This window comes from Haladaptatus sp. AB618 (assembly GCF_024136965.1).
Lineage (GTDB): Archaea > Halobacteriota > Halobacteria > Halobacteriales > Haladaptataceae > Haladaptatus.
Genome location: NZ_JAMYJX010000001.1, coordinates 561,458 through 615,641, shown reverse-complemented (window position 1 = coordinate 615,641; position 54,184 = coordinate 561,458). Strand labels below are relative to the sequence as shown.

Below are 54,184 nucleotides of genomic sequence, written 5' to 3'. Positions count from 1 at the left end.
CGCCGCACAGGTTCTCGGCGGCGACGAGTACCTCGAAACCGCGCGAGCGGTCGCGGATCACGCCATCGAAACGCTCCAAGCCGACGACGGTGCGTTCGTCGACGGGCCGCGCGAAGGACCGGGACTGCTCGACCGTGAACTTCGCCCCGTCGATGACAACGCCGTCTTGGCCGACGCGCTGGTCGATTTGACCGTCCTGACGGGCGATTCGTCGTACGAAGCGGCCGCGCGCGAGGCGGTCGGCGCGTTCGCGGGTGCGGCGGACCGAATCGGCGTGCAGGTCGCGGGCTACGCGACGGCCGCCTCCCGACTGTGCAGGACACCCCTCCAAGTCGTGGTCGCCGACGAACCGGGGTCGAACCTACACCGTGCCGCGCTTCGACTCGCCGACCACGAGAAAGTCGTCGTCCTCGCGCCTGACGGCGAGTACGAGCGGGGAACCGCCCGACTCGTCGACGGCGATAACGAATCCGCTCCGGCGACATCTCCGGCGGAGCTGAGTGAACTGGCATCGAGTTTCTTTTGAGCAATATTTGCGAAAAGGATACTCTGTCCAGTTGGGACACATAAAACGCACGTAGAGTTTATATACTGTCGGGCTAATGTCAACAGCTATGGCAAGTCTTCGCGATTTGGGTCTCTCCGAGTACGAAGCGCGTGCGTATCGAGCGCTCTTGAACACGGGACCGACGACGGCGAAGGACCTCTCTCGGGTGAGCGACGTTCCGATGGGGCGGATTTACGACGTTCTCAACAGCCTGGAGACGCACAACCTCGTGCGAAGTCAGAGCGCGAGTCGCCCGAAGAAGTACGTCGCCGTCGAGCCGACCACCGCGCTCGACCGACTACTGGACGACAAACTGGACGAACTGAACGCGAAGGCCGACCAGTACGAGGACATCGTGGACGATTTGAGCACCGAACTCGACGCCGTGGACCCGCCGATAGAGGAGGGCTTCTGGACGGCGGCGGTCGGTCCGGACGACTCGCTCGAACTCCTCATCGAGCGCTTGGATGCCGCGGAACGCCGCATCGTCATGGTCGCCGGTCGGGTGTCGCCGACGTTCGACATCGGCAACGTCGGGGACACCGTCGCGGAGCATCTCGAAACGGCGCTATCCCGTGGCGTGGAGGTATCCGTCCTCATGTCGCCGGAACTCGTCAGCACGCTCCCCGAGAGCGTCGGTCGGCGATACGCCGACACGCTGTCGGACCATCCGAAGTTTTCGGTCCGAACGACGGCGGAACTCGACGGGACCTTCAACCTCATCGACGACCTCGAAGTCTGTATCGAGGTGGCGAACCCGCTCTCGCCCGGCGAGGCGTTCGCCATGATCGACCTGAAAGACCCCGAGTTCGCGGCGAACGTCAACAATCAGTTCTCCTCCCGCTGGGAGACCGCCGAACCGCTTCACTTCTGAACAGAAAAAAGAGTCATTTCTGATTCGTTTTTGGAACGTCGTTCTCGTGATTGCCGTTACCGAACGATCATCTTTGAAACTCCCGAATCGTTCGCTCCGCAACTGATTTTGCGTTGGTTCTCTTGCAGTGACTACTGTGAAAGGTCTAGAAAGCCCGCGCGCGGTGCGGAGCGCGGATATCTCGTACAGCGGCCGCGAGCAGGTGGGGCTTTCGAGGGCTACCTCTCAATAGTTGCAGTCGCAGAACCACCAACCACATCTTTCCGAAGCGAGCGGGCGAGGGTTTTCTGGACCATTATCACCAGTTGCTACGGTTTCAAGATCAGATTTTGCAGCAGAAATCGCTCTCGAACTCCTCTCGTGCTGTTCTACTAAAACCCACTATCTCATACTAAAATACACTACCAACTACCCGAATTCTTCTCACTCCCGTCCGGCGAGGCCGACGAGGTGGCCCGCTTCTTCGAGAACGATGTCACCGACACCCAATCTAACGGCGTTCTCGCTCCCGGGCAGACAGAAGATGACGGTACCGTTCGAGGTACCCGCGGTCGCTCGCGTGCCGACGGTTTTCGTCCCGATTTCGTCGTAGGAGAGCTTCCGGAACAGTTCGCCAAAGCCGGGCAGTTCCTTCTCGAACAACGCCGAAACCGCCTCGATGGTCACGTCGTCGGGCGTGACGCCGGTGCCGCCGGTCGTGACGACGACGTCCGTGTCGCCGCGCCCGACGATGTTGTTCACCGTCTTCTGCACGCGGTCGTGGTCGTCGGCGACGAGTTCCCGCGTCACGACGTCGTGACCCGCCTGCTCTACCAGGACCTTGATGGCGTCTCCTGCTGGGTCGTCGTCGACCGACCGCGAGGTCGAGACGGTGACGACGGCGAAGCCGAGTTCGTCCACGTCGTGAGCGTGATGCTCGTGGTTGTCGTGGTCGTTGCTGTGGTCGTGGTCGTGATCGTCGTGGCTATGGTCGTGATGACCGTGACTATGTTCGTCAGTTTCGCTGTGCTCGTCGTCCCCATCGTGATCCGTCATACCGTTACTTCGACGCGCCAGCGCAAAAGTTCACACGGACCCCCGCTTTGAATACTATTTTAGTGTTCGCGCCCGACGTGCCATGCATGAAAGCCGTCCAGTTCTCGGAGCACGGCGGGACGGAGGTTATCGAGTACGACGAATTCCCGGACCCGGAACCCGACCGGGACGAGGTTCTCGTCGATATCAAGGCGGGCGCGCTAAACCACTTGGACGTGTGGACGCGCCGCGGACTCCCCGGCATCGACCTCGACATGCCTCACATCCCCGGCAGCGACGGGGCGGGCGAAGTCGTGGAAGTCGGCGAGGACGTGACCCGATTCGAACCCGGCGACCGCGTCGCCCTCTCGGCGGGCGTCAGTTGCGGCAAATGCGAGTTCTGCCGTCACGGCGAACATTCGATGTGTGTGGGCTACCACATCATCGGCGAACACGTCCGCGGCGTTCACAGCGAAATGGCGGCCCTCCCCGAGGACAATCTGCTCCCGGTTCCCGAAGGCGTTTCGTGGGAGACGGCCGCGGCGGCCCCGCTCGTCTTCCAGACGGCGTGGCGGATGCTCATCTCGCGCGCGGAACTTACGCCGGGCGAACACGTCCTCGTCCTCGGCGCGTCCGGCGGCGTCGGCCACGCGGCGGTCCAAATCGCGGACTACGCCGGAGCGACCGTCTACGCGACCGGCAGCAGCGAGGAGAAACTCGAACACGCCCGCGAGTTGGGTGCCGACCACGCCATCGACTACGAGGACGAGAACTTCGCCAAACGAATCCGCGAGTTGACCGACGGGCGCGGCGTGGACATCGTCGTGGACCACATCGGCGCGGCGACGTGGCAGAACTCGCTCAAGGCGCTCGCCAAGGGCGGAAAAATCGTCACCTGCGGCGCGACGACGGGCGGGCAACCGGAGACCGACATCAACCGCATCTTCTGGAATCAGCTTTCGGTCATCGGCTCAACGATGGCGAGCCTCGGCGAGGCGAGCGACGTGATGGAACTGGTGTGGGACGGCACGTTCGAACCCGCGATTCGGGAAGTCCTTCCGATGAGCGAGACGGCCCGCGCTCACGAGATGCTCGAAAATCGGGAAGGCTTTGGTAAAGTGGTGGTAAAACCCGATAGCGAGCTATGACGACGGAGCACACCAAAACGAGGGAGTTCGGACGGAGCGGATGGATCCTGGTCGCCGCGATCATACTGGCGTTTATCGTGTCGCCGCTGCTCATCTACCTCCACCCGCCGTACCTCCCGTTCAAATTCGCCTATCTCATCCTGCCGATGATCCCGGCGCTGGCGCTCGGCGCGCTATCGGTGTGGTCGGCCCAGGAGAGGGAATAAATCACACGACGAGCGGAATCCGAGCGACGGATCAAGCTCGTTTTGTTCACAGTTTGACACTCCCGCCCAGTTTCGGAACAGACATCGAGGTTGTTTCCTTCCAAATTTCAGAATATTATTCCCATACATCCGGTGTTGAGTGCAATATCCCCACCCGAATATCACGGAAAAGAGTAAGTTCGTGAATGCACAAATTTTTCAGGGTGTGGGAGAATCACACACAAGATGAGCGTCATCGACGTTACTGCTCGGGACGATAGAACGACACACCGGCAAGTGGAACTCAAACTGTGGCATCCGGGGTGCTGGACGCTCGAAGTCACCGACGAGTACGACGGAGTCCATATTCTCGAAAAATCGCTGTATCCGACCGACGAAACCGTCAAGGGGGATTTCATCATCGTCTCGGAGGGCGACCACGACATCGAAACGTTCGTCGAAGCCATCGACGCCCACCGAGTCGTCGAGAGCACGGCCATCCTCAAAAACAGCGGCGACCGGGCCCGCGTCGTCGTCACCTACGAGCGTTCGTCCAGTATCGTCCCCGAAATCGTCAACTCGGAGTTCATGCCGATAGAACCGGTTCACATGACCGGCGGGTACGAGTACTGGACCGTCCTCGTCCGTTCGGATCAACTCGAATCGGTGTTCACCCGGTTGGAGGAGGAGTACGACATCCAGTTGGAGTCGATTCACGAGGTGGACCCGAACGACAACGTGGAGTTCGCGAACACCAGCGACCGTATCTACGACTCGCTCTCAGTGCGGCAGATGGAGTGTCTGTTCGCGGCCCACGACGCCGGATATTACAACTGGCCCCGCGACGTGGCAGCGAGCGAAATCGCGAGTGATTTCGGTATCAGCGGCCCGACGTTCCTCGAACACCTTCGGAAGGGGGAACACAAAGTCCTCGATGCCTTCCTCACCAAACTCGCCGGACGGAATTACTGACCGGACGACGCCCCCATCGGCCCTGGATAGCCGCATTACGAACCGCTTTGGCGGTGGGTACGAATGTGGTTGTCATGCCACCCGCACTCACACTTTCGGATGCGCTGGATATCGAATATCCCAGTGCGCCGTCGTGGTCCGCGAACGGGAATTTTCTCGCGGCGACCGTCTACGAGGACGATGGAAACGTCCTGTTGGTTACCGATCCGAAAAACGACCGACCGTGGCGATTCACGCCGGACGACGGGCACGTTACCGAATTTGCGTGGTCGCCGACCGAGTCCTCCCTTCTCGTCGCAACGGACGCCGGAGACCTGTTGCTCGCCGACCCCAAAGAAAGGACGACCGCCCGTCTGCTCTCTGGGCCGGACGAGAGGAGCGCGTACACGTGGTCGAACGACGGCACCCGCTTCGCGTTCTACCGCGACGGTCGCCCGTTCGTCCGCGACATCGAAACCGGGGCAGAGCGTGGATTCGACGGACCGAAACGCGGTCCGTTCCTCGGCGAAGCCCGAATGTTCGCGTGGTCCGACGACGATACCCTGTTGGCCTACCGGTTCGTCGAGGACGGGACGACACACGTCGGCGTCATCCACACCGAGTCCGGCGAACTCGTCTGGCGCACGCACGGCGAACTGGCGAGTTCAACCCCCGCGTGGCTAGCCGACGGACGCGTCCTGTTCGACCAGCACGGCGAGGGTGGCACGATCAGACGGATTGTCGCCGCCAATCCGGAGACCACGGGGCAAACGGTCCTGTTCCGGGAATCCGACCGCGAACGCGGAATCGTTTCGAGTGGCGCACCGGAAGTGTCCCCGGACGGTCGCCGAATCGCCCTGTCGCTTCCACTCGACGGATGGGACCACGTTCACGTCATCGACGTGGAAGCCGGAGATCGAACGCAACTCACCGAGGGAGCGTTCGAGGACAAAGGCGTCGCGGACGCGACGCCGCAGTGGCTGGACGACGAAACGCTCGTTTTCGCGTCCAATCGAAACGGTTCCGGCCAGCGCCACCTGTTTTCGATCACGTTGGACGGAGAGACGACCGCGCTCGTAGAGACCGACGGAACGAACGTCCATCCACGACCCGCACCGGATGGCGGAACGATAGCGTACGTTCACGCCGACGGGGAACTGTCGCCGGAGCTCCGAATCTTCGATTTCAGGGACCGTGGACGCGAACGGCTCATGCGCTCGACAGTCGAGGAGTGGCCGATACCACCGATCGAGCCGGAACGGATCGAGTTCGAGAGCGCCGGTCGAACCATCGACGGCTACCTGCTCGACCCGCGCAAATCGGACGCCGTCGCCGACGACGCGACGGACCTCCCCGCCGTCGTCTGCGTGCACGGCGGGCCGATGCGCCAGATGCGCGACGGGTGGCATCCGTCGCGCTCCTACGGCCTCTTCTACAGCTATCACCAGTATCTCGCCACGAAGGGCTACGCTTGTCTCTTCGTCAACTATCGCGGCGGCATCGGCTACGGAAAGGAGTTCAGGCAGGCCATCGCGGGCACCCGTGGCGAGGACGAAATCGAGGACGTGGGCCGAGCAGGGGAGTTCCTGAAAGCGCTCTCGTACGTTGATTCCGATGCAGTCACGGTTTGGGGGCTCTCCTACGGTGGCTACGCGACGCTACAAGTTCTCGGAACTCACCCCGATACCTTCTCGCTCGGAATCAACCTCGCCGGATTGGCCGACCTCGAACTGTACAAGGAATGGGCCGAAGAGACGAAGCATCCGGCGGCGGCCTCGTCGGAAGCGCTCCGAATGGGCGGCGAACCGTGGGAAGTTCCCGAGCGATGGGCCGAGGCGTCCCCGGAGACGCACATGGAGAACTACGAGGCTCCGCTCTACAACTTCCACGGGACCGGCGACCGCTACGTCAACTTCGAGCAACTCGACGTGGTGGTCGAGACCCTCACCGACCTCGGCAAGGAGTTCGACGCCGACCACTATCCCGACGAAAACCACGTCTTCTCGAAGCGGGCGACGTGGGAGCGAACCCTGCGGAAGGTCGAGCGAATCCTGGAGGACGACCGATGAAGGTCTTCATTTCGGCCGATATGGAAGGCATCACCGGCATCGCAGACCCGCTCGACGTGGTGCAAGGGGAAGCGAACTATCCCGCCGGACGGGAACTCATGGTCGGGGACGTGAACGCCGCCATCGAGGGCGCGCTCGCTGGCGGTGCAGACGAGGTGCTGGTCAACGACTCCCATTCCTCGATGACGAACCTACCCCGGGATTCGGTCCACGAAGCAGCGCGCCTGATCCGCGGCGGGACGAAACCGTGGTCGATGATGCAGGGACTCACCGAGGGCCACGACGTCGCCTGCTTCGTCGGTTACCACGCGAAGGCCGGGACGGAGCACGCCGTCCTCAACCACACCTACTACGGACAGGTGCTCGTCTCGCTCCGCGTGAACGACGAGGAGGTCGGCGAACTGGGCTGGAACGCCGGACTCGCCGCCTCGCTCGGCGTTCCGGTCGGTCTCGTTACGGGCGACGACGCGACCGAAGCCGAGGCTATCGACCGGTTGGAAACCGTCGAAACCGCCGTCGTGAAGGACGGCATCGACCGCTTCACGGCGGACTGCTTGCCGCCCGAGGACGCACGCCACCGGATTCGAGAGGGTGCGAAGCGAGCGGTTCGCCGTGTATCGACGTTCGAACAGCCGATTCCCGACGAACCGGTTGCTATCGAGGTCGATTGGGCGGCCACGAACCAAGCCGCCAGCGCAGCATCGATCCCGTCGGTCGAACGCGTCGCTGGCCGGACGACCCGCGTCGAAGCGGACTCGTACGTCGAGGCGTTCGAAGCCTCCGTGGCGATGATCCACGGCGGCGGCGCTGGGCGAAACGAGTTTTACGGGTAGGCGGTGGCGGTCCAGCGTCGAGAATTTCCCTTCGAAGACGCTCCATGGAGGCGACGCCGTTCGGTTTTCGATTTTCGACCCCGTGGTCGCTATCCATCGGAAGAAGTGATGAGCCGAGAGCAGTCCAAACCGCTCGCTCGAAACGGAGTCGGACGAGTAGTTCGAGGAACCAGCACATCACACCGCACTGGTTCCGTTTTCGCTGAAAAACCTTCGTGCTTACTCGACGAGTTCGCACACGAACTCGTCGAGTCGGTCCCGTGCTTTTTCCTCGTCCTCGCCGACCAATCCACCGAGGAGGACGGAGAACACCACGTCCGGTTCGCCCTCCCTGCGAATGATTCCAGAGAGCGTTCGACTGCCGGTCAGGGTTCCGGTCTTCGCTCTGATTTCTGACCCCATAGCCGAAAACCGGGTCTCCAACGTCCCCTCGCCCGCGGTCGGAAGCGAGTCGAAGAAGACCTCGGACCACGGCTGGTCGGCAACCCATTCGAGGGTTTTGACCATGCCTCGGGCCGAAATCAGGTTGTAACGGGAGAGACCGGACCCGTCCCGGATGCGGAATTTATCAGCGCCTCGTTCTTCGAGGAACTCCCGAACGACGGTCTCCCACGCCCCCCACGACCCCTCGCCACGAACGTCGCGGGCGACGGTTCGGGCGAGTCCTTCGGCGAGGAAGTTGTCCGACGGGACGTTCATCTCGCGGACGAGGTCGGCGACCGACGGTGATTTCACCGCCGCAATCGGCTCGCCGGAGGTCTGGTTTCGGGTGACGCCGAGTTCGCCGGTGTGAGTCACCCCCTCCGTTTCGAGCGCGTCACGAAACGCCAACAGGCAGTGGCGAACCGGTTTCCCGACCGGAACGGTTTCCGTCTGCGGCGCGTCCGTCGGTTTTCCCCCGACTCTGATCGTTCCGGTGGTGAGGTCGCGGAACACCAGGAGTTCGTCGGCGGACTCGTCGAACTCGGTCGCGTATTCGATTTCGTCCGTGTTCGGCGTGAGTTCGACGTCGGTTCCGGACACCGTCACCGAGACCAAATTTCGGTCGAGCGCGAGCGGGGTGCTCTCCGCGCCGTACCCGTACTGTCCGTCCTCCCACATCCACCCCGGACCGCGGGACTCCCCGTCGAACCACGCCACGTCGGCGACGATGTCCGTCACGGAGTCGATGCCCGCATCCCGTACCGCGTCGGCGAGCGTCGTCAGTTCCTCCCGTGAGAGCGACGGGTTTCCACGGCCGGAGAGGACGAGCGAGTCTTCGACACTGGTGACGTGCGTCTCGAAGCGGTAGTCCGGGGTGAGATAGTGCAGCGCGAGCGCTGCCGTGAGCAGTTTCGTGTTCGAGGCTGGTGGGAGCGGAACGTCCGGGCTTCGTGCCGCGAGACCGGTTCCACCGAGTTCGCGGACCAGGATGCTCGTTCCGAACGAATCCGTATCGAGACCGGTCATCCCATTCACCACGAGAACGGTTCCCGTTCGTCGACGTCGAGGTGACAGGCCGAGAGCTGGTTTTCACCCACGGATTCCAGTTTCGGCACGTCGGTTTCGCACGGCGACTGATATTCGTTCAGGGTGTCGGCTGCATCGTCCCAGTCTCCGTCGGCCGCTTCCGAAACGGCCCGCTGAATCGTCTTCTCGACACCCGCCGGTGGGTCGTGTTTGAAGTACTCCGAGCGGACGGCGGCGGGTTCGGCCTCCGTCCGAAGGGATTCCTCGGCGACGTCGCTTTTGAGGTCCATGTACTCGCGGAACGTCTCACGGGTGAACGGGTCAGGGACGATGATGTCGGGACAGCGCGTGTGGAACTTACAGCCGGATGGCGGATTGCTCGGGCTCGGAACGTCCCCGACGAGTTTCGATTCGACGCCGCGCGTGTCCGGGTCGGGGTTCGGCACCGCGTCCAGAAGCGCGCGGGTGTAGGGGTGGTGTGGCTCCGTGAAGAGCCGGTCAACCGGGCCGGTTTCAACGAAGTCGCCGAGATACATCACCGCCACGCGGTCGGCGACGTTGCGGACGACGCTCAGGTCGTGGGTGATGAACAGGTAGGTCAGGTCGTACTCGTCCTGAATGTCCTGCATGAGCGAGAGAATTTGGGCCTGCACGCTCATGTCGAGGCCGCTCACGGGTTCGTCGGCGACGACGAGGTCCGGGTTGATCGAAAGCGCCCGTGCGAGGTTGATCCGCTGGCGCTGCCCGCCGGAGAACTCGTGCGGATACCGTCCGTAGTGTTCCTCCGTGAGTCCGACCTGGTCGAGCAGTTCCACGACGCGCTCCCGCCGGTCCGCCGGGTCCCACCCGGCGGCCTCCAGCGGGTCGGCGATGATGCTTCCGACTTTCCGTCGTGGGTTCAGGCTGCTCATCGGGTCCTGAAACACGATCTGTGCGTTCCGCCGGAACTCGCGCTTCGCGTCCGAATCGAACGACGTGGTTCGCGTTCCCTGGAATTCCACGACGCCGTCGGTCGGGTCGGTCAGTCCCAGAAGGGTTCGTGCGAGCGTCGATTTTCCGCATCCGGATTCGCCGACGATTCCCAGCGTTTCGCCGGGGTAGAGGTCGAAGCTCACGCCGTCGACCGCTTTGACGCTCTCGTCGTCAAACGTCAGCGGAAATCCGCCCTCGGAGTTCCACCGGAGCGAGCTGATGAACCCGGTGTTCACCGGGAAGTGTTTCGTCAGGTTTTCAACCCTGAGCAGCGGTTCGCCCCGCGCTTTCGGCCGTTGTTGTACGTGTTGACTCATGGTCTCCCCCGTCGTGCTTCCTCGTGCAGTCGTGGCTCCTCGGCACCGTATCCCTCCTTGTAGAGCAGACACGCCGAATCGTGGTTCGGGCCCACGCCGATGCGCGGCGGTTCGATTTTCGAACAGTCATCGATGGCGACGGGACATCGCGTGCGGAACCGACAGCCGGAGGGTGGATCTATCGCGCTCGGCACCGTCCCCTGGATGGGGTTCAGGTCGTCCACGCGCTGGTCGGGGCGGACGACCGACCGCAGGAGCGCTTGCGTGTACGGATGTTTCGGATTGCGGTACAGTTCCTCGTAGGGTGCCTGCTCGACCACCTTGCCGAGATACATCACGGCAACGCGGTCACAGACCTCACGGACGACGCCCATGTCGTGGGTGACGTAGACGACGCTCGTGTCGTACTTGTCCTGGATGTCGTCGAACAGGTCGAGGATTTGGGCCTGGATCGTCACGTCAAGCGCCGTCGTCGGTTCGTCCGCGATGATGAGTTTCGGGTTGCACGACAACGCCATGGCGATGAGGGCGCGCTGGCGCATCCCGCCCGAGAACTCGTGCGGGTACTGATCGACCCGCTGTTCCGGGTCCGGAATTCCGACGTCGTCCAGCAGTTCGATGGCCCGTTGACGGGACTCCTCGCCGGTACAGTCGGTGTGGTACTCCACGACTTCGGCGATCTGATTTCCGACGGTGAAGACGGGATTCAGCGCCGACATCGGGTCCTGAAACACGAACGAGATTTCGCTACCGCGAACCTCCTGTCGGAGTTCGCGTTCGGTGCAGTCGGTCAACTCGCGTCCGTCGAATCGAACGGAGCCATCGACCACCTTGCCGGGCGGGTTGATGAGACCGAGCAGACTCTTCACCGTCACGCTCTTCCCGGCCCCGCTCTCTCCGACCAAGCCGATGGTCTCGCCCTTCTCGACCTCGAAGCTGACGCCATCGACCGCCTGTACGATTCCGCTTTGCGTGTAGAAGTACGTCCTGAGGTCTTCGACTTCGAGTAGACTCATCGGTTGCCTCCGTCGGTTTCGTCGTTCCTATCCAGTTCCTCCCACTTCTCCGTCTCCGTTCCGCCGTCCGTGGCGGGGTTTTCGGTGATCGGTTCGGGTTCGTCACGCGAGTTTTCCGTGGGCAGGAAGTCGTCGCCGAGTTCGTCCCAGTCCGCCTTCCAAAGCGTCGTTTTCGGGTCCATCGCGTCCCGCAAGCCGTCACCGAGCATGTTGAAGCCCATCACAGTGAAAAATATCATCAGACCGGGGAAGATCGTAATCCACGGTGCGATGATCATGGCCTGCCGCGAGTTACTCAACATCCGACCCCACGAAGCCGTCGGGGGTTGAACGCCGAATCCGAGGAACGACAGCGCCGCCGCGCCGATGATGACGCCACCCATCGAGAGCGTCGCTTGGACGAGCACCGCGGCCAACCCGTTCGGGACGATTTCGCGGAAGAGGATGGTTCGGGTGGGTAGTCCGGCGGCGCGTGCCGCTTCGACGTACTCCTCCTCCCGAAGGGAGAGCACTTCCGACCGCATCACGCGGGCGTACGCGGGAATGCCGATGACGCCGTAGGCGAGAAAGAGGTTGTACACGCTCGCTCCCATGATGGCCATCAGCGTCATGGCGAGGATGAGACCCGGAATCGAGTACAGTACCTCCAGTAGTCGCATGATGAGGTCGTCGATTCTACCCCCGAAGTACGCCGCCGTCGCGCCGCAGGCGATACCGCCGAGGAAGCTGATTCCGACGGAGATGACGCCAATGGCGAGCGCGATGCGGCTACCGTAGATTATCCGTGCCAGTATATCCCTCCCGAGGTTGTCGGTGCCCATCGGGTGTGCGACGGACGGGGCCGCGTTCGAATGTAGCGGGTCCGGTTCGTGTGGGTCGGCGAGGAGGGAGGTAATGATGTGTCTGTTGAAAATCACGATGTCGATGGTCGAGAATATCGCCAGTACGACGAGGATGGCGATCATAATCGCGCCAGCGATTGCCGTCGGACTGTACCGTAGCTCCCGAAGTGTTCCCCGTAGGCGACTTTCGGTGTCGATTCCACTCTCGGTAACTGGTTGATTCGTACTCATGTCAGTCGTATCTGATCCGCGGGTCGATGTACGCGTAGGCGAGGTCGGTCAGCAGGACTCCGGCCAGGAACAACAGGGCGAACGTCAGGGTCATCCCCATGATAACACCGTAATCGTTGTTCGTCATGCCGTTGAAGAACAGCCGACCCATACCCGGAATGGCAAAGATTTTCTCGGTGACGACGCTGCCGTCCAACAGGAAGGACAACTGCAGTCCGATAATGGTGACGAGCGGCAACAGCGCGTTCCTGAACGAGTGTTTGAGCAGGATGCGCCGCTCGGGCAGACCGTAGGCCCGCGCCGTCTGGACGTAATCCTGTGATAGCTCCTCGACCATGCTGGAACGCGTCATCCGCATCAACGTTGCGGTCATCGCAGTCGAGAGCGTGATGACCGGCATGACGAGCCGTTTTGCGGACTCGACCGGGGCCTGTGCGAAAGGGACGTATCCGGACACCGGGAGCCACTGCAACTTGACTGCGACTATGAACATCAGCATCAGCCCCAACCAGAAGTTCGGCGTCGAAAGCCCCGCCAGCCCCACGAATCGGGAGACGTGGTCGCCGAGTTCGTTGTGTCGCGAGGCGGCGTAAACGCCGAGCAGGATCGAGATGGGAAGCGCGATGACGTACGACAGCCCCATCAGGGTGAACGTCGGGCCGACGCGCTCCAGCATCAGGTCGATGACGGGTCGTTTCAGCATGAACGACTCGCCGAGGTTGCCGTGGAGCACCTTGGATAGATAGTCGAGGTACTGCTTCCACAGCGGTTGGTCGAAGCCATATTGGTGGATGAGTTGGTCTGCAAGCTCCTTGCTCGGGTTCAACCCGAGATAGATCTTGACTGGGTTGCCCGGCAGGGAGTGCATCATTACGAACGTCAGCGTGAAAACGCCCAGCAGAACGGGAATTATCTGCAAAATCCGCCGGACGGTGTATCGGTACATGCTCATGATTTCGTGTGTATGGAAAGATAGGGGGAGTTAGTTGCTAAGCCAGGAGTTCGACCACTCGTTGCAGAGGGGTTGGGCGACGTAGGCCGTCGGGTCGTAATCCTTCACGGACTTGTTCCACGCGGTCGCGGACTGCTCCGAGTACACCTGAATGTGCGGATACTCGGACTGGAACGTCTCCGCGATGTCGATGTACAGTTTCCGACGCTTGTCGCGGTCCTGCAGTTTGCGTGCCTTGCGAATCTTCGCGTCCGCGTCCTGTAGCTTCTTGCTGTCCGGATAGGCTTGGTAGAGCATCCCGGCGGAGGCGTTGCCGACGTAATCGTCCGGAACCGGGCTGTCGTCGTTCTGCGGGTCGCGGAACAGGTAGTAGAAGAACCCATCCGGGTCCTGCCCACCGGACCAGCCGTAGAACGTCACGTCGTACTTGCCGTTGTCGAGCAGGTCGAGCCACTGGCCGATGGTGATCTCCCGAACGTTGGCTTTGATTCCCACCTTCTCCATCCCGTTCTGGAGCAAGATAGCCATGTTCTTGAACTTCCCAGAGGTTGCGGTCGGCATGTCGACCTCGAAGCCGTCGCCGTATCCCGCCTCTTTGAGCAGTTGCTTTGCCTTGTCGTAGTTCTTCTCCGGGAAGTACTTCTTCTTCCAGTCCTGCCACGGGAAGTCCCACGCCTTGTTGACCTCCGTCGGCATGTATCCGTAGCTGCGCTTGCCGAGTTGCCCCTTTGCCGCTTCCAGCATCTCGTCGTAATCCACGAGGTACTGCATGGCTTTGCGCACCTTGCGGTTGTCGAACGGCTCGTGGTTCGCGTTGAACATGAGGCCGTTGTAGTCGAACTGCGAGATACGCTTCATCTTCAGCTTGTTGTTGTTTTGGGCCTTCCCGAGCAACGTTTTGGGAACCGACGCCTGCTGAACGCCCCCGCTCGCGAGTTCGAAGTACGCGGTATCCGACTCGGGGATGACGCGATATTTGAGCTGTTTGAGGTTCGGCGCTTCGATGAAGTAATCGTCGAAGCGTTCGAGGGTGAGCGAGGACCCGGCCTGCCAGTTCTTGAGTTTGAACGGTCCGGTACCGACGGGTTTCCGGGAGAACTTCTTCTGGCCCTTGTCGCTCGCGTACTTCTTCGGAACGATGGCGGCGTTCATGCCCGCCAACGTCTGCTCGAACAGCGCGTAGGGGTGCTTGAGGTTGAACGTAACCTCCATATCACCCGATTTCTCGACGCTATCGACAAAGGAGAGGTTCTCCTGGTTCGTGGATTTGTTGTCGGAGTCGAGCACCCAACTGAACGAGTACTCCACGTCGTCTGCGGTGAGCGTGGTCCCGTTGTGGAACTTGACGCCCTCTTTGAGCGGGACGGTGAACGTCGTGTCGTCCTGCTTTTTCGGGAGCTCCTTTGCGAGGTGCGGGACGAGTTCGCTCCCGTCGGGCTTCATGGCCAACAGCCCGTCGAAGAGGTAGTGCATCATCCCGTTCGCCCACGCGAGTTCGTTCATCCGCGGGTCGAGGGTCGTCGCCTCTTCGGGTGCGACGTTGACGAACGTCCCGCCCTTCTTCGCGTTACTGTTGTCGTTGCCGTCGTCGCTGCCGCTGTTCGTATTCGTGTTACCACCGTCGGAGGTTCCGGCACCGCCTGAGCCGTCTCCGGTCGTGCTCTTCCCGCCACATCCTGCGATGGCCGTCACTCCGCCAAGGGCACTTACCGTCAAAAACCGCCGCCGGTTCCACGAATATTTTGGTTTTTCTGTCATGATATCGTTCGTCGGGACAAGTCGCCCGGTTCGTGATACCTAATAGCAAAGATGAACAGGGCATATAACGCCGCCCTTTCATACTAGGATTGACTCGATACGACCGTTATTTGTACGCTATCGGATAGCTGCTGCCGTGGATTCTCCGTCGCGAGATGGGCGCTGAGCGTGTGCGTTCCCGTTTCAGGTCGCCACACGTCGCCGTCGATTCCCGCGCGGCGGATATGACCGTCCCACGTCCCCTCGAACTGTTTGATCTCACGGGTCCGAAACGCGACCGTCCGTGAGGTCTCCGGCGGTTCGAACCCCCGTTCGTCAGCCTCCGGAATACCGTTTACCGCCCATCCCCACAGCCGACTCGTCGGCAGTCGAACGCTCACGGGCGCGGGCAATCGGTTGCGAATCCGAAGGAGAAACGTGGCCGGTTCGCCCACGACGATTTCCCTCGGCGCGCGGAGTTCGACCGACAGACACCGAAGCGCGACCGGGTCCGGAACGAGACCCGCGAAAAAGCTCCCCGTATCGTCGATTCCACCCGCCGGGTCGGGCGACAGCGGGTTCGGTGGTTGCATGGATTTTTCAGGGAACGCGCCGCCTAAAGGTCTTTCTCACGGTGTGCACCGTTCCGAATGTCTTTCTCACGGCATTCGCCGTTCGAAATATCTTTCTCACGGTGTTCACCGTTCCAACCCGTCAGGAATCGAATCCCGCCCGAGAACGTCGTCACACGTCTCGCGCCGTCGGAGGAGTTCGTGCGTGCCGTCCGTTCGAACCAGCACGACCGGGGGTTTCGGCTCGGCGTTCGTGTGACTCGCGCTCCCGAGCGAGTACGCGCCGATTCGGTCCACCGCCACGAGGTCACCGGGGCCGAGTTGGGGGAGGGAAACGTCCTCGCTTATCACGTCCCCCGAGTAGCAAAGCGGCCCGGCGACGTGGTATTCCTGTCCCGGATCACGGTCTTTCACCGCGTAGACGGGGTACGGCCAGTAGGAGGAGACCGCGTTCGTCCCGCCGTCGAGCACCACGAAGTCGGCGAACGGCGTCTCCTTGATCACGCCGACCGTCGCCACAAACGCCCCGGCGTTGCCGACGAGTCGCCGTCCGGGTTCGACGAACAGCTTCGGCTCCGAAAGGTCGTGTTCCGCACAGCTCTCCCGAATCGTGTCGGCCATGTACGACACGATGTCCTCGGTTGCGGGGACGTCCTCGTCGTACGGGACGGGGAAGCCGCCGCCGAGGTCGAGGACGTCGATTTCGACGCCCAGTTCGTCGCGCACGTCCGCCGCGAAGCCGAGCATCTCGCGGGCCGCGACGCCGTACGGTTCGACGCCGCGAACCTGACTGCCGACGTGTAGTTGTACGCCAGCGAGCGAGACGGCGTCGGATTCGACCGTCTTCTCGGCGACGGCCATCGCCCGCCCGCTTTCGATGTCGAGTCCGAACTTGCTTTCGAGCGTGGCCGTCGCAACTTCCGGGTGAGTCGGCACGTCCATCGCGGGATTACCGCGGATCAGCACGTCCGGAACCACCCCAGTCGCCTCGGCGGCCACGACCACTTTCTCCAACTCCGTCGCGTTGTCGATGAGCAGGTGCGAGACCCCCCAGTCGAGCGCGCGTTCGATATCCGCCGGAGTGCGGTTCATGCCGGTGAGGAGGACGTCTTCGGGGTCGAACCCCGCCCGTTGCGTGGCCGTCAGTTCACAGCGGGCGTACGCTTCGGCCTTACAGCCCGCGTCCCGGAGCACCGAGAGGATACCGAGGTTGTAGTTGGCCTTCACCGCGAAGTGAATCTCTGAGTTCGGATACTGCTCGTCCAGCGCTCCGCGGAGGGTGTCGTAGTTCGTGCGCAGGTCGTCCTCGAAGAAGGCGTAGAGCGGCGAGCCGAACGCCGAGACGAGGTCGTCAGCGTGCGTGCGCAGTCGCTCCATTCTGTCCGCTAGTTCCATGCCAAAACATCCGACAACGCGAGGATAATCGTTCGCCCTCCCATGCTAGGCGACGACCGTCGCGTTTCGTTACCCCTTCCCCGACACGAAACTATTTGTAGGAACCGGGGACCAGTGTGTCGGCATGGCAACGAAACCGGAGTCGATTCCCGATGCGCCCTGACGCGTCCGGCATCGAAACCCGCGACGAACTGGCGGGATACATCGAGCGATACGACGACGAAATCGAGGGCGAACTCGGCGTCTTCCTCGGATTCCCGACCGACGATAGGGACTTCGACGTGATCTACGCTCGCGACGAGACCTGCGTCTTCCAGAGCGCGAGCACGATCAAGCTCCCCGTTCTTTACGCCCTCTACGAGCGATACGACGGCCGACTCGACGAACTCGACAGTCCGTGTCCGCTCGCCCCGGAGAATCGCGTCGGCGGAAGCGGGCTTTTGCACTTACTCGACGCGACGCCGACCCTCGAAGACCTCGCCGTGGCCATGATCTCGGTCAGCGACAACGCCGCGACGAACCAACTCATCGACCACCTCGGCATCGAATCGGTGAACGACGCGGCGACCCGACTCGGCATGGAGCGAACCCGCCTCGCGCGAAAGATGATGGCGACGCTGGAGGAGACTGACTTCGAGGAGTTCGATATCGGCGTCCCGGCAGACGAACCGACGAACGCCACGACGCCGCTCGACTGTGCTCGATTTTTCGCCGACCTTGTCCGTCGGAGGACGCTCTCAGCGGATGCCTACGAGCGAATGCGAGTCCCGCTCAGTGCACAAAAGGACACGTCGATGATCCCGCGTTATCTTCCCTACGAAACCGAAGTCGCCCACAAAACCGGGTGGCTCCCGACCGCCGCGTTGGACACCGGAATCCTATTCGTCCCCGACCGGGACGAACCGCTCGTGTTTTCGGTGTTCATCGACGGCGTCGGTTCGGCGGACGGCGAAAACGGAGACGCTCGTCAGAACGGTGCCGACGCGGCGGACGCCATCGCGGAAATCGGCGACGCCGTGTTCACGTGGCTGGGATGAAGCGTCGCGCGAGTTCGAACTTCTCGTCCAGATCTTCGATATACGCGTCGTCCTCCGGGTCGAGGCTGTTGATCACCACCGACTCCGCGCCGCCGTAGGCGTGGACGTACTCATCGCCGCCGAGGCTGACCGCGACGTGGCCGGGGAAGAAGAGCAGGTCGCCGGGGAGCAGTTCGTCACGCTCGACGGACCGTCCCATGACTCGCTGTTGGTCGGCGTCGCGTGGCAGGGTGATACCGTTGACTCGATAGGCGATCCACGCCAGTCCGGAGCAGTCGATTCCGTCGCTCGTCATGCCACCCCAGTCGTAGTCGGTTTCGAGGAACTCCCGCGCGATTTCGACGACGGCCTCGCCGGTCGGGTTCTCGGGTGGCCGCTGGACGACTCCCACGGAGGCGGTTGCGTGCTCGCCGGTGCGGAAGCGAACGGTCGTCTCGTTCCCATCTTCGTCCTCGACTCGGCAGTCGGTTCCGGCGTACACCGTCTCTCCGTCGTCCGTCTTCGTATCGTGGACGACGACCGCGTTCGTTTCGTCGTCCTCGATCGGCGCGAGCGCGCTTCGGTCGAGCCATCCCAGATAGCCGTCCGGCGTCAGCACCCGAGACCAGGTTTCGTCCTCGTCGTCGAACACCTCGACTCGCGCGCCGTAGAGCACCTGCGTTACCTGTTCGGCCTCGTCGTCCGGATCGTCGCGCACGGAGACGACTGATCCGGTGACGGTTCGCTCGGTTCGCAGTTCATCGAGGATTTCGAGGTCACTGGTCACCGGCGTCCCGATTGCTCGTTCGACCGCCGCTCGCGCCTCGGCTTCGAGTTGCGGCGTCGAGACGCGTCCATGAAGTTCGATTCCATCAGTGGTCGGTTCGGGGGTCACGTCGAAGACGGCAACCCGCTCGTCGGGTGCGTGGGCGGTTCGACAGCGTTGGAGTGCCAACAGCGCGCGGTGGCCGTCATTCAACCGTTCGCCGTCGTCCAACCGTTCGGTTCCCGTTCGTTCGCTCCGGTCCATGCCCCCTGTGTTCGGAGCGCCCTCAAAAAGCCACCCCCTAGTTGGCTCGCGCTATCGGAGTTGGACGACTTCCGGTTCGAACGCCTCGCCGGTCCAGCGCCACGACCCGACGAACGGATGGGAGCCGTTCAGCGAGACGATGACGTAGGAGTAGCCGTCCCACGTCGCGTCCGCGGCGTCGGTTTCGCTGGGCGCGTCGGGACCCATGGGATGGGAGTGATAGAAGCCGACCACCTCGGAGCCGTCCGCTTCGATTCGATCCATGACCGCGAGTTGCTCCTCCGGGTCGATCTCGTAGTTCGTGCGCGTGTCCGCCGCGACGTTTTCGGCGTGATACACGCCCTCCACTTCGGCCCGCTCGCCGCGCGACCCCGCGAGGATTCCGCAAATCTCGTCGGGGCGACCCCGACGCGCACGGCTGACGAGCATATCGTACACTTCGCGCGAGAAGGCGAGCATGGACGGGATTTCGGCGGGAACGCGAATAAACGAGGGGGCCGTGTACCAACCGAAACCCACTTGCAGTGGAAGCGGCAATCGACTGACGCGCGAGGGTTGCCAAGCCAGGCCAACGGCGGCGGGCTTAAGACCCGCTCGTGTAGACGTCCATGGGTTCGAATCCCATCCCTCGCATGAGTCGGCGCGACGAACCGTCGCGCCGTGCGAATCGATCGGATGGGATTCGAATTAGACCGGGCACGCGCAACGCAGTGAGCATGTCCGGGCGTAGTTCGAATCCCGTCCCTCGCATTTTCCAATATCGGGAACACCTAATCGGTAGGAGTACTCCCATAGAATGTCATTTATTCAACGAAGCGAGCGGGTTATGCCGAAAGGCCGGAAGTGGTGTTCGAGTGGGTGAGAATAGCATTCCTGATCGCGTATTTTTGGTTTCGATCGAAACGGAGGATGGCACACCCGATGAGCAGGAAGTACGGATTTTTGCACAAAGCATTTACCGACCTTATTCGTGGAAACAACAATGTCCCCCTCCTCACGACGGGCCTTCCTCGCGGCGGGTTGTACGGCGGCCGGACTCGGCCTCGTCGGCTCGCAGGTGAACGGGTTCACGAAGGAGAAAATCGCCGCCAGTCTGTCCCCGCTTCCGGGGGTTCGAGCCACCGGAGAACCGCTCGACGTACGAACGACCGTCGAGGATACGGACGCCGAATACCTCCCGAAGACGAACGAAGTCAGGGTCGTGACCGCCCGGAACAGTTCGGGTGCGGTTGCGTACGCCACGGAGCCGTTCGAGCAGTGGGGCGAGATGAAAGCCGGGGGGATTGCGATCCGTAGGGTTCAACGGCGCATCGAAGTGATTTTCGACGACGCATATACCTCGTCCGGCCTGTCGTCTCACGACGGAGATTGGTTCGTCTCGACTGCACCGACCGGCCCGGGGGTGACGCAAAAGGAGATGGTGCGGAAGCTCCCCGACCACGTGACCGTGACGGTGACGTTTGCCGGTCAGACCGATACGACGTCGATTCCAGTGGTCGTGAAAAAGCGACAGGAAGCCGCACTGTTGTGATCCGAACGCAACGAGTACCGAATTGTCCCGTCGCCGAACTATACTGAAAGAAGGTCGAATACGATCAGTGAAGAAATAAGAGCGCTCGAATTGCGACAACAGAGAGATGTTTCGATTGCTCATTGATGTGTGAAGTCATTCATCAATATATTGGTAATTTTAGAATCCCATCCATAAATAGACCACAAACAGGGTAATTTCTCGAAGAATATCGTAGTATTCTGCAGTTTTGCATGGATAATCGTAACAATAATCAGTCGATGCTGGGAATCGATGAGCAGCGATCTATGTCCCCTGTTCACATGCGAACTTCGACAGCCCGTTTGCTGCTCCTCGTCTCCATTGCGGGACTCCTTCTCGCCGGAATATCGAGTTCGACGATCGGCGGGCCCGACGGACCACGAATCGCCTCCGCCGCGGCCGGTAATACGACGACGAACGGGACGACAATCAACGGAACGACGACAATCAACGGAACGACGACAACCAACGGAACGACGACAACCAACGGAACGACGACTACAACGACTGCAACGGCTACAACGACACCGACATCGACAGCGACGACGAGTACAACGACACCGACGACCACGACTTCGACAACCACCACGACTACACAAACTACGACGTCGACGACAGCGACCACTACGACGACAGTTCCAACGACTACGCAAACCACGACTTCGACGACAGCCACTGCCACAACGACAGTTCCAACGACTACGCAAACTACGACAGCGACCACCACGACGACGGTTCCAGCAACTACACCGACGACCACCGCGGCCACTACCACACCGACGACCACCGCGGTTCCGACCGCCACGACAGCGACGACAGAGACGAAAACGACCCGGAGCACGACCGAAACGACGGAACCACCGGCGTCTACGAAGACTGCGACGACCGGTGCAGGACGAAAAACGACGTGGACGACTACCAACCGACGAACGAGGACACGGACGGAAGCGATACCCACGACGACGAACTCGACGGTTGGAGGCGATTCCAGCGGACCAAACCCGCCGTCGAATGGCGGTGAAAACACGACGAACGAGTGGACGCTCGGCGATACCGTCGCGCTCCTCGTGGGCTGTCTCGGCGTTCTGCTGATCGTGGTTCCGTGGTTGTCCTCCCGTGCGTATTCGTGGGTCGAGTGATGGCACCGACGGCGGTCCCGCGGTATTTCAGCGACTTCTTCACTCCCGTCCGAGCACTCACACGGATATCAATAAAAAGACAATCAGGTTCCTACACCCACTATTTCTAATCGGTTCTGAAGTCAGAAGCCCTATACTATCCGACGATTTCCGGCGAACTTCCCAAATCCAGTGTCGAGTCACTGACGATGGATTTTTGACTGTTGCTCGCCGACGCTTACAAAGTATATGAACGAGGATGGTCCCTCCGACGAGCGCGACGTCCATCGCGTGCAACACGACCTTACCGGCCCGCAGTCGCTCAGTACGACGGTAACGGTGGCTGTTGCGGACGTGGCGGGTGTCGAACCTTCGGACATCCCCGAACAACTCTACGACGTTATCGACCCGGAGGCGCTCGACAGGCTCTTCAAACCACGCGACGACGGCGTGGCGCGACGGGGTGGCCGACTCTCGTTTTCGCTGTACGGTCATCACGTGACCATCCGTGGTGACGGAACCATCACGGTGCAACCCGGCTTGGCGCGTATCAAGCAACTCGGGGGGAATCTCCTCGTCGTCGGTGCGGTTCCGGATTCCGTGATCGACGCGGCCAGCGTTCCGCTTCTCGGTGAGATGGCACACGATCGGACGCGACTCTTCGCGCTTCACGACCGGAGCATCGCGACGGCACGCAGTCGCCTCGCGATGGCCAACGGCATGGGTTCCAACGCTCACGTCGTTGACTATCATACCGGTGCGCGGTCCGTTAGCACCGAATCGACGATGTCGGACACCCTGACCGTAGAACGCGTCGACGGTGATATCGAGGAATTTCGAAGCACGATCGTCGAGACCATCGATAAACTCGACGAGAGTCACGGGGGCTTTGCCCCTGCAGAGCTTCGATTCTGCTTCGACACGCTCCGTCCGTTGGTTGAAAACCACGACGACGCCGAAGTCGATGCGTTCCTTGGGCCGATCTGCGAGCGCATCAAGGACGTCGCCGGAATGGCCCACTACGTACTCCCCATCGAGCGAGATTCTCCCCAAGTCACCGCGATAGCCCACAAGTTCGACGCGATGATCGAACTCCGCGCGGGGGAGAGCGGCCCGGAACAGCGCTGGTATCTCCGTGAAACGAATCATACGACCGAGTGGTTCGACCTCTGAAACCATCCAACAATGAGTGACGTACCCGTTTCCGATACCGTCGGAACAAGCGTCCAACCTCTCTTCCAACTACGGGACGACCCCGTCGGGTTGACCATCATCGACCCGCTTGAACGGAGTCAGTACTCGATCGGGACGACTCGACCGGTGACCCCACAACCCGTCCCGGTCGAAGAGTTCGACGCACCGGTCGGTGCCGTCGCTCGCATCCGGACGGATCGGATCGAGTTTCCGTTCGTCATTTCCGCCTACGTCCGCGATAAATCCGGGGAGCTGATCGCCGCTGTCGACTACGAAAAGGAAGTAACGCTCCCCAGCGGTGAGTATTACATCGAACTGACGACGAAGGTGAAGACGTATTTACGCGTCGAATCGTCCATCACGTTCGAGATTCGGGGTGACGAATTTCATATCTCGTTCGGGGACGAAGTCGCCGTCGAAATCGGTGCTCGGTCGGACCACACCCGTCCGGCGGGAACGGTGACGACGACGACCGATCCGGCGGACGTGATGGCCGCCGTCTCGACGTTCGGGTCGGCGTTGAAGACGTTCTCCCCCGAGCGCTCGTTCCCGACCCTCCGGGGCCATCCCCCGGTGGTCGAATTCGGCGACGAACTTCGGATTCCGGACGACCTGCAACCGCCGGAGACGGGCATCACCATCGAAGTCCCACCCGAATACGAGTTCGTTTTCCCCGTCGTCCCGCTCGCGTACTATCTCGGGGCGACCGTCGTTCCCGGCGATACACCCCGAATCGTCACGAACAGGGGCATCCACTCGCTCGATCATCCCGAACGCGGGTTCGAGGGCGAAGTGGCACGCGTCCTCAAACAGACGCTGTTCCTCGACTGTCTCGTCCGAACGGAGGGGTTGTACCGAGTCGAGTTGCACGAACGCGAGCAGGTCGGATCGATGCTCGATCTCGATTTTGAATCCCTCTACGATGCGTCACTCGCCGAGCAACTCGATGCGTATCTCGACGTGCCGTTTTCACTCATCGAAGGCGAACTTCCGACGTGGCGACTCACGCTACAGCTTACGGACGAAGCCGAAAACGTAGCACAGCTCCCGTACGTCCTCAGGGACTTGCCGGTTATCGACGTGAAGACACGGAGCCAAGAAGCGAAGAGTGCAGTCGCATCACCGACTGCTATCAACGAATTCACGCGGACGACGGAAACGAACCCGACGTATCCGTCGTCACCCGTTCCGGACGAACAGTACGTCCTCCCGTCGGACACCGACACGCTCGAACACGCGTGGCTCGGGGACGGTGCACCGGTCGGCGGAAACAAACTGATCCCGTCCGGGTTCGAACACCGGTTGGACCGCGAAGAGTCGGCGGACGACGCCAAAATCACCATCGTCTGTAACGACCCGAAGATGCGGGCGGAGTATCAGGATACCCTGTACGGCAACCGCGACCGACTGCCGTTCGACGTGACCGTCGAGCAGAACTGCTCGACGGCGGAGCTTCGAAACCATCTTCGAGAACCGACGGACTTCTTCCACTACATCGGTCACGTCGAAAACGAGGCGTTCGTCTGCCACGACGGACTGCTCCACCCCGCCGATGTCTCCGACATCGGCGTGGACATGTTCCTGTTGAACGCGTGTCGATCCTACGTCCCCGGAAAGCGACTCGTCGAGGCGGGAAGCGTCGGCGGCATCGTCACGTACAGCGAGATCGGAAACGCCGGCGCGACGGTCATCGGGCGGACGATTGCCAGACTGCTCAACGCCGGATTCCCGCTCCGGGCGGCGCTTTCGATCGCCAAACGTCGCCGACTCGTCGGCAATCAGTACGTCGTCGTGGGTGACGGCGGCATCCAAGTCGTCCAATCGGAGAGTGCACCGACCATCTTCTTCGTCGAACCGTTGGGCGGCGACGAATACGAGTTCCGTATGCGCATGTTTCCGACGAGTCGGAACCCGATAGGATCGTTCGCCATGCCGTTCCTCGACGGCGTAGAGCGATACTTCCTCGTCGGCGGCGATCTCCCGACGTTCACGCTCACGGGAGACGAACTGCAACGGTGTTTCGGTCTCGCGGAGACGCCGGTCATGTACGACGACGAGATGCGGTGGTCGTCCGAGATCGACGTCCATCGGGACCTCTCGTAACGCCCTTCCCTCTCCCCTCCCTAACGGGACCAATGAATCGGAAGGACGCGGTCGAACGGGCGTTTCGTCTCCACGACGGATTCGAAGACGACGACGAGGAGTACGTCGTAACCACGACGCCGTTCGACGGATCTGTCACGGTAGACGATAGCATCGAAGTGACCGTACGAATGCCGACGTTGTCGGCCGTCGTGACGGACGAACCGGTCGCAGACGTCGTCGAATCCGGCTGGTTAGAAACGCTCGAACTACGGTTGGAAGACGCTCACAGCGTCGTTTCGGCGGACGATGCGACGCCACCGACGGTCGAGCGCGACGGGGACGAAGTAGTTCTCTCGGTCGAGTTCTCGGGGAGCGACAAGGCGGCCGACGACGCCAAGGCTATCGTGGATTTCGCCGAAGGAACGTGGATGCAAGGGATCATTCCGGGCTACGAGTACGGTGAGCCAGCGGCGGGAATGCTGAACCGGGCACACCAGCAGTACGACTGATTTTCCGTCGACCTCAATCCATCGAGATGTACGTTTGGGTGTCCTCGACGCCCTGTACGCCCTGAATCCCGTCGGCAGCGACGGTCTTCACTTCGGCGGGGTTGTCGACGTTGACCTTGACGATAATGTCTACGTCCCCGGCGACGATGTGGGCGTCTTCGACCCCCTCGATGTCGAGAATCGCGTTTTTCAGTCGATCAGCCTCTCCCGTGTTCGCCTTGACCATGATGTATGCGGCAACCATTTTAAATACCTCCTGCCGGAGTCGCTCGACTACCGTCGCCGACGAGGATTTTGCGAACGTCATCGAGGACGTCGAAATCGGCGAGGACGGCGACCCTGTCGCCGACTTCGAGCGAGTCGTCGGAGAGCGGGATTCCCATCCGTTCGTCGCGCTTGCCGAACGCGAGAACACGCGAGTTCGCGGGCAGTTCCAGTTCGCTGATGGAGTACCCACGCATGGGTGACTCCTCGGTGATCGTGAGTTCGACCACCTGCAAGTTCTGTGCGATATCGGCGATTGCACGGATGTTTCCGCCGAGAAGCGCGTTCTTCGCGCCGATCGCACCGAGGCGTTCCGGATAGACGACCTCGTCCACGTCGCTCGCGTACTTCCGGTAGATGTCCTCGCGGTAATCCTCGTCGATCCGGAGGATGGTTCGACAGCCGTGGTGCTTACCGATCAAACAAGCCGCGAAGTTGACGTTCAGATCACCCGTCAGCCCACCCAGCGCGTCCGCATCATCGAGATTCGCCTGTTGGAGTACCGCCTCACGCGACCCATCCCCTTCGATGACCTCGAAACCGTCGGTGCGCGCACGCTTTGCCTTCGTCGTGTCGTTTTCGACCAACGTCACCTCGTGACCCTCCTCGCGGAGGACACGGGCGGTTCGTAGGCCGACCCTCCCGGCACCTATGATAACGAATCGCATGAACGGTTGTACGATAGAGGGGTTAAATAAGCTTTCTCCGGAGACGAACCCGCATCAAATTTTCCTCCGGAGTTGGCCGCTCTCCGTCCGTGATAGCTCCGATGAACCGACGGTAGCTACCGTCCCCGGGCAAAGGTTTTTCTCGCATGGTAGAGTATCCCACACCATAATGGTGCATGCATTTATCATGGTGAACACGGCCGCAGGAAAGTCACAGGGGTTGCTCGATTCGGTGCGCGAGTTGGCGAACGTCGGGGAGGCACACATCGTCGCCGGGGATTACGACATCGTCGTCGAGGTGGACGCGGACGAGGTGTACGAAGTGCTCCAGACTTCCTCCTCGTCGATTCAGGGGCTCGACGGCGTCATGGACACGAAAACGTACATCTCCATCGACTGAGCTTTTATCGTGCCACTTGCGACCACGCTCGTTTCGTCCCGTCGACTGCCACGCCGAGAATCACCATCCCGTTCACCGGATGAATCGCGGCGACGTACGACCCATACAGGTGTGCCGTCGCGTACTGAACGCTGACGAGCACAGACAAGACGACCGGAATCGCTTTGAACGTCCGCGGAAGTCCACCCAGAAACGCGACGACGAGCATGAGGAGGGGAAGGAGTTCGAAGGCGTGGACGAACCCCATGTGCATCCCCCAGTTCGCCGGGTCGATGAACACCGCCATCCCGGCGATGTAAATCTGGACGACGACACAGACGGCGAACAGTGCCAACAGTCCGACGTAGCTGTATCGTACCCACCGCGTTCGACGGGAAACGGTCTTCATTACCCCGTCAGTTGTTGTCATCCGTCCCCTCGTCACTGCTTCCGACCACGACGGCACCTTTCATGCCCATCGACTTGTGCGGCTGGCAGTAGTACAGCGCCTTTCCGGCCGAATCGAACGTGTGTTCGAACGTCGCTTCTTTCTCCGGCGGGCCGCTTTTGAATCCCCCGTCGGTGGCGACGACGTTGTGGTGGCCGCTTCCCACCCACTGCCACGTCACGGTCGTTCCGGGGTCGATTCGAATCGCGGCCGGTTCGAACACGTATTCGTTCCCGCTCGGCCCGACTTCGACGGTGACGGCGTCCTTTCCGGTCATATCCGTCACCGAATCGTAGTTATCGGTGCTCGACAGCCACTCATCAACGCTGGTGTTTTCGCTGTCGCCATCGCCGTTTCCAGTATCGCCGTCCCCGTTACCGGAACAGCCAGCAAGGACGCCCGTGAGGATCATTCCACCAGTTGCACGAAGGAGGTTCCGCCGACCGATTTTCGTCCGAGCAACGTTGTCTCCGAGTCGTTTGTCCGTCATAATTGTCTCGTTCGGAGCATCGACAGAGCTGGCCATAACCGGATAGCACGGTCGCAGCCGGGGCGAGTCTGCACAAATTTTATATACGATTGTGGAACCAACTCCAGTATCAGAGATGACAGTACACGAGTTTTCGAATTCCACCCGATGGACGGATAGACCTTTGCCGGTCGCTCCCCGATCATAGCACGATGTCGGCCCAGCCTTCACCCCAGACAGGAGACGTCGGCCATCTCGGTCGTCTGCTCCGCGCGCCGACACGCCCCCAGACGTATCGCAACCTCTGTTATCTCCTATTGATGTTTCCGCTGGGCCTCGGCTATTTCGTGTTGTTCTCCTTCGTGGTCCCGTTCGGTATCGGTCTCACGATAGTCCTCGTCGGGATTCCCATCCTCATGCTGTCGCTCGCACTGGCTGTCACGTTGGCTGGCCTCGAACGCACCCTCGTCGGTTCGTTGCTCGGCGTCGAGATACCGCTCTCACCCACGGAATCCCACGACGGTCTCTGGAACCGCGCCAAACACCTCGTGACGGACACGCGAACGTGGAGGTCGGTCGCGTACTTGCTGAGCGAGTTCGTCTACGGAACGGTCGTGTTCAGCGTGCTGTGGTGGCTCGTCGCCACGGCCGGGAGCTTCCTGCTCGCGCCGTTCTACTACACCCGTTCACCCGTCGCCGTGTTCTCCCCGATTCCGACCCGCCCGTTTACGCTCGACATCTTATTCGGCTGGGACAACCTCCTCGTCGGTCTCACGACGACGTTCGAACTCGGGTCGTGGCACGTCGAGACGCTTCCCGGTGCCCTCCTCGTCGCCGTCCTCGGGGCGCTCTTGTTCCTCTGTTCGGTTCAGTTGCTGAACGGGCTGGCCCGACTGTGGGGTCGGTACGCACGAATCATGTTGCAGGACTGATGCGGACGTGGACAGCACACGGACATCACGCCCTCGTGAGTGCGTACAGAATCGACACGACACCGCCGAGGTTGGCGACGATGATGGAGAGCAGAATTTCCGCGTCGGTGGCCCCCGTCACAACCGTCAACAGGAAATTGACGACGGCAGGGACGGCGGTGAGCAGGACGATTCCGAGCGCGAGATACAGCATCGGCCTGCTCCCGTTGCGTCGATAGCCACGGTAGGCCAACGACGCGACGAACAACCCGGCAACGCCGGTTATCCCCGCGAAAACGAATGTGAGGTTGCCTGCATCCGTGTTCGTCGTCGCGGCCAGCGGAACGAACGGCAGAACCGCCTTTTCTGCACCGCTCGATTCGTTTCGCGGCCCGTTCGTTTCGGATGTCTTTCGGGGACGGGTCACGCCGTAAATCGCGTACAGCATGGCACCGAGTCCGAGCAGTTTGCTCGCGTTCGCGGCCGCGGATCGCCCGACTGCTGAGACTTCTGTAAGATTCGTCAGGACGAGCTGTAACATGATTGGCGCGGTCGTGAGCAGTATCAGACCGATTGCTAGCCACAGCCGTGCCCTGTCGCGGTTCCGCCGGTAGCCGCGAATTACGAGGTACGCCACCGCGAGCGACAGCCCGGCGGTGACGAGCAAACCGACCAGCGCGAGGACGATGACGAGCGTGGAGCCGCCGGTCGTCGTTGTCGTCTCCGCCAGCATCTGAAGGGTAGCAATCATCGCAACCCCTCGAACAGGTCGGTGAATCGGTCGGCGGCGTTCTCCTCCCGGTACGTGACTTCGATTTCGAACGCACCCTCCTCCAGTCGAATCTCGATTCGGTCGAGTCGGGCGGTGTAGGTGTTGTAGTAGTGGCCGTCGCGGTCGAGTTCCAATCGCTCCGTCAGCAGTTCGTGTTCCTGCAGTCGCTCGATACGCCGGTAAACGGTCGAGACCGAGGCATCACACACATCGCTCAGTTCGTGTGCGGACATGGCTCGGTCGCTCGTGTGGATGAGAATTGCATGGGCGTACTCGTCTTCGAGGAGCGCGGCGATGGCCCGTACGTCGCTGTCCTCGGTCATCGGTCATTCCACTCCGAAATACTGTCCGTGGTAATGTCGATGGGCGATTCCAAAACTCGGTACGGGCATTGACTCGGCTGATGTTCGAATGGAGGTGACTTAAACGGCTGGCCACGGTCGCAGAACGAGCGACTTGTGTAGTTCTCAGTGTTCCAGTTCGTACACGTCGTGGTCTTCGAGGAACGAGTCGAGCCATCCGCGCTGCTCGCGGAGTCGGGGCGGAATCTCGGCGTACACCCGGTCGAACACGTCGTGCGGGTCCACGTCCTCGACGGCTTCCGCTTCCTCGACGGCTTCGGCGAGTTTTTCGTCCGCCTCGTCGTGGACCCCCTCCACGAACTCGTCGGTGATGAGGTCCTGTTCTGTGAGCCACGACTCGTAGCGTTCGAGGGGGTCCATCTTGCGCCACGCCGGGAGTTCCTTCTCCACGTCCTCGTACTTGCTCGGGTCGTCGCTCGTGGTGTGGGCACCCTGTCGGTAGGTCAGGCTCTCCACGAGGACGGGTTCGCCCTGACGGGCGGATTCGAGCGCTTCGGTGACCGTCTGGCGAACCGCCAGCGGGTCGTTGCCGTCGACCTGCACGCCGTCGAACCCGTAGGCCTGCGCTTTCACCGCGATGCTCTCGCTCGCGGTCTGTTTGTGTCGCGGGAGGCTGATGGCCCAGTTGTTGTTCTCACAGAAGAAGACGACCGGCGCGTCGAACACGCCCGCGAAATTCAGCCCTTCGTGGAAGTCGCCCTCGCTCGTCGCCCCGTCGCCGAAGTAACAGAGGGCGGCGTTCTCGTCGCCGCGGTAGTTCATCGCCATGCCAGCGCCCGCCGCGTGCGGGATCTGTGTTGCGATGGGAACCGCCTGCGGGAACGTCGGGATGTCGTGGCCGGAGTTGAACTCCGGTCGGCCACGGCGGAACAGCAGGATGTCGCTGATCGGGACGCCACGTGCGACCTGCAGTCCGTTCGAGCGGTAGGTAGGGAAGAGCCAATCGTCGTCGGCCATCGCCAGCGCGGCACCGACTTGCGAGGCTTCCTGTCCGCGGTACGGCGGCCAACTGCTCATCCAGCCGCGTCGTTGGAGCGCGATCGCGCGCTCGTCGAATCGCCGGGCGAGAACCATCTGCCGGTAGGTCTCTCGCGCCTCTTCCGCGGAGAACGGGGTTTCATCCAACTCGCGCTCCCCGATGATTCGGTTCATGCATGCGGGGATGTATCGCGGTTTCAAAATCGTTCCGAAAGCGGTCACCTCGGCTAGGGGCCCGTCGTGGAGTTGGACGAAAGTACAGACGGTGGGACGATATTGCAGTCAGATGCGACCAGCGAGACGCGACGCCTGCCAAATTCGACACCTTCCCGCCGTCACGGAAGCGGACAGAGGCTCGCCGTCAGAATCGCACGCTCGTCCGAATCGTTCCGCGCGCCGTGGCTCACACCGCGCTCGTGCAGAATCACTCCGGGTGCCGATACCGTCTCCTCCTCACCGTCTTGAATCACGGTCACCTCGCCGGAGAGGACGTGGAAGACGTTCGTGCTGTCGCCGTGTTCGTGTGGGGTGAGTTCCGCGCCGGGCCCGAGCGCGAAGGCCTTCACGAGCACGTCGTCAGTGACGACCAGTTCCTCGGTCAGTACTTCGCCCTCGTCCGGGTCGAGGTCGGGATAGCGGTCGCGCACGCTACTCCCCCTCGTAGTACTCCGCGCTCGCGTTCTCGTCGATGAATCCGGATTTGAAGCTGATCCACGCCAGCACGCTGATGAAGATCATCGGCGGGAGGATGGCGAACCCCCAGAGCGGGTTGAGTCCCCAGCCGAGAATGAGCACCAAGTCTATCAACCCGAGCGCCATGAACGGAACGACTGCTTTCATCGCCCGCCACCGGTCTACTTCACCGGTTTCGGTTGGTAGTGGCGTTCCCATACCACCTGTTGCGTGGCGGACGACCAAAAACCGTCCGTTCGTGCCCACGCGGTGGCAACCGTTCGTCCGTACGTTGGAAGAATCACCCGTTCATGCTCAAGTGGCTAGCCGTCGTACCACCTCGCATGGTGACACAACTCTCGGACGAAGTGTGGTGGCTCGACCTCGGAGGCGTCAACTGCTATCTCGCGGACGACGACGGCGATCTGACCCTCGTTGATGCCGGGACGCCCTTCGACAGCGGCGACATCATGCGCGAGGTGCGGGAGGCGGGCTACTCCATCAACGACGTCGACCGCGTTCTCATCACGCACTACGACTTCGACCACGTCGGCGCACTCGCCCGTCTACCGCTCCAAGCGCCGATATACGTCGGCGAAGCGGACGCCCCGCTCGTCTCCGGGGCGGACGCGCCCGACTGGCACAACCACAAGGGAGCGTTCCAGCGTGTGGCAGGCGCGCTCCTCTCCCGACCCGACACCGAAGTCCATCCCGTGGAGGACGGCGACGAAATCGGGAGTTTCACGGCCTACGCAACCCCGGGGCACTCGCCGGGCCACCTCGCCTACGTCAGCGAATCGCTGAGCGTGGCCTTCCTCGGGGACCTCGTTTTCGAGGACCACGGAAAACTGACCGCCTCCGCGTGGGCGATGAGCTACGACACCGAAGCGGTACACGACAGCATCCTCTCCCTCCAGTCCCGCGCACCCGACTTCGAAATAGCGGCGATGGGTCACGGCGTCCCGTTTTATCGTGACGGGAGCGACCGACTGACCGAGCTCACCGAATCGCTGTAACGTCGGTTCGTTTGCCTATCGCTTCCACTTCGCTCTCCTATCGAGTCGGACGGCGCGTCGTCCCGTCTACGCAGGGCTTTCGAGTCGTGCAACGAGAAATTCTCCGAGTCGATTCGCTACTTTCTGCTCCTGGCCGACGAAGAAGTGGTCGGCGGGGAACTCCTCGGTCTCGAAGCCGAGTTCGTCCGCGCGCTCGACGAGCGGTTCCCAGTCCGCCAAATCGTCGCGCGTTCCGTAGAGGACTTTCAGCGGGACTTCGACGTCGTCAAGCGCGGCCGCGGCGTCCAACTCGTCGGTGAGCCGGGAGGCGGGTGCGAGAAGTGCGATGACATCCACGTTCTCGTCCACGCCCGCGAGGGTGGCGATCGCGCCGCCGAAACTGAAGCCGAAGATTCCCACCGAGTCGTAGCGTTCGCGCGCAAAGCGCACGGCATTGCGGGCGTCCTCGCGCTCGCCGTAGCCTTCGTCCCAATCGCCGTAATCGAAGCGCAGACAGGCGATGCCGTGGTCCGTGAGGTACTCCGACAGTGCGACGAGGCGGTTGTCGTTTCGGTTGCCGTCGAACTGTGGATGGGGTGGACAGGCGACTATTACCCCGTCCGTCTCCCCTTCAGGCTCGTCCAACGACCCCCGCACGTCCCGAACGCCGGGGACGACGACTTTGTTCGAGGTCACACTGGCGTGTTAGCTTGGTGAGGATTTTAAAGGTCGGGTTCTGAATATAGTGGTATGGGAGTACTCTCACGCATGTCGTACGTCGTCCGCTCGAAGGTAAACGCCGTCCTCAACAGGGCAGAAGACCCGACCGAGACGCTCGATTACTCCTACGAGCAGATGCGCGATGAACTACAGGACGTCAAACAGGGCATCGCAGACCTCACGACGCAGAAAAAACGCCTCGAAATCCAGAAGCGCCGCCTCGAAGAGAACGTCGAGAAGCACAACGATCAGGCGCGCCAAGCGGTCAAGCAGGACCGCGAGGATTTGGCCCGACAGGCCCTCGAAAAGAAAAAGCAGAAGATGAACCAGATCGAGGACCTGGAGAGTCAGATTGCACAACTCCAGAACACACAGGACAACCTCGTGGAGAAGAAGAACGAACTCCAGAACCGCATCGAGGAGTTCCGTACGAAGAAGGAGAGCATGAAAGCCCGCTACGAGGCCGCGGAAGCCAACAGCCGCGTCTCCGAGGCGATGACCGGCGTCGGCGACGAGATGCAAGACGTCGGGATGGCCATCGAGCGCGCCGAGGAGAAGACGGAGGACATGGAAGCCCGTGCGGAAGCGATGGACGAACTGCAGGACACCGGCGCGTTCGAGGATGCGCTTTCGGATAAAAGCAGCCTCGACCGCGAACTCGAAGAGATGCGCACGAGCGGCGAAGTCGACTCCGAACTGGAGACGCTGAAAGCCGACATGGGAATCGAGGACGAACCCGAAGAAGAATCGGCGTCCACGTCCTCCGATGACGACGAAATCGACCTCTCGGACATCGAAGCGGAAGTCGCCACGGAAGAATCGGAATCGGAATCGGACGCGGAGAGCGAAACGGAGAGCGAGACCGAACAGAACAATTCGTAATCCCTCCGGCAAGAACGACCGTATTCGGCAAGTGTCTATTTCAACGTACTCGGCTTTTCATTTCCCATGAGCGAGTCTGGCGGGAGCGCGCAACCCGGGGACACGATGCGCGAGCGAGCGAACGAGAGCCGGGTGAAGCTGTGGATCTTGATGGAGGCGAACCGATGGTTCGTCGCGGGCGGTACCCTGATAGCCGTCTTCGTGGCGCTGGTCGTGTTGGGCGTGCTCGACCCGTCGCCGCTGCAACAGTACATCGGCCCGAGCGACGACGCGGTCGATACGGTGTTTCAGGGCTTCGTCGGGGCGATCATCACGGGCGTGACCCTCGTCGTGACGCTGAACCAACTCGTCCTCTCGCAGGAACTCGGGCCGGTCGGCGACCAGCGGAGTCGAATGGAGGGTGCGATGGAGTTTCGCCAGGAGGTCGAGAACGCGCTCGACGTTCCGGCCGCACCGCCCGAACCGGCGTCGTTCATGAAGGCGCTCCTCGATGAAACCGCATCGCGGGCCGAAACGCTTGCCGACGCCGTGGACGAAAGTCGAGACGAAGACCTCAAAGAGGAAATCCGGAGCTACGTCGATGGCCTGACGGGCAACGCGGACGAGGTGAGCGACACGCTCGAGGACACGCAGTTCGGGACGTTCGACGTACTCTCCGCGATCCTCAACTTCAACTACTCGTGGAAGGTCTTCCTCGCGCGGAAGATCCGCCACAAGCACGCCGATGCGCTCTCCGAGGACGCGAACGACGCCTTCGAGGACATCATCGAATCGCTCACCTTCTTCGGACCGGCGCGTGAGCACTTCAAGACGCTCTACTTCCAGTGGGAACTCGTCAACCTCTCGCGGGCCATGCTGTACACGGCGGTCCCCGCGCTCGTGGTCACGATTTCGATGATAATCTACTTCGACGCGAAAGCGATTCCGGGCTACACGTTCGGCATCAGCAACGACGTGCTGACGGTCAGTCTGGCGTCCACGATTGCGATCACGCCGTTCATGATCCTGCTGGCGTTTATTCTCCGGATTGCGACGGTGGCCAAGCGGACGCTTTCGATCGGACCGTTCATCCTGCGGGAGACGAAGCGAAGCGACGAGTTGGAGTGAGAAGTGGGTCGGTTGGAAGTACGGATTTCGACATTGCGAACACTACGGTACACCGGGATTCACGACACGTCGAGATTCATAACACCCTTGTGAGTCCCTGTTTTATGGTAGCTAATGTCATATGAGATAGCGGTGATTCCGGGTGACGGTATCGGAACCGAAGTCGTCGAGTGCTCGATGCCGGTCGTCGAGGCCGCAGCCAACGCGTGCGGCGTCTCGTTCGAGACGACCCTGTACGATTGGGGGTCCGAGCGATACCTCGAAAAAGGGATGATGATGCCGGACGACGGACTCGACGAACTCCGTGAGTACGACGCCATCTTTCTCGGTGCGGTCGGACACCCCGACGTCCCCGACCACGTGACCTTGCGTGGGCTCAGACTAGAGATCACGAAGGGATTCAAGCAACACGTCTGCAAACGTCCCACCTACCTGTTCGAGGGCGTTACCAGTCCGCTGCGGAACTACGCCGACGGGGATATCGACTTCGTCGTCTACAGACAGAACACGGAGGGTGAGTACGCCGACGTGGGCGGCAGGGAATACCAGGGCTTCGAGAACGAAGTCGCGATCCAGAGTGCCCTTTACACTCGCGAAGGCACCGAGAGTATCGTCCGCGCGGCGTTCGCCGCCGCGGCCGAGCGCGAAGGACGACTCACCAGTATCACGAAATCCAACGCACAGGCTCATGGGATGGTCTTCTGGGACGATATCGTAACCGAAGTTCATCGAGACTATCCCGAAGTCGACGTCGAACGGCTGCTCGTAGACGCGGCCAGCATGGACTTCGTCAGGCGACCGGAGGAGTTCGACGTTATCGTCGCCTCGAACCTCTTCGGAGACATCCTCACCGACCTCGGCGCGGGTATCTCCGGAAGCATGGGTCTCGCTCCGTCGACGAACATCGACCCGACGGGAGAGTATCCGTCGATGTTCGAACCGGTTCACGGGAGCGCCTTCGACATCATGGGCGAGGGTATCGCGAACCCGATCGGAACGGTGCTTTCGTGGGAGCTCCTCTGGGACCACCTCGACGAACAGGCGGTCGCACGGGCGCTGCGGACCGCCGTCGCGAACCAACTGGCCGATACGAGCGCCCCGCGAACCCTCGACATCGGCGGCGATTCGGGGACCGAGCAGGTAGCGAACGACCTCCGTGCGCGGATAGAGTGAATCGGGGCGTGCATCCCACGGGAGACGAAGCGGAGCGACGGGTTGGAGTGAGAAGAATCATCCTGAGTTTTTCCTCAGGACGACCGATTGACCGTTAGACTTCCCGTGGAGTTCACGATGCGGAGTTTTAGTACTGAGACGGTCATATTTGACGACACAATATCTGAACGCATCTTGGAGAAATGAATCGAAACTGCTGGTCAACCTTGCCCTTTCTCTATCCACAATCCATTTATTTACAACAAGATGAGAAGAATAGACATCATTATTACAAAAGAAGTAGTAATTATTACATGGATAGCATGGGACCGAACTCTTCACCGGGTTCGGAGACGAAGCTCTCACTTGTAACAAAATCCGTAATCGCGATTATCCTGATAGTCGCTGCAATATATTCACTAGCTATCGAATCAGGACCGGTATTTTTCATACTGACTGCCATAATCATCGGCGTCATTTACGCTCTCTTTCGGATTGTAGTGAGCTATCGGAACTAGCCTTTAGCGAACATTTGAGACTGTTTTCAGTATCTCTAAACGGTGAAAACAGGAAATGGGATAGTTTGGAATTGTGACAGTGGTGAAGCGGGCGTTGTCCCTCGGACCGTTCATTTTGCAGGAAACGAAGCGGAAGCGACGAGTTGGAGTGAGAAGTGGGTCGGTTGGATGAGTGGTTCGTTCGAGATGTGTTAGTGACGGTGTGCTGAGTGCAGAGGATGAGTTCAGCAGAGCGGTCCAAGCAGAGGGTGCAGTTATCAGTATGGGCTGTGTATACGTCTACATGCCCGAAGAAGTCCTGTTCAAATCGGAGAGCGATCAGAGTCGAGAGGAAATCGCAACGTACCTTCGCCGTGTAGCCGAGAAGTTGGAACAAGGCGACGCGATTACGCTCAAATCGGGGTCCGAGTCCGTGACGATGGAGCCGTCTGCTCGTCCGACGTTCGAGGTCAAAGCCGAACGTGAGGGACCGACGGACGGACCCGGTGAATTGAGTATCGAGTTCGAACTCGAATGGGACGAGAACAGCGGTGAGGGAGATAGTGGGAGTGGCCAGCTAGAAATCGAATGATTGGACGACGTGACGGTCGATTCCACGTGAAAAACTCGCTTAGGGAAATACCACAGGGGTCCAGCCGTTTCAGTCCAAGAACCCGAGTTCCGTACTCTTCTCGTCGCGCTCTTCTTCCAGATGCTCGCGGAACTCCTCCAGCGAAACGTCCTTCTCCTCGCGCTCCAGACGGTCGCGGACCGAAATCGTGCCCGCTTCCTCCTCGTCGCCGCCGACGACGATCATGTACGGGACGCGGTCGTCGTGGGCCTGCTGGATCTTACGGCCGACGGTCCACGAGCGGTCCTCGACTTCCACGCGGAAGTCGTCGAGTTGGTTGGCAACGCGGTGAGCATACCCAAGATTGTCGTCGCTGACGGGGAGCACGCGGACCTGTTCGGGCGAAAGCCAGAGCGGGAACTTGCCGTCGAAGTGCTCGATAAGCACCATGAAGAAGCGCTCGTAGCTACCGTACAGCGCGCGGTGGATCATGACCGGGCGCTCCTCCTCGTTGTCCTCGGTGACGTAGCTCAGGTCGAAGCGCTCGGGCATGTTGAAGTCGAGTTGGACCGTCGGGCCGTCCCAGACGCGCCCGAGGGCGTCCTCGAAGCCGAAGTCGATCTTCGGGCCGTAGAACGCGCCGTCTCCCGCTTCGATGTCGTAATCCATGCCGCTGGATTCGAGGACGGAGCGGAGTTGCTCCTCCGCGTGCTCCCAGAGTTCGTCGCTACCGACGGACTTCTCGGGGCGGGTCGCGAGGGCGACTTCCACGTCCAAGTCGAACGTCTCGATAACCTCGAAGATGAGGTCCATCACTTGGCGAATCTCGCGTTCGATCTGGTCGGGGCGGACGAACAGGTGGCCGTCGTCGATGGTGAACGACCAGACGCGGGAGAGACCGGAGAGTTCGCCGCGTTGTTCCTTGCGATACACTTTGCCGTTCTCGAAGTAGCGGATCGGCAGGTCGCGGTAACTCCAACTGTGCTGGTCGAAGATGGTCGCGTGGCCGGGGCAGTTCATCGGCTTCAGGCCGTACTCCTCGTCGTTCACGTCGAGGAGGAACATGTCGTCCACGTAGTTGTCGTAGTGGCCCGACTTCTTCCACAGTTCCGTCCGGAACAGGTGGGGCGTCTCGACTTCGTCGTAGCCCGCGCCGCGGTTGAGTTCGCCCGCGTAGTCCGACAGTTCGCGCAGGATGGTCTTCCCGTTGGGGTGATACAGCGGGAGGCCGGGGCCGGTCGTCTCGTCGATGGAGAACAGGTCGAGTTCCTTGCCGAGTTTGCGGTGGTCGCGCTCCTCGGCTTCCTCCACTCGCGTGAGGTACTGTTCGAGGTCCTTCTCGGAGGGGAACGCCGTACCGTAGACGCGGGTCAGCGTGTCGTTCTCCTCGTCGCCGCGCCAGTAGGCCGCGGAGGTTTCGAGGAGTTTGAAGCCGCCGATTTCGCCCGTCGAGGAGACGTGCGGACCCTTACAAAGGTCGGTGAACTCGCCCTGTTCGTAGAAGGATATCGAGTCGTCGTCGGCCGCCTCGGTGTCGAGAATGTCCTGTTTGTACTCGTTGTCCTCGTAGAAGTCGAACGCTTCCTCGCGGGACTTCTCGGTGCGCTCGATGTCGAGGTCCTCGGCGATGATGTCGTGGGCCTCGTCCTCGATTGCGGCGAGGTCGTCGCTGTCGAGTTCCACGCCCGCGATGTCGTAGTAGAATCCCTCGTCGGTCCACGGGCCGATGGTGAGTTTCGCTTCGGGGTGGAGTCGTTTCAGCGCCTGTGCGAAGACGTGGGCGGCGGAGTGACGGAGGACGCTCAGGTACTCGTCGCTCTGGTCGGTGACGATGACGAGTCGGCAGTCCGCCGACAGCGGCGTCGCTTTGTCCACGAGTTCGCCGTCCACGACACCTGCCACCGTGTCCTTGCCAAGTCCGGGGCCGATTTCGTACGCCACGTCCTCCACGGTCGAACCGTCCTCCATCTGGAGTTCGGCACCGTCCGGGAGCGTGACAACGATATCGCTCATGCGGTTGGGTACGCGCCACGCGCCAGATAAGTGTGTTGAGACGGCGCGAGGAACCACGACGGACAGGGGTTCGATATCCGGTTCACCAGCGGGTTTACTATCTCGAAAAGCGCTATCGATAGTCGGAACATGGAAATCGCTATCGTCCTCTTCGAGGGATTCGACGAGTTGGACGCCATCGGCCCGTACGAAGTGTTCGAGAACGCGGGCGATGCCGGTTCGGACCTCACGGTCTCTCTCTGTACGCTCGCGGAAACGGAACGAATCACGGCGAGTCACGGCCTCCGTGTCGAACCCGACGCGACACTCGACGACCGCTCACCGGACCTCATCGTCGTTCCCGGCGGTGGATGGAACGACCGGAGCGAGGCGGGAGCGCGGACGGAAGCGGAACGAGGCGACCTTCCCGACGCTTTGGCGACGCACCACGAACGGGGAACGACAATCGCCGCGGTCTGCACCGGCGGAATGTTGCTCTCCAGTGCGGGACTACTCGACGGTCGTCCCGCAGTCACCCACGCCGGAGCACTCCCCGACCTCCGGGACTCGGCGGCACACGTCGTCGACGCTCGCGTCGTCGACGACGGCGATATCCTGACCGCCGGTGGTGTCACGTCGGGTATCGACCTCGCGTTCCACATCGTCGAGCGCGAGTTCGGGACCGAAATCGTTCGCACCGTCGCCGAAGAGATGGAGTACGACCCGACCGACGACGTTCACGCGACCGATGGTCGGTGACGACGGCACCGCGTTCGACGGTTAATATGAAGGTGCTGACAGTAGTACGACCCCTATGCGAAAATCACCGAAGCCCGAGGACGTGGACAAGCCGGTGTTCAACGTGGACGAGCAGAAGGTCGGCATCATCACCAAGGTCGAGGACGGTATCGCCTACGTCGATCCGCATCCGAGCCTCCTCGACGAGTACAAGATGCTACTCGGGTGGAAGGACGAGGCGAAGGACATCTACCCGCTTCCGCACGAGGCCATCCACGGGATAACGGACAAGGAGGTTCAACTCCGAACCCACGACACCGAACACGAGAAAAAGCGGGAATAGGAGGCAACGTCGTGCGGGAATCCACAGCCTCAAGTCGTGGGTCTGCGTGGCACGATTATCGATGCGCGTCCAGACCTTCGGTGCCGGGACCCCTGACCTGGCCGTCGTCGCCTGCCTGCACGGCAACGAACGCTGCGGAAAGACGGCCGTCGAGCGCGTGCTGGCCGAAAAACCCTCTTTCTCCCGCGCGGTTCGTTTCGTCCTCGCCAACGAGGAGGCCATCGCGGAGGACGTCCGATTCATCGACGAGGATTTGAACCGTGCGTTTCCGGGAGACTCGAACGGGAAAACACACGAATCCCGGCTCGCGGCGGAACTCCTGCCGGAACTCGACGGGTGTGGCGTCCTCGACTTACATTCGACGGAATCACAACCCGAGCCGTTCGCGCTCGTCACGCGGCTGAACGACCGAACGAAACGGCTGGCGCGGGCGACCGGCGTGGGGCGCGTCGTGGACATCAGCTACCTCGCTGGCGGCCTCATCGACTACGTCGACGGCGTGGCAGTCGAGTGCGGGTACCGGGGAAGCGAACGAGCGGAGCGAAACGCCGAGCGCGTCCTCCGGAACTTCCTCGGCGAGATGGACGCACTGGATACCCTTTCGGACGCCGGTTCCCCCGAACTGTACCGGGTGTTCGACGCCGTGGAGGGCGCGAACTACGAGTTCGTCGGCGAGAACTTCGTCCGCGTCGCGGAAGGAGAGGTGTTCGCCCGAAGAGAGGACGACCGGGCCAGCGAACTCCGCGCCGACCGGCCGTTCTATCCCGTCTTGATGTCCACCGACGGTTACGACGAGATGGTCGGGTTTCGAGCCGAACGGGTCGGAAAACTGGTCGAGTAAGAGTAGGGTTAGCGTTTTCGAACGCCGGTTCCCGCTCGGCCGGTTTCGAGGTCGATGACGCCGTCCGGCATGGGAACGCCCTCGTAGTCGTCCTCCGCGAGGAGGAGCGATCCGTCCAAATCGGCGTAGTCGAGCAGCGGGACGAGGTGGCACGCGGCCGCGATGCTGGCGTTGCTTTCGATCATACAGCCGAGCATGAGCTCCAGGCCCTCCGCCCGCGCGGCGTGAATCATCCGCATCGCTTCCCGAAGGCCGCCGCATTTCATCAGTTTCAGGTTGGCGATGTCGGCCTTGTCGGCGATTCGCGGGATGTCCTCCAGCGTGACGCAGGATTCGTCGGCCGCGATGGGGAGCGCGGCGCGTTCGCGCACGAACCGCATTCCCTCGGGATTCTCGGCGGGAATCGGCTGTTCGACGAACTCCACGTCGAACTCGGCGAGCGCCTCGATTTTTTGCACTGCCTCACTCGGACTCCACGCCTGATTCGCGTCCACGCGAATCGTCGCGTCCGGGGCCTCGTCCCGAATCGCGCCGACGATTTCCTCGTCGCGGTCGGTACCGACTTTGACTTTCAGCGTGCCGTACCCGGCTTCGACGGCCTCCCGCGTCTTCTCGGCCATGACGTCGGTCGTGTCGATGCCGACCGTGAACGACGTTTCCAGCGTGTCTTCGGGGTCGAGTCCCCAGTAGCGATACAGCGGCAGTCCGGTGCGTTTCGCGGCGAGGTCGTGCAGCGCGATGCTCACCGCACAGCGCGCCGCGGGATTCCGATTGACCGTCTCGCGCATCTCGCGTTCGATGTGGTCGAGCGCGTGCGGGTCGTCCACCCGCTCCACGACGTCGAGCAGGTCCGGCATGACCGCCTCGACCGTCGCCGCCGTCTCGCCGTAGTGTTCGGAGGGTGCGGCCCCGCCGATACCGACGTTGCCGTCGTCGTCCTCGATCTTGACGACGACGTTCTCGGCCGTCGTCTGCGTTCCGCGAGAGATGGTGAAGGCGTGTTCGAGCGGGAGCGAAATCCGTTCGAACGCCGTCGTGAGGGTCATAGAATCTCCTCCAAGACCGCATCCGCGTCGAAACGGACGAGGTCGGCCGCGGGTGCGTCGAGTTCGGATCCGTACTCCGCGACGGCCGCGCGGGCGTCCTCGTCGTCCGCGATTCCGGAGGTGTTGATGGCTCCGGCGACGATTTCTGTTTCGTGAACGGGGTGGGCGAGTCCCTCGTAGAGCGAGACGTACTCGGAAATCGGCGGCAGGGAGACGGATTCGTAGCCGTGAATGGCCTCCTTGCCCGCCTCGTGGCAGAGGACGAGTTTGTCGGGCATCGACCCGTGGAGGATTCCGCACGTCACCGCGGAGTAGGCCGGATGGACGATGCTCCCCTGTCCCTCCACGAACAGGTAGTCGTACTCGTCGGCGCGCTCCAGAATCGTCTCCTCGACGGCCCCGGCGGTGAAGTCGCTTACCACGCGGTCGATGGGGTTTCCGCCGCCGTCGATCATGATGCCGGTCTGTCCCGTTGGAATGAATCCGGCGTTTACGCCGCGGTCGCGGGCCGCCTGTACGAGTTCCAGCGTCGCGGTCATCTTGCCGACCGAGCAGTCCGTGCCGACCGTGAGGACGATTTCGGCGTCCACGTCCTTCGCGATGCCTTGGCTGACGGTGAGGTCGTCGTGGGGTTTTCGAACGTCCCAGAGTTCACAGTCGTTCGCCGCGGCGAGTCGGGCGAACTCCTCGTCGTCTTCGAGGAAGTAGTGGAGTCCGGAGATTACGTCACAACCGCGGGAGAGCGCGGTCGCCACGTCCGACCGCCACGACTCGTCGAACCCGCCGCCGATGGGCGCGATGCCGATGATGAGTGCGTCCACCTCGGGCACGTCGTCCATCCCGGCGACGATGGGCGCGTCCTGCACGTCGGGAACGTGGTCGTTGACGCGTTCGCCGGGATGGTCTCGGTCGAGCACCGCTGCGACATCGTAGTCCGCATATCGTAGAATTCCGACCGCCGTTTTCGCGCGACCGGGGAACTTTTCGTGCGCCAGTATCGCAACCTGCATGCGTGTGCGGTGGTGGCACGGTATCTTAAAGCCGACTCTCCCGGTAACGTGGAAGCCGTCGCACCGAACGGGCATCATAAAACCTACCTATCTCGTTTCGATACACCCCCCGCCAGCGTCGGACAATTTTCGACCGGAGGCGAAGGTTTTTGTCCGTGCTTTCGATACGTGTTGCATGGTCACAGTGCGGGCACCGGCCACGAGTGCCAATCTCGGGTGTGGGTTCGATGTGTTCGGGTTGGCGTTGGAACGACCCGCGGATATCGTACGGGTCGAACGCGCCGAGGAGACGACGATAGAGGTAACGGGTGTCGGGCGACAGTACATCCCCGAGGAACCGGCGAAGAACACGGCGGGCGTCGTCGCCCAGGAACTCGGCGCGCCCGCACACATTCGAATCAACAAAGGGGTTCGACCCTCGTCGGGACTCGGGTCGTCGGCCGCCAGCGCTGCCGCCGCCGCCGTCGCGCTGAACGAACTCTACGACTGCGGTCTCACGCGAAAGGAACTCGTTCGCGTCGCGGCGGAGGGGGAAGCGGCCGTCTCGGGCGAAGCCCACGCGGACAACGTCGCTCCCTCGATTCTCGGTGGATTCACGATCGTTACCGAGGACGAAATCACGCAGGTGGACGCGTCGATACCGGTCGTCGCCTGCCTGCCGGAAACCGTCGTCTCGACGCGGGACGCGAGGCGTGTCGTCCCCCAATCGGTCGAAGTCGACGAACTCGTCAGTACCGTGGGCAACGCCGCGACGCTGACCGCCGGGATGTTCCGCGACGACCCGGAACTGGTCGGGAAGGGACTCGAAGACGGGTCGGTCACGGGGTCGCGGGCGGCGCTCATCGACGGGTTCGACGAGGTCCGAACCGCCGCACTCGACGCGGGTGCGACCGGCGTCGCCGTGAGCGGGGCCGGACCGAGCGTCCTCGCCGTCTGTCACGACGGGAAACGGAACGCCATCGCGAGCGCGATGCTCGACGCCTTCTACGACGAGGACGTCGAGGCCCGTGCGTATCCGACCGCGATCGGTGGTGGCGCGACGATAGAAGAATGAGCGGATCGTAACGACCACGAGGCTTCTCCGTGACGAGTTACCCATGACGAGCAGTGATCGCTGTCCCGATTGTGGCGTTTCGCTCGAACCGGTCAAATTCGGCATGAATGACGCGTGGAAACCGTACGTCAAGACGAGCGAACGCCGAGGCGGGCTTCTCGGCTCGCTCGGGATGAACGAGCGAAAGGAAGTCGAGACGGCGATGTGTCCGGAATGCGGCCGACTGCTGTTTCACGCGAAGTTGGACTAGATCCAGAATGGCCGAATCGGTTTGATCCGGAACGGCCGAATCGGTTAGATGCGAAACAGCCGCGTCGTCCAGAATTCGTAGAACGCGTCGTCCAGCGCCTCTTTCGGTTTTCCGGTCGCATCGACCGGTTTCGTTCGGTCGGCGACATCGCGGAACTCCGCGAGGAGCGTCCGCTGGCCGACGACGTACAGTCGGTCCGCGTCGTGGGAGTCGATTTCCTCCCGGCAGCGGTCGAGATGGTCGGCGATCTGTCCCTCCCGAATCCGCTCGAATCGCGCCTGCGAGAACCCGCCTTTCGAGTGGTCACCCTTCACGTCGCTTTCGAAGCCCGAAACGGACAGTCGCTCCCGGCCGTCGTACTCCGCGATGGCGAACAGGTCGGAGCGGACGAGCGCGAAGGTAAAGCGCCCCTCCGGGCGGAACCACGCCGAATCGAAATCGAACGAATCGCTCCACGAGGCGAACTCCTCCGGGGGATTCGGCGGGGAGAGCGCCGCGCTGACCAGTCCCGCGTCGTCGGTCAGCGCCAAACACGGCGCGGCACGGGCGACGAGCGGCGCGTGGTCGCCGAACGCGTCGCGGACCGTCTCCGACAGGTCGTCGGTCACCATCGCGGTCAGCACCCCTTCGGGTTCCGTCTCGATACGTTCGAGACGGGCCAGCACCTCGTCCAGTCGCTTCCCGTGAAGCGATTCGGTGCCTCGAAACTCCACTGACTCCTCGTCGTCCCCTAGCCGTTCGACCCTGTCTTCGAGTTCGACGATACGGCTTTCGAGACGATTGACCTGCTCCTCGGCGTTCTGACGCTCCGTCACGGCCTCGGAGCGGCGTTCCTCCTCGGCTTGTGCCCGTCGTTCGAGATGATGGTTCTCGTCTTCGAGTTCGTCGATTCGCTCTTTCAACTCGGCGCGCCCGAGCAACTCGTCCAGCATCGACTCGAAGCGCGTGTCCCGGGGTCTTGTAGTTTGGTATGTGGAAAAATCTAGAGTTCGTACCGGTACGGGGAGGAACGAATCACCCGTACGTCACCCGCCCGTGCTCGCCGTCCGAGGACGGTCGCGATTTCGTGTGTGCTCCCGAACTCCCCGCCGCTGTGGTCCGTTTCGTCGAGGAGTTCGAGAATCTCGCGCGCGGTGAGCGGTTCACCAGCGTCGTGCTCGGTAACGGCCTGCCGGATGGATTCGAACGTTTCTTCCCGAGCAGACATATGAGCAGGGTTGGCTGCCCACCACTTAAACCTCTGTCAGACAAGTGTCTGCTCGGCGAGGTCAGTTCGGCGGAACTATCCTCACGCGGGGCGGTCGTGTGGGCCGGAGAAGTCCCGTTCGGCTCGATACTGATCGACGAAGGTCGGCACGTCGAAGTTCAGCATGTCCGCTTCGAACTGGCTCATCGCCTCGTCGTCCTCGGCGTGGCTGATGGCGTGTTCCATCAGTTCGACGATGAGTTCGACGACGATTTCGTGAAGCCGTCGGGAGTCGAAGTCCGTCACCCAGACCATCGAATAGCCGAGGTCGGGGTTGTCGGCCACGTCCTCGCTGGCGACGTCCTCGGGGAACTCCTCCATGACGACGCCCATGATGTGAAGCGTGCCGAACTCGACGTTCTCGTCGGTCGTATCGATGGTTTCGCGGAGGATGTCCACGAGAAATTCGGGAACGAAGCGTGACGGCGGGTGCACGTCCATGACGACCGCGTGCGATTCGCCACAGTCACAGTCGTACTCGCGCATCCCCATGTCGAGTCGTCCGGTCGCTACCGTCTCGCCACAGGGGAGTTCGAGCGTCGCACCGTTCCCTCCCGGGACGCGCGGTTCTGCCATACCGGTCCGTTCGGTCCTGACGATTTTAAACGGCGTGATCGGATATCGCCGTGCGAGGATACGAACGAATTCCGACAGGTGTCGTCAGCGTAGGGATAGTTCTCAATAGCGCTCCCCACCGACCGTCCCCCCTCAATACCCCTCTTAGCGAGCTACTTATCCCCGGAAAAAAGAGGTGGCGTATGGCACAGGCCAGCGGGGTTCCCGACCGACTGCGCCCGATAGACGAACGAATCCTCCGATTGCTCGCGGCCGACGGAATACAGGTTCGACTCGACATCGAACGGCGACTCGCCCTGTCGAACTGCGTCACCGCGAGCCGCTGTCGCTCCCTCGCCGAGCGTAACCTCGTGCGAAACACGAACTGGTGTTGTTACGAGATCACCGAGCGGGGAAAACAGCGCCTGCGGGCGGAGTGCTGACGGGACGAAAATTCCGGGTGGCTATGGCCAATCGTCGCGCACGTCCTCTTCTTTCCCTTCGTCGTCCTCGTCGGCGTCGGACGCCAGGTCCCACTCGGCCGCCTCGGCGGCGTCTTCGACGTGCAGGAACTCCCAGTCGTGGTCCTCGGCGAGTTCACGGTCGTCGTCGGTCGTACCGACGAAGACGTGTCGGTCGGTGTCGAACTGCGATTTCACGCTGTCGAGGCTTTCGGCCCGTCCCTTCGGACCGGAGAAGAAATCCTGTCGGATGCGATTCTTTCGGGTGAAGTTCGTCACCACGTATGTCGGTTGGTCGGAGATGACGCCGACGTAGCGCGTCCAGCGCCGGGCGTCCTCGAAGACGGTGCCGGGGCTCGCAAGCTCTTTGAGCGCCGACAGTTCGAAGGCCAGCGTCATCTCACCGCTTCCGCTCATGCTCATGTCCCTACATGCCGTCCTGCCGGAGAAAACGGCTTCGGTTGTTGGTTCCTCACGCCACGTCGACCCGGAGGTAGTCGTTGAACACGATGACGGTGTCCTCGGTGAACTCCTCGGACACGTCGCTGGTCATCCGGACGACCTTCTCGTGACCGTCGAACTCCGCCAGGAACCCCTGAGCGGTGTCCGACAGTTCGTCGTAACTTCGCACCGGAACGCCCGCTGGCACGGTTTCGGTTCGGGTGACGATGAGCGCCGCCGGTTCTCCGGTCGATGAAGACCCCAGACTACTCGTGCTGTTCGATGCCATTGGTATATGTTATCAATTGTCGTAGTGGGTGTTAAAGCTTGCGGCTGAAAGGTGAACAAACGTGGAGAATAGAAGCTACGCGAGCAGGACGCGGAAATAGCCGGTGTATTTGACGAACTCGCCGTCGCTAAACTGGCGTGCCGTCTCCGGGTCGATGAGTCGTTCGCCACGCTCGACGACGTCGGGGAAGTGCCCCTTCGCACCGTAGTCGAGTTCGTCGTAGTGGCGGACGCGTGCGTCGTCAGGGACCGTTTCCACTGGTTCGAGAGCGATTTTGTATTTCACGAAGTCACCCGACCGATGTGGTCAGTGCTACCGATTGTCGTGGTGGAACTTAAACCTTCACGTCGAGACAATCGGGGCCGATTGTTGCGACGACCCGTCGCCGGGGCAGTCGCTCTCGAAACTACGACAAAAAAACCACCGCATCGCACGACGATCTTACTGTTCCTGTGGCTGTGCGAGCTTCTCGGGGTCGAACTGCTTTTCGAGGAGGACCTCCTTCTGGTCCGCACACTCGACTTCGTTGCGGATGAGGTCCTTGTACTTGCCCTGCGGGGCGAGGTCGCCGATCAGGACGCCGCCGACGAGTTTGCCGTCCTTGAACGAGAGACGCCGCCACTCGGTGTCGCTGTACTTCCGCTCGCACTCATCGTCGCCCAGCGTCGGGAACCCGAAGGAGAGGAACGGGAAGTCGAAGTGCGTGATGGAGTACGAGGAGACCCAGCGGAACTCCTCGGCTTCGTCGTCCGCGACCATGTTCTTGGCGGCGACGACACCCTGTTCCTTCGCGCTGCCCCACGATCCGTTCTGGGCGTACTCGTCCAGAATCGTGTCGTAGAACCGGGTGATGTCCCCTGCGGCGTAGATGTCGTCCACGCTCGTCTGCATGAACTGGTCGACGACGACGCCGTTGTCCGTCTCGACGCCGCTGCCCTGCAGGTACTCCGTGTTGAAGTTCAGACCGATGGCGACGCCGACGAAGTCGCTCTCGTACTCGTTGTCGTCCGCGTCGATGGTGGCGACGACGTTGCCGTCGTCGTCGGTCTTGAAGCCGTTGACGCCGCTTTCGAGGACGATATCGAGGCCCTTCTCTTCGAGCGCGTCGTGGATGATCTCCGCGCCGTCGAGGCTCAGACCGTAGCGCCACCAGCGGTTACCGCGCATGATGTACTTGGCGTCCACGTCCTGTGCGGCACAGATGGCGGCGAGGTCGATGCCGAGCAGTCCGGCACCGATGATGACACCGGTGTCCGCCGCTTCCGCGTGTTCGGCGATGCGTCGGGCGTCCTGGAACGTCCAGAAGTGGTGGATGCCGTCCGCGTCGCTGTTATCGACCGGAAGCTGTGTCGGCGTCCCGCCGGTGGCGACGAGCAGTTTGTCGTAGTCGTACGTTCCGCTCGCGTGCGTGTGGACCTCGTGTGCGTCCGGGTCGATGTCGGTGACGAACGTGTTCAGTTCGAGGTCGATGTCGCGCTCGTCGTACCAGTCGGGTTCGTGAATGGAGATCGGCGCTTCCGGAAGTTTTCCTTTGGCGAACTCCTTGATGAGAATGCGGTTGTACAGCGCTTCACCTTCGTCGGTGATGACTGCGATGTCAGCGTCTGGCTTCTCTTCACGGATGGTTTCGGCCGCGGAACTACCCGCGATACCATCCCCGATAATCACGTACGATTCGGTCATGTCTGAGACGTTCTTCGTCGGGATTAAAGTGGGTTGCTATCTGGAAGTCGGTATCAAACGACCACATAGAGGGGGTAGTCGGGACGTTGAAGACCTTCGCGTCCCAAGCCACGTGCATGAAAATCCACCAGAACGCGCGCCACTTCGCGTCGAAGAAGGCACTCGAACTGCCGGTCGTCAGGGACGTAACGAAGGCCGGATTGGTGAGAATGCACACCGGAATCTTCCTGGAGAAGGCCGACCCGGAGCACCGGGAAGAGCGGAAGGAACGCTTGGACGCGTTCTTCGATGCGACGATGGATTCGTACCTCGCCGCGCTACAAGCGGGCGCGCCGGAGGAGGAAGCCCGCGAAATCACGCACATCCAGTCCAACTTCGACTTCTACAATCACGGCTGGACGGAGATGATGGAATTCCCGAGCGACGAACTGGAGGAACATTACGAGCGCTACGAGACGTTCTTCTCGAACCACGACATCACCATCGCCGACCCGCTCGGCGACTTCGCGCCCGACGAGATACCGGAAGCGCCATCGACGCCCGAAAAACTGGACGATCCGGTCCACCCGCACGCGGAGGGTGGCTTCGCCGACGACGTGTACGTCGAAGGTGACGACGGCGAGATTCGTGTGGGCGGGTTCGACGAACCCGAGGACGTGGACATCTCGGACGCGGTCGGCGTGGACGAAGGCGAAGCCTGAGTCCGTTCAACTCTCGTCATTTCCCAATCGGATCACCAACACCGGCACGTCCGCGCGCCGGAGGACCGCCTCCGTGACGCTCCGTCGAAGCGGATAGCGGATACCGCCCCGCCCGTGCGTTCCCATCACGATGAGGTCGATACCCTGTTCGTCGGCGTACCGACGAATCGCTCGGTGTGGCTTCCCCTCGGCGATGGACCCTGCCGTCGTTCGGATTCCTTCTTCCTCCGCGCGATCGATCAGATCTTCGACCGTCCGTTTCGATTCCGTCTCGAACTCCTCGTACATCGCCTCGCGCTTTTCCCCGTCGTCAGCGTCGCCCGCATTGACTACGGACAGCGTGTAGAGCGCGGCGTCGTACGTTTTCGCGGCGTCGAGCGCGTACGGAATCGCGTTCGCCGCCGCGTCGCTGCCGTCGATGGGGACGAGAATTCGGTCGTACATGTCGTCACTCCACCGGGTCGATTCCCTCGGCGGCCTCGGCGGAATCGGTCCGCTTTTCGGTCTCGCCACGCCAGCGGTCGACGTCCTCGTACTCCTTCAGTCGGTCGCCGACGCGACCCTTGAGGTCGTCGTCGTTGATGTTCACCTCGAAGGTGTATTCGTTTCCGCTCCGACCGCGTTCGACGTTCGCGCTGACGAGTTCGTTGTCGAAGTACACCGGCGACACCTGCGTCATGACGTGTTTGTACACCGTTTCCTCGACGGTTCGAAGCGCCTTCCGCCCCACCGTATCGGCCGCACGCGTCGCATATTCGACGGTATCTTGCCCTTCATCGACCGCGTCGTCGATGTCGCCCTCGGCGAGTTCCGACACTGTGTCTCCGAGTTCCTCCCGTGCTGTCTTCACGTCCTCCGTCGGCGTCTTCCCTGCCTTTTCCCCCTCCCCGCGTGACGCGCTCGCTTGCTCCGCAGTCTTCTCTTTGACGTCCTCTCTCAGTCGCTCGTGTACTTTCGGCCGCCACTCGTTCCAGTCGTCGAAGGCACGACCCTCGACGGATTCCGCTTCGAGCGCCGTCGTGATTCTCTCGCCGTGTTCGACGATGGTCACCCAGTCCCCCGTCTCCTTGAAGCCAGCAACGCTCTCCTCCATATCGCGTGGTACGCTCGCAACGGATATCTAGATTTTTGACAAATACCCGGAGTCGCGGTGTTACGGTAACGGACTGCGGTGAATCGTTAGCATCACGAGACGTGACTAAATCAGTCCGACGCCGACGAACGCGCCGTAGGCCAACACGAACGAGAGGAGCAACGAGACGACCCACCCGAGGACGGTGTAGGACATCTTCTTCTTGCTGACGCGTCCGGCCCCCGCCGCGTAACCGCTCCCGATGATGGCACTGACGACGATTTCGTTGAACGAGACGGGTATGCCGAACAGCACCGCCGTCTGCGCGATGGCGAACGCCGGAATCAGCGCGGCGGTCGCCCGTCGCGGCCCGAGCGACGAGAAGTCCCGCGCGAGCGCCTTGATCATCCGCGGCGCACCCATCCACGCGCCGAGCATGACGCCGATACCGCCGAACAGCAGGACGACGGCGAGCGAGAGTCCGATGGGTATCGTCATCGGTGCGAGCGGCCCGACGGCGAGACCGACTTGGCTCCCGCCTGCCGAGAACGAGACGAGCGCGCCGATACCGAACAGCAGGTGTCGCTGTCCCGTCTTGACGTCGGTACGCACCTCGATCAGGAGTATCACGCCGAAGACGAGCGCGACGAACAGGGTCGCCGCGACGAGACCGGCGAGCGACGGAACGGGGAGGCTTTCGGCTGCCACCGCGGCGACCGACGCGCCGCCCGATTCCGGCGCGAGGAAGGTGAACGGCGAGTTGGCGAGGATGAGGCCGACGATGGCCCCGAACAGCGGAATCGAGTACTCGTCCGGTACGTCGTCACGCCGGATCAGGCGGGCGAGTCCGTACGCGATTCCGCCGCAGAAGACCGGCGTCAGCACCCACAGGAGCAGGATTTGCTGATACTTCGCGTACGCCGGTGCTCCGCCGAGTGCCAACCCGACGCCGATGACCGCACCGGTCGCGGTAAAGGCCGTCGCGAGCGGATAGCCCGCGAAGATTCCGATCGCGACGAGTCCGGCGGCGACGACGAGCGCGATGACGGCCGCTACCGGCGAGAGCGTCACGCCGTTGATGAGTCCGGCGGAAATCGCTTCCGTGACGTTCTGTCCCTGAACCACCGCGCCCAGAATCCCGAACAGACCGGTGAAGAAGGCCGCTCGCATGACCGTCATCCGACGAGCGCCGACGCCGGGCGCGTACGGCGTCCACCCCGCGCCGACCGTCCACGCCATGAAGAAACTCGCCACTGCGCCGATACCGACGATTCCCAACTGCCCCACCCCAACCATGATGCATAATGGAAGCGACGAGCGGGCAAAACCCTGCGCGTGGCGTATTCGAGGTGGTTATGAGGACTGCTGGTAGTCGTTCGGATCGACGACGACTTTCTGGCCCGCGATTCTGTCCGCACATTCGTAGCCCGCGACGATGCCGCCGTTCAGGCTACGCTCGGGGTACTGGGCCTTGCTCGCCATTCCGGCGTAGTAGATGCCGTCCGCGATGTCGTCTCCGAGGTCGTACGGGACGACCATGTCGAGATAGCCGCGTTCGTACACCGGCGCGGCGCGCGCGTTGCGGGCGAGGCGGAACTCGGACACCGACGAGCGGTCCCAGTCGGGGAACATCTCCTCGATGTGACCCAGCCACAGGTCCTCGACTTCCTCGTCGTTCATCCCCCACAACTCCTCCTCGTAGTCCTGAATGTAGCTGGCGACGTACAGCAGGTGGTCGCCGCCGTAGCGCTCCGGCGGGATGTAGTTGGTGTGCTCGATGAGCGCGCCGAAGGGCGCGTCGTGTCCGATGTTGAGCCAGTAGGTGTCGGTCAGCGGTTCGTCCATCGTCACGAGCGCACAGACCGCCCCTTGGAAGTCGATGGTGCACTCGTATCCCGTCAACTCTTCGAGGACGTTCGGCATCGCGGCGACGACGACGTCGTCCACGTCGTGCGTCTCGGTCGCGGTGTCGCCATCCGAACTTCCGCCGTCCGCGGCGGCGACTTCCGCGCTCCCCGCCGGTTTCGTCGTGAGCGACGTGACCTGCCCGTCCTCGCTGTCGAGGTCGGTGACGTACACGCCGGTCGTGATGTTCTCCCTGCCGACCTCCTCGACAAGCCCGTCGATGAGACGGCCGAACCCACCGCGGAGGTAGCCCAGCGGTTCGCCGCGCAGGAGGTCGCGCTCGCCGCGGAACTTGATGCGTCCGAGGAGCCACGCCGCGCTCACGTCCTCCTTTCTGCTGCCGAACTTCGCGTCCAGAAGCGGCCCGAAGAAGTTCTCGTAGACGCCGCGCGAGGTGTGCTCGATGAGGAACTGGTCTATCGGCACGTCTTCGTAATCCTCCAGTCGTTCGTAGGAATCGAACTTCGGAATCCCGCCCCGGATGTCGATTTCCTGCGTGAGGAGCGCCAACCGGAACTTGTCGTAGGCGCTCATGTGCGGGTAAGCGAGGATTTCCCACGGCTTGTCGAGCGGGTGGACGACCCCATCGACGTAGTAGGCGTTCTTCCCGATGGGCCACTCCAAGTCGTCGTCCAATCCGAGTTCACCCATGAGGTCGATGATGGTCTCCTCCGAGGCGGAGAGGTGGTGGTAGAACTTCTCGATGCGGTCCCCGTTCGTCTCGTAGGTCGCGGCGAGTCCACCGAGGTCGTCGCTCGCTTCGAATACCTGCACGTCGTAGCCGTGCTGTTGGAGGCGGTAGGCGGCGGCCAATCCGGCGATTCCCCCACCAACGATACCTATCATAGTCCGTCGATTCGTCCCCCCGTGGAATACGTGTTACGACCCAGCAATCGGACAGGTTCGAACGAAAAGTGGTTTCGAAAACCACGCTCGCTACGATGAGTTAGAATAGATTTCGATCGGTTTGCGACTGCAGCAACTGTGAGAAAGACCTCGAAAGCCCCCGCCCGCTCGCTCTGAGACGAATTTGAAGGTTTTGCGACTGCAGCGACTACGAAGAAGGCCCAGAAAGCCCCCCGACCGCGAACGGACGGGGGCT

General features: G+C 61.8%; 62 protein-coding genes and 1 tRNA gene (1 of these 63 only partly in view). 27 read left to right on the top strand and 36 right to left on the bottom strand.

Annotated elements, in window-relative coordinates:
* Both NKF26_RS03255 and NKF26_RS03250 read left to right on the top strand, forming a co-directional pair.
* Positions 1-526 carry the 3' portion of a DUF255 domain-containing protein gene (locus NKF26_RS03255; RefSeq protein ID WP_253225317.1) on the top strand. It extends 1,112 nt beyond the left edge of the window, so only the last 526 of its 1,638 coding nucleotides appear in the window; its start codon lies beyond the left edge, outside the window; its stop codon occupies positions 524-526.
* Between the two features lie 88 nt (positions 527-614).
* Entirely contained in the window at positions 615-1,421 is an 807-nt protein-coding gene (locus NKF26_RS03250; protein ID WP_066141128.1) for a TrmB family transcriptional regulator, read from the top strand.
* A gap of 423 nt (positions 1,422-1,844) precedes the next feature.
* Here NKF26_RS03250 and NKF26_RS03245 read toward each other — a convergent pair whose 3' ends face one another.
* Positions 1,845-2,456 (bottom strand): molybdenum cofactor biosynthesis protein B, encoded by a 612-nt coding sequence (locus NKF26_RS03245; protein ID WP_253225316.1) that lies wholly within the window; start codon positions 2,454-2,456, stop codon positions 1,845-1,847.
* Between the two features lie 86 nt (positions 2,457-2,542).
* On the opposite strand from NKF26_RS03245, the gene NKF26_RS03240 reads away from it, so the two are divergent.
* The 5 genes from NKF26_RS03240 to NKF26_RS03220 all read left to right on the top strand — a co-directional run bounded on the left by NKF26_RS03240 (position 2,543) and on the right by NKF26_RS03220 (position 7,621).
* Entirely contained in the window at positions 2,543-3,583 is a 1,041-nt protein-coding gene (locus NKF26_RS03240; RefSeq protein ID WP_253225315.1) for a zinc-binding dehydrogenase, read from the top strand.
* Positions 3,580-3,789 carry a hypothetical protein gene (locus tag NKF26_RS03235; protein WP_066141119.1) on the top strand — a complete coding sequence of 70 codons (210 nt, stop codon included), beginning with the start codon at positions 3,580-3,582 and terminating at the stop codon, positions 3,787-3,789. Before NKF26_RS03240 ends, NKF26_RS03235 begins: the two co-directional genes overlap by 4 nt.
* A gap of 225 nt (positions 3,790-4,014) precedes the next feature.
* Entirely contained in the window at positions 4,015-4,740 is a 726-nt protein-coding gene (locus NKF26_RS03230; RefSeq protein ID WP_253225314.1) for a helix-turn-helix domain-containing protein, read from the top strand.
* A 74-nt stretch (positions 4,741-4,814) separates the two neighbouring features.
* Positions 4,815-6,788: a prolyl oligopeptidase family serine peptidase gene (locus NKF26_RS03225; protein WP_253225313.1), complete on the top strand. Its 1,974-nt coding sequence runs from the start codon at positions 4,815-4,817 to the stop codon at positions 6,786-6,788.
* A complete protein-coding gene (locus NKF26_RS03220) occupies positions 6,785-7,621 on the top strand; it encodes a M55 family metallopeptidase (protein WP_253225312.1) in 837 nt (278 codons plus the stop codon). The genes NKF26_RS03225 and NKF26_RS03220 overlap by 4 nt, the downstream gene beginning before the upstream one ends.
* Before the next feature lie 219 nt (positions 7,622-7,840).
* On the opposite strand, the gene dacB is transcribed toward NKF26_RS03220, so the two are convergent.
* The 8 genes from dacB to lysA form a co-directional block, all read right to left on the bottom strand.
* The gene (dacB, locus tag NKF26_RS03215; protein ID WP_253225311.1) at positions 7,841-9,070 is read right to left on the bottom strand and encodes a D-alanyl-D-alanine carboxypeptidase/D-alanyl-D-alanine-endopeptidase; all 1,230 of its coding nucleotides are present in this window, start codon (positions 9,068-9,070) and stop codon (positions 7,841-7,843) included.
* Between the two features lie 5 nt (positions 9,071-9,075).
* Positions 9,076-10,359 carry an ABC transporter ATP-binding protein gene (locus NKF26_RS03210; RefSeq protein ID WP_253225310.1) on the bottom strand — a complete coding sequence of 428 codons (1,284 nt, stop codon included), beginning with the start codon at positions 10,357-10,359 and terminating at the stop codon, positions 9,076-9,078.
* Entirely contained in the window at positions 10,356-11,375 is a 1,020-nt protein-coding gene (locus NKF26_RS03205; protein ID WP_253225309.1) for an ABC transporter ATP-binding protein, read from the bottom strand. The genes NKF26_RS03210 and NKF26_RS03205 overlap by 4 nt, the downstream gene beginning before the upstream one ends.
* Complete coding sequence (locus tag NKF26_RS03200) at positions 11,372-12,448, bottom strand: ABC transporter permease (RefSeq protein WP_253225308.1); 1,077 nt, start codon at positions 12,446-12,448, stop codon at positions 11,372-11,374. The genes NKF26_RS03205 and NKF26_RS03200 overlap by 4 nt, the downstream gene beginning before the upstream one ends.
* Before the next feature lies 1 nt (position 12,449).
* On the bottom strand, positions 12,450-13,400 hold the full coding sequence (locus NKF26_RS03195) for an ABC transporter permease (RefSeq protein WP_253225307.1): 951 nt from the start codon (positions 13,398-13,400) through the stop codon (positions 12,450-12,452).
* 30 nt (positions 13,401-13,430) lie between these two features.
* A complete protein-coding gene (locus NKF26_RS03190; RefSeq protein ID WP_253225306.1) occupies positions 13,431-15,158 on the bottom strand; it encodes an ABC transporter substrate-binding protein in 1,728 nt (575 codons plus the stop codon).
* 83 nt (positions 15,159-15,241) lie between these two features.
* Positions 15,242-15,730, bottom strand: a complete 489-nt coding sequence (locus NKF26_RS03185) for a hypothetical protein (protein WP_253225305.1) — start codon at positions 15,728-15,730, stop codon at positions 15,242-15,244.
* A 105-nt stretch (positions 15,731-15,835) separates the two neighbouring features.
* Positions 15,836-17,104 carry a diaminopimelate decarboxylase gene (lysA, locus tag NKF26_RS03180; RefSeq protein WP_253225304.1) on the bottom strand — a complete coding sequence of 423 codons (1,269 nt, stop codon included), beginning with the start codon at positions 17,102-17,104 and terminating at the stop codon, positions 15,836-15,838.
* A gap of 152 nt (positions 17,105-17,256) precedes the next feature.
* Between lysA and NKF26_RS03175 the strand changes: the two genes are divergently transcribed.
* Positions 17,257-18,141, top strand: coding sequence for a serine hydrolase (locus NKF26_RS03175; RefSeq protein ID WP_253225303.1), 885 nt, complete (start codon positions 17,257-17,259; stop codon positions 18,139-18,141).
* Here the strand turns inward: NKF26_RS03175 and NKF26_RS03170 are convergent.
* Both NKF26_RS03170 and NKF26_RS03165 read right to left on the bottom strand, forming a co-directional pair.
* Positions 18,125-19,150, bottom strand: coding sequence for a C40 family peptidase (locus NKF26_RS03170; RefSeq protein ID WP_253225302.1), 1,026 nt, complete (start codon positions 19,148-19,150; stop codon positions 18,125-18,127). The genes NKF26_RS03175 and NKF26_RS03170 overlap by 17 nt on opposite strands.
* Before the next feature lie 51 nt (positions 19,151-19,201).
* Entirely contained in the window at positions 19,202-19,609 is a 408-nt protein-coding gene (locus tag NKF26_RS03165; protein ID WP_253233990.1) for a desampylase, read from the bottom strand.
* An 89-nt stretch (positions 19,610-19,698) separates the two neighbouring features.
* Here NKF26_RS03165 and NKF26_RS03160 point away from each other — a divergent pair.
* Both NKF26_RS03160 and NKF26_RS03155 read left to right on the top strand, forming a co-directional pair.
* A tRNA-Leu gene (locus NKF26_RS03160) sits at positions 19,699-19,783 on the top strand.
* A gap of 349 nt (positions 19,784-20,132) precedes the next feature.
* Positions 20,133-20,681: a hypothetical protein gene (locus NKF26_RS03155; RefSeq protein WP_253225300.1), complete on the top strand. Its 549-nt coding sequence runs from the start codon at positions 20,133-20,135 to the stop codon at positions 20,679-20,681.
* Between the two features lie 298 nt (positions 20,682-20,979).
* On the opposite strand, the gene NKF26_RS03150 is transcribed toward NKF26_RS03155, so the two are convergent.
* On the bottom strand, positions 20,980-21,624 hold the full coding sequence (locus NKF26_RS03150) for a hypothetical protein (RefSeq protein ID WP_253233989.1): 645 nt from the start codon (positions 21,622-21,624) through the stop codon (positions 20,980-20,982).
* Positions 21,625-22,069: 445 nt separating this feature from the next.
* Here NKF26_RS03150 and NKF26_RS03145 point away from each other — a divergent pair, with 445 nt between their 5' ends.
* From NKF26_RS03145 to NKF26_RS03135, 3 genes are read left to right on the top strand one after another with little or no spacing between them, the layout of a single operon-like run.
* Positions 22,070-22,993 (top strand): HalOD1 output domain-containing protein, encoded by a 924-nt coding sequence (locus tag NKF26_RS03145; protein ID WP_253233988.1) that lies wholly within the window; start codon positions 22,070-22,072, stop codon positions 22,991-22,993.
* Positions 22,994-23,005: 12 nt separating this feature from the next.
* Entirely contained in the window at positions 23,006-25,117 is a 2,112-nt protein-coding gene (locus NKF26_RS03140) for a hypothetical protein (protein ID WP_253233987.1), read from the top strand.
* 32 nt (positions 25,118-25,149) lie between these two features.
* Entirely contained in the window at positions 25,150-25,608 is a 459-nt protein-coding gene (locus NKF26_RS03135) for a DUF5813 family protein (protein WP_253225296.1), read from the top strand.
* A 13-nt stretch (positions 25,609-25,621) separates the two neighbouring features.
* Here the strand turns inward: NKF26_RS03135 and NKF26_RS03130 are convergent, their stop codons facing one another.
* Together NKF26_RS03130 and NKF26_RS03125 are read right to left on the bottom strand one after the other, a co-directional pair.
* A complete protein-coding gene (locus NKF26_RS03130; protein WP_253225295.1) occupies positions 25,622-25,852 on the bottom strand; it encodes an Lrp/AsnC family transcriptional regulator in 231 nt (76 codons plus the stop codon).
* 1 nt (position 25,853) lies between these two features.
* On the bottom strand, positions 25,854-26,540 hold the full coding sequence (locus NKF26_RS03125) for a TrkA family potassium uptake protein (RefSeq protein ID WP_253225294.1): 687 nt from the start codon (positions 26,538-26,540) through the stop codon (positions 25,854-25,856).
* Between the two features lie 169 nt (positions 26,541-26,709).
* Here NKF26_RS03125 and NKF26_RS03120 point away from each other — a divergent pair, with 169 nt between their 5' ends.
* Positions 26,710-26,940 carry an Lrp/AsnC ligand binding domain-containing protein gene (locus tag NKF26_RS03120; RefSeq protein ID WP_253225293.1) on the top strand — a complete coding sequence of 77 codons (231 nt, stop codon included), beginning with the start codon at positions 26,710-26,712 and terminating at the stop codon, positions 26,938-26,940.
* Between the two features lie 4 nt (positions 26,941-26,944).
* Here NKF26_RS03120 and NKF26_RS03115 read toward each other — a convergent pair whose 3' ends face one another.
* Both NKF26_RS03115 and NKF26_RS03110 read right to left on the bottom strand, forming a co-directional pair.
* Complete coding sequence (locus NKF26_RS03115; protein ID WP_253233986.1) at positions 26,945-27,349, bottom strand: DUF6220 domain-containing protein; 405 nt, start codon at positions 27,347-27,349, stop codon at positions 26,945-26,947.
* On the bottom strand, positions 27,336-27,857 hold the full coding sequence (locus tag NKF26_RS03110) for a halocyanin domain-containing protein (protein ID WP_253225291.1): 522 nt from the start codon (positions 27,855-27,857) through the stop codon (positions 27,336-27,338). Before NKF26_RS03110 ends, NKF26_RS03115 begins: the two co-directional genes overlap by 14 nt.
* 191 nt (positions 27,858-28,048) lie before the next feature.
* On the opposite strand from NKF26_RS03110, the gene NKF26_RS03105 reads away from it, so the two are divergent.
* A complete protein-coding gene (locus NKF26_RS03105; protein ID WP_253225290.1) occupies positions 28,049-28,768 on the top strand; it encodes a sensor domain-containing protein in 720 nt (239 codons plus the stop codon).
* A gap of 25 nt (positions 28,769-28,793) precedes the next feature.
* Here NKF26_RS03105 and NKF26_RS03100 read toward each other — a convergent pair whose 3' ends face one another.
* The 5 genes from NKF26_RS03100 to NKF26_RS03080 all read right to left on the bottom strand — a co-directional run bounded on the left by NKF26_RS03100 (position 28,794) and on the right by NKF26_RS03080 (position 31,750).
* Positions 28,794-29,498: a hypothetical protein gene (locus NKF26_RS03100; protein WP_253233985.1), complete on the bottom strand. Its 705-nt coding sequence runs from the start codon at positions 29,496-29,498 to the stop codon at positions 28,794-28,796.
* Positions 29,495-29,842 (bottom strand): helix-turn-helix domain-containing protein, encoded by a 348-nt coding sequence (locus NKF26_RS03095; protein WP_253233984.1) that lies wholly within the window; start codon positions 29,840-29,842, stop codon positions 29,495-29,497. The genes NKF26_RS03100 and NKF26_RS03095 overlap by 4 nt, the downstream gene beginning before the upstream one ends.
* Before the next feature lie 144 nt (positions 29,843-29,986).
* A complete protein-coding gene (gene pdhA / locus NKF26_RS03090; RefSeq protein WP_253225287.1) occupies positions 29,987-31,033 on the bottom strand; it encodes a pyruvate dehydrogenase (acetyl-transferring) E1 component subunit alpha in 1,047 nt (348 codons plus the stop codon).
* 161 nt (positions 31,034-31,194) lie between these two features.
* Positions 31,195-31,506 carry a cupin domain-containing protein gene (locus NKF26_RS03085; protein ID WP_253225286.1) on the bottom strand — a complete coding sequence of 104 codons (312 nt, stop codon included), beginning with the start codon at positions 31,504-31,506 and terminating at the stop codon, positions 31,195-31,197.
* Position 31,507: 1 nt separating this feature from the next.
* Positions 31,508-31,750 (bottom strand): hypothetical protein, encoded by a 243-nt coding sequence (locus NKF26_RS03080; RefSeq protein WP_253225285.1) that lies wholly within the window; start codon positions 31,748-31,750, stop codon positions 31,508-31,510.
* A 125-nt stretch (positions 31,751-31,875) separates the two neighbouring features.
* On the opposite strand from NKF26_RS03080, the gene NKF26_RS03075 reads away from it, so the two are divergent.
* The gene (locus NKF26_RS03075) at positions 31,876-32,547 is read left to right on the top strand and encodes an MBL fold metallo-hydrolase (RefSeq protein ID WP_253225284.1); all 672 of its coding nucleotides are present in this window, start codon (positions 31,876-31,878) and stop codon (positions 32,545-32,547) included.
* Between the two features lie 66 nt (positions 32,548-32,613).
* Here the strand turns inward: NKF26_RS03075 and NKF26_RS03070 are convergent, their stop codons facing one another.
* Entirely contained in the window at positions 32,614-33,222 is a 609-nt protein-coding gene (locus NKF26_RS03070; RefSeq protein WP_253225283.1) for an alpha/beta hydrolase, read from the bottom strand.
* Between the two features lie 54 nt (positions 33,223-33,276).
* Between NKF26_RS03070 and NKF26_RS03065 the strand changes: the two genes are divergently transcribed.
* The 4 genes from NKF26_RS03065 (at position 33,277) to NKF26_RS03050 (ending at position 37,476) form a co-directional block, all read left to right on the top strand.
* Positions 33,277-34,128 carry a PspA/IM30 family protein gene (locus tag NKF26_RS03065; RefSeq protein WP_253225282.1) on the top strand — a complete coding sequence of 284 codons (852 nt, stop codon included), beginning with the start codon at positions 33,277-33,279 and terminating at the stop codon, positions 34,126-34,128.
* Between the two features lie 66 nt (positions 34,129-34,194).
* Positions 34,195-35,235 (top strand): hypothetical protein, encoded by a 1,041-nt coding sequence (locus NKF26_RS03060; protein ID WP_253225281.1) that lies wholly within the window; start codon positions 34,195-34,197, stop codon positions 35,233-35,235.
* A 114-nt stretch (positions 35,236-35,349) separates the two neighbouring features.
* Entirely contained in the window at positions 35,350-36,408 is a 1,059-nt protein-coding gene (locus tag NKF26_RS03055; RefSeq protein WP_253233983.1) for an isocitrate/isopropylmalate dehydrogenase family protein, read from the top strand.
* Positions 36,409-37,188: 780 nt separating this feature from the next.
* On the top strand, positions 37,189-37,476 hold the full coding sequence (locus NKF26_RS03050) for an amphi-Trp domain-containing protein (protein WP_253225586.1): 288 nt from the start codon (positions 37,189-37,191) through the stop codon (positions 37,474-37,476).
* 69 nt (positions 37,477-37,545) lie between these two features.
* Here the strand turns inward: NKF26_RS03050 and thrS are convergent, their stop codons facing one another.
* A complete protein-coding gene (gene thrS / locus NKF26_RS03045) occupies positions 37,546-39,468 on the bottom strand; it encodes a threonine--tRNA ligase (protein ID WP_253233982.1) in 1,923 nt (640 codons plus the stop codon).
* 129 nt (positions 39,469-39,597) lie between these two features.
* Here thrS and NKF26_RS03040 point away from each other — a divergent pair, with 129 nt between their 5' ends.
* The 3 genes from NKF26_RS03040 to NKF26_RS03030 are packed head-to-tail and all read left to right on the top strand — an operon-like array spanning position 39,598 to position 41,369.
* Complete coding sequence (locus NKF26_RS03040) at positions 39,598-40,206, top strand: DJ-1/PfpI family protein (protein ID WP_253233981.1); 609 nt, start codon at positions 39,598-39,600, stop codon at positions 40,204-40,206.
* Positions 40,207-40,261: 55 nt separating this feature from the next.
* The gene (locus NKF26_RS03035; RefSeq protein WP_253225277.1) at positions 40,262-40,528 is read left to right on the top strand and encodes a hypothetical protein; all 267 of its coding nucleotides are present in this window, start codon (positions 40,262-40,264) and stop codon (positions 40,526-40,528) included.
* A 46-nt stretch (positions 40,529-40,574) separates the two neighbouring features.
* Positions 40,575-41,369, top strand: coding sequence for a succinylglutamate desuccinylase/aspartoacylase family protein (locus NKF26_RS03030; RefSeq protein ID WP_253233980.1), 795 nt, complete (start codon positions 40,575-40,577; stop codon positions 41,367-41,369).
* 8 nt (positions 41,370-41,377) lie between these two features.
* Here the strand turns inward: NKF26_RS03030 and NKF26_RS03025 are convergent, their stop codons facing one another.
* Together NKF26_RS03025 and NKF26_RS03020 are read right to left on the bottom strand one after the other, a co-directional pair.
* Positions 41,378-42,415 carry a dipeptide epimerase gene (locus tag NKF26_RS03025; protein WP_253233979.1) on the bottom strand — a complete coding sequence of 346 codons (1,038 nt, stop codon included), beginning with the start codon at positions 42,413-42,415 and terminating at the stop codon, positions 41,378-41,380.
* Positions 42,412-43,425, bottom strand: coding sequence for a DUF1611 domain-containing protein (locus NKF26_RS03020; protein WP_253225274.1), 1,014 nt, complete (start codon positions 43,423-43,425; stop codon positions 42,412-42,414). The genes NKF26_RS03025 and NKF26_RS03020 overlap by 4 nt, the downstream gene beginning before the upstream one ends.
* Before the next feature lie 175 nt (positions 43,426-43,600).
* On the opposite strand from NKF26_RS03020, the gene NKF26_RS03015 reads away from it, so the two are divergent.
* Entirely contained in the window at positions 43,601-44,479 is an 879-nt protein-coding gene (locus NKF26_RS03015; RefSeq protein ID WP_253225273.1) for a homoserine kinase, read from the top strand.
* A gap of 43 nt (positions 44,480-44,522) precedes the next feature.
* A complete protein-coding gene (locus NKF26_RS03010) occupies positions 44,523-44,729 on the top strand; it encodes a hypothetical protein (RefSeq protein WP_066141023.1) in 207 nt (68 codons plus the stop codon).
* Between the two features lie 44 nt (positions 44,730-44,773).
* Here NKF26_RS03010 and NKF26_RS03005 read toward each other — a convergent pair whose 3' ends face one another.
* From NKF26_RS03005 to NKF26_RS02995, 3 genes are all read right to left on the bottom strand, one after another.
* Positions 44,774-45,661, bottom strand: coding sequence for a Vms1/Ankzf1 family peptidyl-tRNA hydrolase (locus NKF26_RS03005; RefSeq protein WP_253225272.1), 888 nt, complete (start codon positions 45,659-45,661; stop codon positions 44,774-44,776).
* Positions 45,662-45,711: 50 nt separating this feature from the next.
* A complete protein-coding gene (locus tag NKF26_RS03000; RefSeq protein WP_253225271.1) occupies positions 45,712-45,936 on the bottom strand; it encodes a hypothetical protein in 225 nt (74 codons plus the stop codon).
* 81 nt (positions 45,937-46,017) lie between these two features.
* On the bottom strand, positions 46,018-46,551 hold the full coding sequence (locus NKF26_RS02995) for a DUF5815 family protein (RefSeq protein WP_066141015.1): 534 nt from the start codon (positions 46,549-46,551) through the stop codon (positions 46,018-46,020).
* A gap of 182 nt (positions 46,552-46,733) precedes the next feature.
* Here NKF26_RS02995 and NKF26_RS02990 point away from each other — a divergent pair, with 182 nt between their 5' ends.
* Positions 46,734-46,973, top strand: coding sequence for a hypothetical protein (locus NKF26_RS02990; protein WP_253225270.1), 240 nt, complete (start codon positions 46,734-46,736; stop codon positions 46,971-46,973).
* Positions 46,974-46,994: 21 nt separating this feature from the next.
* On the opposite strand, the gene NKF26_RS02985 is transcribed toward NKF26_RS02990, so the two are convergent.
* From NKF26_RS02985 to NKF26_RS02970, 4 genes are all read right to left on the bottom strand, one after another.
* Positions 46,995-47,408 carry a hypothetical protein gene (locus NKF26_RS02985; protein ID WP_369682123.1) on the bottom strand — a complete coding sequence of 138 codons (414 nt, stop codon included), beginning with the start codon at positions 47,406-47,408 and terminating at the stop codon, positions 46,995-46,997.
* Positions 47,409-47,463: 55 nt separating this feature from the next.
* On the bottom strand, positions 47,464-47,721 hold the full coding sequence (locus NKF26_RS02980) for a hypothetical protein (protein ID WP_253225268.1): 258 nt from the start codon (positions 47,719-47,721) through the stop codon (positions 47,464-47,466).
* 75 nt (positions 47,722-47,796) lie between these two features.
* Entirely contained in the window at positions 47,797-48,006 is a 210-nt protein-coding gene (locus NKF26_RS02975) for a hypothetical protein (RefSeq protein ID WP_066141004.1), read from the bottom strand.
* Between the two features lie 156 nt (positions 48,007-48,162).
* A complete protein-coding gene (locus NKF26_RS02970; protein WP_253225267.1) occupies positions 48,163-49,404 on the bottom strand; it encodes an NAD(P)/FAD-dependent oxidoreductase in 1,242 nt (413 codons plus the stop codon).
* Between the two features lie 116 nt (positions 49,405-49,520).
* Between NKF26_RS02970 and NKF26_RS02965 the strand changes: the two genes are divergently transcribed.
* Positions 49,521-50,105, top strand: coding sequence for a DUF6149 family protein (locus NKF26_RS02965; RefSeq protein ID WP_253225266.1), 585 nt, complete (start codon positions 49,521-49,523; stop codon positions 50,103-50,105).
* A gap of 6 nt (positions 50,106-50,111) precedes the next feature.
* Here NKF26_RS02965 and NKF26_RS02960 read toward each other — a convergent pair whose 3' ends face one another.
* From NKF26_RS02960 to NKF26_RS02945, 4 genes are all read right to left on the bottom strand, one after another.
* A complete protein-coding gene (locus NKF26_RS02960) occupies positions 50,112-50,549 on the bottom strand; it encodes a universal stress protein (protein WP_253225265.1) in 438 nt (145 codons plus the stop codon).
* A 4-nt stretch (positions 50,550-50,553) separates the two neighbouring features.
* Complete coding sequence (locus NKF26_RS02955; RefSeq protein ID WP_253225264.1) at positions 50,554-51,198, bottom strand: DUF5828 family protein; 645 nt, start codon at positions 51,196-51,198, stop codon at positions 50,554-50,556.
* Positions 51,199-51,303: 105 nt separating this feature from the next.
* Positions 51,304-52,473, bottom strand: a complete 1,170-nt coding sequence (locus tag NKF26_RS02950) for an inorganic phosphate transporter (RefSeq protein ID WP_253225263.1) — start codon at positions 52,471-52,473, stop codon at positions 51,304-51,306.
* Positions 52,474-52,530: 57 nt separating this feature from the next.
* Positions 52,531-53,928: an NAD(P)/FAD-dependent oxidoreductase gene (locus tag NKF26_RS02945; RefSeq protein ID WP_253225262.1), complete on the bottom strand. Its 1,398-nt coding sequence runs from the start codon at positions 53,926-53,928 to the stop codon at positions 52,531-52,533.
* Positions 53,929-54,184 lie beyond the last annotated feature (256 nt).

Bases quoted from the DNA above. Each gene is read 5' to 3' on its own strand.
- NKF26_RS03190 (WP_253225306.1), bottom strand. From the start codon at position 15,158: ATGACAGAAAAACCAAAATATTCGTGGAACCGGCGGCGGTTTTTGACG.
- NKF26_RS03115 (WP_253233986.1), bottom strand. From the start codon at position 27,349: ATGACAACAACTGACGGGGTAATGAAGACCGTTTCCCGTCGAACGCGG.
- NKF26_RS03040 (WP_253233981.1), top strand. From the start codon at position 39,598: ATGGAAATCGCTATCGTCCTCTTCGAGGGATTCGACGAGTTGGACGCC.
- NKF26_RS03130 (WP_253225295.1), bottom strand. From the start codon at position 25,852: ATGGTTGCCGCATACATCATGGTCAAGGCGAACACGGGAGAGGCTGAT.
- NKF26_RS03065 (WP_253225282.1), top strand. From the start codon at position 33,277: ATGGGAGTACTCTCACGCATGTCGTACGTCGTCCGCTCGAAGGTAAAC.
- NKF26_RS02990 (WP_253225270.1), top strand. From the start codon at position 46,734: ATGGCACAGGCCAGCGGGGTTCCCGACCGACTGCGCCCGATAGACGAA.
- NKF26_RS03055 (WP_253233983.1), top strand. From the start codon at position 35,350: ATGTCATATGAGATAGCGGTGATTCCGGGTGACGGTATCGGAACCGAA.
- NKF26_RS03175 (WP_253225303.1), top strand. From the start codon at position 17,257: ATGCGCCCTGACGCGTCCGGCATCGAAACCCGCGACGAACTGGCGGGA.
- NKF26_RS03220 (WP_253225312.1), top strand. From the start codon at position 6,785: ATGAAGGTCTTCATTTCGGCCGATATGGAAGGCATCACCGGCATCGCA.
- NKF26_RS03125 (WP_253225294.1), bottom strand. From the start codon at position 26,540: ATGCGATTCGTTATCATAGGTGCCGGGAGGGTCGGCCTACGAACCGCC.
- NKF26_RS02955 (WP_253225264.1), bottom strand. From the start codon at position 51,198: ATGGAGGAGAGCGTTGCTGGCTTCAAGGAGACGGGGGACTGGGTGACC.
- dacB (WP_253225311.1), bottom strand. From the start codon at position 9,070: ATGACCGGTCTCGATACGGATTCGTTCGGAACGAGCATCCTGGTCCGC.
- NKF26_RS03170 (WP_253225302.1), bottom strand. From the start codon at position 19,150: ATGGACCGGAGCGAACGAACGGGAACCGAACGGTTGGACGACGGCGAA.
- NKF26_RS03205 (WP_253225309.1), bottom strand. From the start codon at position 11,375: ATGAGTCTACTCGAAGTCGAAGACCTCAGGACGTACTTCTACACGCAA.
- NKF26_RS02970 (WP_253225267.1), bottom strand. From the start codon at position 49,404: ATGACCGAATCGTACGTGATTATCGGGGATGGTATCGCGGGTAGTTCC.
- NKF26_RS02995 (WP_066141015.1), bottom strand. From the start codon at position 46,551: ATGGCAGAACCGCGCGTCCCGGGAGGGAACGGTGCGACGCTCGAACTC.
- NKF26_RS03105 (WP_253225290.1), top strand. From the start codon at position 28,049: ATGTCGGCCCAGCCTTCACCCCAGACAGGAGACGTCGGCCATCTCGGT.
- NKF26_RS03195 (WP_253225307.1), bottom strand. From the start codon at position 13,400: ATGAGCATGTACCGATACACCGTCCGGCGGATTTTGCAGATAATTCCC.
- NKF26_RS03250 (WP_066141128.1), top strand. From the start codon at position 615: ATGGCAAGTCTTCGCGATTTGGGTCTCTCCGAGTACGAAGCGCGTGCG.
- NKF26_RS03135 (WP_253225296.1), top strand. From the start codon at position 25,150: ATGAATCGGAAGGACGCGGTCGAACGGGCGTTTCGTCTCCACGACGGA.
- NKF26_RS03200 (WP_253225308.1), bottom strand. From the start codon at position 12,448: ATGAGTACGAATCAACCAGTTACCGAGAGTGGAATCGACACCGAAAGT.
- NKF26_RS03140 (WP_253233987.1), top strand. From the start codon at position 23,006: ATGAGTGACGTACCCGTTTCCGATACCGTCGGAACAAGCGTCCAACCT.
- NKF26_RS02985 (WP_369682123.1), bottom strand. From the start codon at position 47,408: ATGAGCGGAAGCGGTGAGATGACGCTGGCCTTCGAACTGTCGGCGCTC.
- NKF26_RS03210 (WP_253225310.1), bottom strand. From the start codon at position 10,359: ATGAGTCAACACGTACAACAACGGCCGAAAGCGCGGGGCGAACCGCTG.
- NKF26_RS02945 (WP_253225262.1), bottom strand. From the start codon at position 53,928: ATGATAGGTATCGTTGGTGGGGGAATCGCCGGATTGGCCGCCGCCTAC.
- thrS (WP_253233982.1), bottom strand. From the start codon at position 39,468: ATGAGCGATATCGTTGTCACGCTCCCGGACGGTGCCGAACTCCAGATG.
- NKF26_RS03230 (WP_253225314.1), top strand. From the start codon at position 4,015: ATGAGCGTCATCGACGTTACTGCTCGGGACGATAGAACGACACACCGG.
- NKF26_RS02980 (WP_253225268.1), bottom strand. From the start codon at position 47,721: ATGGCATCGAACAGCACGAGTAGTCTGGGGTCTTCATCGACCGGAGAA.
- NKF26_RS03225 (WP_253225313.1), top strand. From the start codon at position 4,815: ATGCCACCCGCACTCACACTTTCGGATGCGCTGGATATCGAATATCCC.
- NKF26_RS03095 (WP_253233984.1), bottom strand. From the start codon at position 29,842: ATGACCGAGGACAGCGACGTACGGGCCATCGCCGCGCTCCTCGAAGAC.
- NKF26_RS03075 (WP_253225284.1), top strand. From the start codon at position 31,876: ATGGTGACACAACTCTCGGACGAAGTGTGGTGGCTCGACCTCGGAGGC.
- NKF26_RS03240 (WP_253225315.1), top strand. From the start codon at position 2,543: ATGAAAGCCGTCCAGTTCTCGGAGCACGGCGGGACGGAGGTTATCGAG.
- NKF26_RS02960 (WP_253225265.1), bottom strand. From the start codon at position 50,549: ATGTACGACCGAATTCTCGTCCCCATCGACGGCAGCGACGCGGCGGCG.
- NKF26_RS03165 (WP_253233990.1), bottom strand. From the start codon at position 19,609: ATGCTCGCCTTCTCGCGCGAAGTGTACGATATGCTCGTCAGCCGTGCG.
- pdhA (WP_253225287.1), bottom strand. From the start codon at position 31,033: ATGAACCGAATCATCGGGGAGCGCGAGTTGGATGAAACCCCGTTCTCC.
- NKF26_RS03145 (WP_253233988.1), top strand. From the start codon at position 22,070: ATGAACGAGGATGGTCCCTCCGACGAGCGCGACGTCCATCGCGTGCAA.
- NKF26_RS03110 (WP_253225291.1), bottom strand. From the start codon at position 27,857: ATGACGGACAAACGACTCGGAGACAACGTTGCTCGGACGAAAATCGGT.
- NKF26_RS03185 (WP_253225305.1), bottom strand. From the start codon at position 15,730: ATGCAACCACCGAACCCGCTGTCGCCCGACCCGGCGGGTGGAATCGAC.
- NKF26_RS03235 (WP_066141119.1), top strand. From the start codon at position 3,580: ATGACGACGGAGCACACCAAAACGAGGGAGTTCGGACGGAGCGGATGG.
- NKF26_RS02950 (WP_253225263.1), bottom strand. From the start codon at position 52,473: ATGGTTGGGGTGGGGCAGTTGGGAATCGTCGGTATCGGCGCAGTGGCG.
- NKF26_RS03100 (WP_253233985.1), bottom strand. From the start codon at position 29,498: ATGATTGCTACCCTTCAGATGCTGGCGGAGACGACAACGACGACCGGC.
- NKF26_RS03245 (WP_253225316.1), bottom strand. From the start codon at position 2,456: ATGACGGATCACGATGGGGACGACGAGCACAGCGAAACTGACGAACAT.
- NKF26_RS03060 (WP_253225281.1), top strand. From the start codon at position 34,195: ATGAGCGAGTCTGGCGGGAGCGCGCAACCCGGGGACACGATGCGCGAG.
- NKF26_RS03020 (WP_253225274.1), bottom strand. From the start codon at position 43,425: ATGCAGGTTGCGATACTGGCGCACGAAAAGTTCCCCGGTCGCGCGAAA.
- NKF26_RS03025 (WP_253233979.1), bottom strand. From the start codon at position 42,415: ATGACCCTCACGACGGCGTTCGAACGGATTTCGCTCCCGCTCGAACAC.
- NKF26_RS03015 (WP_253225273.1), top strand. From the start codon at position 43,601: ATGGTCACAGTGCGGGCACCGGCCACGAGTGCCAATCTCGGGTGTGGG.
- NKF26_RS03080 (WP_253225285.1), bottom strand. From the start codon at position 31,750: ATGGGAACGCCACTACCAACCGAAACCGGTGAAGTAGACCGGTGGCGG.
- NKF26_RS03005 (WP_253225272.1), bottom strand. From the start codon at position 45,661: ATGCTGGACGAGTTGCTCGGGCGCGCCGAGTTGAAAGAGCGAATCGAC.
- lysA (WP_253225304.1), bottom strand. From the start codon at position 17,104: ATGGAACTAGCGGACAGAATGGAGCGACTGCGCACGCACGCTGACGAC.
- NKF26_RS03010 (WP_066141023.1), top strand. From the start codon at position 44,523: ATGACGAGCAGTGATCGCTGTCCCGATTGTGGCGTTTCGCTCGAACCG.
- NKF26_RS03155 (WP_253225300.1), top strand. From the start codon at position 20,133: ATGTCCCCCTCCTCACGACGGGCCTTCCTCGCGGCGGGTTGTACGGCG.
- NKF26_RS02965 (WP_253225266.1), top strand. From the start codon at position 49,521: ATGAAAATCCACCAGAACGCGCGCCACTTCGCGTCGAAGAAGGCACTC.
- NKF26_RS03035 (WP_253225277.1), top strand. From the start codon at position 40,262: ATGCGAAAATCACCGAAGCCCGAGGACGTGGACAAGCCGGTGTTCAAC.
- NKF26_RS03050 (WP_253225586.1), top strand. From the start codon at position 37,189: ATGCCCGAAGAAGTCCTGTTCAAATCGGAGAGCGATCAGAGTCGAGAG.
- NKF26_RS03120 (WP_253225293.1), top strand. From the start codon at position 26,710: ATGGTGCATGCATTTATCATGGTGAACACGGCCGCAGGAAAGTCACAG.
- NKF26_RS03000 (WP_253225271.1), bottom strand. From the start codon at position 45,936: ATGTCTGCTCGGGAAGAAACGTTCGAATCCATCCGGCAGGCCGTTACC.